Source organism: Fischerella major NIES-592, assembly GCF_001904645.1.
Classification (GTDB): Bacteria; Cyanobacteriota; Cyanobacteriia; order Cyanobacteriales; family Nostocaceae; genus Fischerella; species Fischerella thermalis.
Genome location: NZ_MRCA01000007.1, coordinates 151221 through 208891 on the forward strand (window position 1 = coordinate 151221; position 57671 = coordinate 208891).

At 40.2% G+C, this 57671-nt stretch carries 48 protein-coding genes, 2 tRNA genes and 5 pseudogenes (1 of these 55 only partly in view); 31 read left to right on the plus strand and 24 right to left on the minus strand.

The genetic code is table 11. The annotated features are described in order from the left end of the window. On the minus strand, nt 1–5 hold the start of the coding sequence (prmA, locus tag NIES592_RS14725; RefSeq protein WP_062247636.1) for a 50S ribosomal protein L11 methyltransferase. The gene continues 910 nt to the left of window position 1, outside the view; 5 of the gene's 915 nt are visible here — the first part of the coding sequence; it begins with the start codon at nt 3–5; its stop codon lies off the left edge, out of view. Nucleotides 6–306: 301 nt separating this feature from the next. Continuing rightward, nucleotides 307–1887 (minus strand): phosphoglycerate dehydrogenase, encoded by a 1581-nt coding sequence (serA, locus tag NIES592_RS14730; protein WP_073556138.1) that lies wholly within the window; start codon nt 1885–1887, stop codon nt 307–309. 651 nt (nt 1888–2538) lie between these two features. Here serA and NIES592_RS14735 point away from each other — a divergent pair. The 3 genes from NIES592_RS14735 (at nt 2539) to NIES592_RS25245 (ending at nt 6507) form a co-directional block, all read left to right on the plus strand. Further along, nucleotides 2539–4296 (plus strand): C2 family cysteine protease, encoded by a 1758-nt coding sequence (locus NIES592_RS14735; protein ID WP_073556139.1) that lies wholly within the window; start codon nt 2539–2541, stop codon nt 4294–4296. Between the two features lie 482 nt (nt 4297–4778). Then, nucleotides 4779–6398, plus strand: coding sequence for a S8 family serine peptidase (locus NIES592_RS14740; RefSeq protein WP_062247642.1), 1620 nt, complete (start codon nt 4779–4781; stop codon nt 6396–6398). Beyond that, on the plus strand, nt 6358–6507 hold the full coding sequence (locus tag NIES592_RS25245) for a hypothetical protein (RefSeq protein WP_178379555.1): 150 nt from the start codon (nt 6358–6360) through the stop codon (nt 6505–6507). The genes NIES592_RS14740 and NIES592_RS25245 overlap by 41 nt, the downstream gene beginning before the upstream one ends. A gap of 339 nt (nt 6508–6846) precedes the next feature. Here the strand turns inward: NIES592_RS25245 and uvrB are convergent, their stop codons facing one another. Continuing rightward, nucleotides 6847–8844 carry an excinuclease ABC subunit UvrB gene (uvrB, locus tag NIES592_RS14745; protein WP_062247645.1) on the minus strand — a complete coding sequence of 666 codons (1998 nt, stop codon included), beginning with the start codon at nt 8842–8844 and terminating at the stop codon, nt 6847–6849. A 277-nt stretch (nt 8845–9121) separates the two neighbouring features. Here uvrB and NIES592_RS14750 point away from each other — a divergent pair, with 277 nt between their 5' ends. The 8 genes from NIES592_RS14750 to hpsJ-A all read left to right on the plus strand — a co-directional run bounded on the left by NIES592_RS14750 (nt 9122) and on the right by hpsJ-A (nt 15193). Next, nucleotides 9122–9595 (plus strand): hypothetical protein, encoded by a 474-nt coding sequence (locus NIES592_RS14750; RefSeq protein WP_073556140.1) that lies wholly within the window; start codon nt 9122–9124, stop codon nt 9593–9595. A 273-nt stretch (nt 9596–9868) separates the two neighbouring features. Further along, entirely contained in the window at nt 9869–10051 is a 183-nt protein-coding gene (locus NIES592_RS14755; RefSeq protein WP_016865238.1) for a CsbD family protein, read from the plus strand. Between the two features lie 380 nt (nt 10052–10431). Next, nucleotides 10432–10869 carry a hypothetical protein gene (locus tag NIES592_RS14760; protein ID WP_073556141.1) on the plus strand — a complete coding sequence of 146 codons (438 nt, stop codon included), beginning with the start codon at nt 10432–10434 and terminating at the stop codon, nt 10867–10869. An 84-nt stretch (nt 10870–10953) separates the two neighbouring features. Continuing rightward, a complete protein-coding gene (locus NIES592_RS14765) occupies nt 10954–11481 on the plus strand; it encodes a hypothetical protein (protein ID WP_073556142.1) in 528 nt (175 codons plus the stop codon). A gap of 705 nt (nt 11482–12186) precedes the next feature. Continuing rightward, nucleotides 12187–12828 carry a PEP-CTERM sorting domain-containing protein gene (locus NIES592_RS14770; RefSeq protein WP_256678146.1) on the plus strand — a complete coding sequence of 214 codons (642 nt, stop codon included), beginning with the start codon at nt 12187–12189 and terminating at the stop codon, nt 12826–12828. Nucleotides 12829–12924: 96 nt separating this feature from the next. Next, nucleotides 12925–13785: a cyanoexosortase A gene (gene crtA / locus NIES592_RS14775; RefSeq protein ID WP_073556143.1), complete on the plus strand. Its 861-nt coding sequence runs from the start codon at nt 12925–12927 to the stop codon at nt 13783–13785. Nucleotides 13786–13792: 7 nt separating this feature from the next. Beyond that, nucleotides 13793–14449 carry a cyanoexosortase A system-associated protein gene (locus NIES592_RS14780; protein ID WP_073556144.1) on the plus strand — a complete coding sequence of 219 codons (657 nt, stop codon included), beginning with the start codon at nt 13793–13795 and terminating at the stop codon, nt 14447–14449. 42 nt (nt 14450–14491) lie between these two features. Continuing rightward, a complete protein-coding gene (hpsJ-A, locus tag NIES592_RS14785; protein ID WP_009457155.1) occupies nt 14492–15193 on the plus strand; it encodes an HpsJ-like protein, cyanoexosortase A-associated in 702 nt (233 codons plus the stop codon). A gap of 256 nt (nt 15194–15449) precedes the next feature. On the opposite strand, the gene NIES592_RS14790 is transcribed toward hpsJ-A, so the two are convergent. Next, nucleotides 15450–16949 (minus strand): aminotransferase class I/II-fold pyridoxal phosphate-dependent enzyme, encoded by a 1500-nt coding sequence (locus NIES592_RS14790; protein ID WP_178379556.1) that lies wholly within the window; start codon nt 16947–16949, stop codon nt 15450–15452. 8 nt (nt 16950–16957) lie between these two features. After that, nucleotides 16958–17122: pseudogene (locus NIES592_RS14795) on the minus strand (ATP-binding protein); the annotation flags it as partial. A gap of 621 nt (nt 17123–17743) precedes the next feature. Between NIES592_RS14795 and NIES592_RS14800 the strand changes: the two are divergent. The 4 genes from NIES592_RS14800 (at nt 17744) to guaA (ending at nt 21770) form a co-directional block, all read left to right on the plus strand. Further along, the gene (locus NIES592_RS14800; RefSeq protein ID WP_009457209.1) at nt 17744–17959 is read left to right on the plus strand and encodes a hypothetical protein; all 216 of its coding nucleotides are present in this window, start codon (nt 17744–17746) and stop codon (nt 17957–17959) included. A 51-nt stretch (nt 17960–18010) separates the two neighbouring features. Further along, nucleotides 18011–19102: a redox-regulated ATPase YchF gene (gene ychF / locus NIES592_RS14805; RefSeq protein WP_073556146.1), complete on the plus strand. Its 1092-nt coding sequence runs from the start codon at nt 18011–18013 to the stop codon at nt 19100–19102. Nucleotides 19103–19400: 298 nt separating this feature from the next. Then, nucleotides 19401–19700 carry a DUF7734 family protein gene (locus NIES592_RS14810; protein WP_009457211.1) on the plus strand — a complete coding sequence of 100 codons (300 nt, stop codon included), beginning with the start codon at nt 19401–19403 and terminating at the stop codon, nt 19698–19700. Nucleotides 19701–20147: 447 nt separating this feature from the next. Next, nucleotides 20148–21770 (plus strand): glutamine-hydrolyzing GMP synthase, encoded by a 1623-nt coding sequence (gene guaA, locus NIES592_RS14815; protein WP_062247667.1) that lies wholly within the window; start codon nt 20148–20150, stop codon nt 21768–21770. Between the two features lie 178 nt (nt 21771–21948). On the opposite strand, the pseudogene NIES592_RS14820 reads toward guaA, so the two are convergent. The 3 genes and pseudogenes from NIES592_RS14820 to NIES592_RS14830 form a co-directional block, all read right to left on the minus strand. Further along, a pseudogene (locus NIES592_RS14820) lies at nt 21949–22329 on the minus strand (sensor histidine kinase); the annotation flags it as partial. 23 nt (nt 22330–22352) lie between these two features. Beyond that, nucleotides 22353–22616, minus strand: a pseudogene (locus NIES592_RS14825) (response regulator); the annotation flags it as partial. 257 nt (nt 22617–22873) lie between these two features. Next, a complete protein-coding gene (locus NIES592_RS14830) occupies nt 22874–24055 on the minus strand; it encodes an RtcB family protein (RefSeq protein WP_062247672.1) in 1182 nt (393 codons plus the stop codon). 254 nt (nt 24056–24309) lie between these two features. On the opposite strand from NIES592_RS14830, the gene NIES592_RS14835 reads away from it, so the two are divergent. The 4 genes from NIES592_RS14835 (at nt 24310) to NIES592_RS14850 (ending at nt 28347) form a co-directional block, all read left to right on the plus strand. Next, nucleotides 24310–25227, plus strand: a complete 918-nt coding sequence (locus tag NIES592_RS14835) for a class I SAM-dependent methyltransferase (RefSeq protein ID WP_062247674.1) — start codon at nt 24310–24312, stop codon at nt 25225–25227. After that, nucleotides 25224–25952, plus strand: coding sequence for an HAD family hydrolase (locus tag NIES592_RS14840; RefSeq protein WP_062247679.1), 729 nt, complete (start codon nt 25224–25226; stop codon nt 25950–25952). The genes NIES592_RS14835 and NIES592_RS14840 overlap by 4 nt, the downstream gene beginning before the upstream one ends. A 90-nt stretch (nt 25953–26042) precedes the next feature. Next, nucleotides 26043–26115: transfer RNA gene (locus tag NIES592_RS14845), tRNA-Ala, on the plus strand. Between the two features lie 744 nt (nt 26116–26859). Next, on the plus strand, nt 26860–28347 hold the full coding sequence (locus tag NIES592_RS14850; protein ID WP_073556147.1) for a site-2 protease family protein: 1488 nt from the start codon (nt 26860–26862) through the stop codon (nt 28345–28347). 235 nt (nt 28348–28582) lie between these two features. Here the strand turns inward: NIES592_RS14850 and NIES592_RS14855 are convergent, their stop codons facing one another. Continuing rightward, on the minus strand, nt 28583–29836 hold the full coding sequence (locus NIES592_RS14855; protein WP_370745750.1) for a glycoside hydrolase family 10 protein: 1254 nt from the start codon (nt 29834–29836) through the stop codon (nt 28583–28585). A 437-nt stretch (nt 29837–30273) separates the two neighbouring features. Between NIES592_RS14855 and NIES592_RS14860 the strand changes: the two genes are divergently transcribed. Both NIES592_RS14860 and NIES592_RS14865 read left to right on the plus strand, forming a co-directional pair. Continuing rightward, a complete protein-coding gene (locus tag NIES592_RS14860; protein ID WP_062247684.1) occupies nt 30274–30747 on the plus strand; it encodes a hypothetical protein in 474 nt (157 codons plus the stop codon). Between the two features lie 374 nt (nt 30748–31121). Next, nucleotides 31122–32537: a hypothetical protein gene (locus tag NIES592_RS14865; RefSeq protein WP_073556148.1), complete on the plus strand. Its 1416-nt coding sequence runs from the start codon at nt 31122–31124 to the stop codon at nt 32535–32537. A gap of 24 nt (nt 32538–32561) precedes the next feature. Here NIES592_RS14865 and NIES592_RS14870 read toward each other — a convergent pair whose 3' ends face one another. Continuing rightward, nucleotides 32562–34631, minus strand: coding sequence for a cation:proton antiporter domain-containing protein (locus NIES592_RS14870; RefSeq protein WP_073556149.1), 2070 nt, complete (start codon nt 34629–34631; stop codon nt 32562–32564). Between the two features lie 439 nt (nt 34632–35070). Between NIES592_RS14870 and NIES592_RS25935 the strand changes: the two are divergent. Further along, nucleotides 35071–35325: pseudogene (locus NIES592_RS25935) on the plus strand (alpha-amylase family glycosyl hydrolase); the annotation flags it as partial. A gap of 68 nt (nt 35326–35393) precedes the next feature. Next, the gene (locus tag NIES592_RS14875; RefSeq protein ID WP_062247696.1) at nt 35394–36131 is read left to right on the plus strand and encodes a glutathione peroxidase; all 738 of its coding nucleotides are present in this window, start codon (nt 35394–35396) and stop codon (nt 36129–36131) included. Between the two features lie 132 nt (nt 36132–36263). Here NIES592_RS14875 and NIES592_RS14880 read toward each other — a convergent pair whose 3' ends face one another. The 6 genes from NIES592_RS14880 to murA form a co-directional block, all read right to left on the minus strand. Next, nucleotides 36264–37892, minus strand: a complete 1629-nt coding sequence (locus tag NIES592_RS14880; RefSeq protein ID WP_073556150.1) for a PhnE/PtxC family ABC transporter permease — start codon at nt 37890–37892, stop codon at nt 36264–36266. After that, the gene (locus NIES592_RS14885) at nt 37892–38671 is read right to left on the minus strand and encodes a phosphonate ABC transporter ATP-binding protein (protein WP_073556151.1); all 780 of its coding nucleotides are present in this window, start codon (nt 38669–38671) and stop codon (nt 37892–37894) included. Before NIES592_RS14885 ends, NIES592_RS14880 begins: the two co-directional genes overlap by 1 nt. 20 nt (nt 38672–38691) lie before the next feature. After that, nucleotides 38692–39183, minus strand: coding sequence for a hypothetical protein (locus NIES592_RS14890; RefSeq protein WP_062247702.1), 492 nt, complete (start codon nt 39181–39183; stop codon nt 38692–38694). 106 nt (nt 39184–39289) lie between these two features. Then, nucleotides 39290–40195, minus strand: coding sequence for a putative selenate ABC transporter substrate-binding protein (locus tag NIES592_RS14895; RefSeq protein WP_073556152.1), 906 nt, complete (start codon nt 40193–40195; stop codon nt 39290–39292). Between the two features lie 202 nt (nt 40196–40397). Next, a complete protein-coding gene (locus NIES592_RS14900) occupies nt 40398–41273 on the minus strand; it encodes a M48 family metallopeptidase (protein ID WP_073556153.1) in 876 nt (291 codons plus the stop codon). Nucleotides 41274–41460: 187 nt separating this feature from the next. Then, nucleotides 41461–42849 (minus strand): UDP-N-acetylglucosamine 1-carboxyvinyltransferase, encoded by a 1389-nt coding sequence (murA, locus tag NIES592_RS14905; RefSeq protein ID WP_062247708.1) that lies wholly within the window; start codon nt 42847–42849, stop codon nt 41461–41463. 309 nt (nt 42850–43158) lie between these two features. On the opposite strand from murA, the gene NIES592_RS14910 reads away from it, so the two are divergent. After that, a tRNA-Leu gene (locus tag NIES592_RS14910) sits at nt 43159–43241 on the plus strand. Nucleotides 43242–43303: 62 nt separating this feature from the next. After that, a complete protein-coding gene (locus NIES592_RS14915) occupies nt 43304–44083 on the plus strand; it encodes a TrmH family RNA methyltransferase (protein ID WP_073556154.1) in 780 nt (259 codons plus the stop codon). A 254-nt stretch (nt 44084–44337) separates the two neighbouring features. On the opposite strand, the gene NIES592_RS14920 is transcribed toward NIES592_RS14915, so the two are convergent. Continuing rightward, nucleotides 44338–44577: a hypothetical protein gene (locus tag NIES592_RS14920; protein WP_073556155.1), complete on the minus strand. Its 240-nt coding sequence runs from the start codon at nt 44575–44577 to the stop codon at nt 44338–44340. Nucleotides 44578–44603: 26 nt separating this feature from the next. Continuing rightward, nucleotides 44604–45245, minus strand: a complete 642-nt coding sequence (locus NIES592_RS14925; protein WP_073556156.1) for a ThiF family adenylyltransferase — start codon at nt 45243–45245, stop codon at nt 44604–44606. Nucleotides 45246–45445: 200 nt separating this feature from the next. Between NIES592_RS14925 and NIES592_RS14930 the strand changes: the two genes are divergently transcribed. Further along, nucleotides 45446–46792, plus strand: coding sequence for a Mur ligase family protein (locus tag NIES592_RS14930; RefSeq protein WP_073556157.1), 1347 nt, complete (start codon nt 45446–45448; stop codon nt 46790–46792). Nucleotides 46793–46866: 74 nt separating this feature from the next. Here NIES592_RS14930 and NIES592_RS14935 read toward each other — a convergent pair whose 3' ends face one another. The 3 genes from NIES592_RS14935 to NIES592_RS14945 form a co-directional block, all read right to left on the minus strand. Further along, complete coding sequence (locus NIES592_RS14935) at nt 46867–47268, minus strand: hypothetical protein (protein WP_062247718.1); 402 nt, start codon at nt 47266–47268, stop codon at nt 46867–46869. A 438-nt stretch (nt 47269–47706) separates the two neighbouring features. Then, nucleotides 47707–48921 carry a DUF790 family protein gene (locus NIES592_RS14940; protein ID WP_062247720.1) on the minus strand — a complete coding sequence of 405 codons (1215 nt, stop codon included), beginning with the start codon at nt 48919–48921 and terminating at the stop codon, nt 47707–47709. Nucleotides 48922–49101: 180 nt separating this feature from the next. After that, on the minus strand, nt 49102–49974 hold the full coding sequence (locus NIES592_RS14945) for an S-methyl-5'-thioadenosine phosphorylase (RefSeq protein WP_073556158.1): 873 nt from the start codon (nt 49972–49974) through the stop codon (nt 49102–49104). A 245-nt stretch (nt 49975–50219) separates the two neighbouring features. On the opposite strand from NIES592_RS14945, the pseudogene NIES592_RS14950 reads away from it, so the two are divergent. Next, nucleotides 50220–50520, plus strand: a pseudogene (locus tag NIES592_RS14950) (DUF981 family protein). Nucleotides 50521–50960: 440 nt separating this feature from the next. Next, the gene (locus tag NIES592_RS14955; protein ID WP_073556159.1) at nt 50961–51581 is read left to right on the plus strand and encodes a pentapeptide repeat-containing protein; all 621 of its coding nucleotides are present in this window, start codon (nt 50961–50963) and stop codon (nt 51579–51581) included. Nucleotides 51582–51650: 69 nt separating this feature from the next. On the opposite strand, the gene NIES592_RS14960 is transcribed toward NIES592_RS14955, so the two are convergent. The 3 genes from NIES592_RS14960 to fraC all read right to left on the minus strand — a co-directional run bounded on the left by NIES592_RS14960 (nt 51651) and on the right by fraC (nt 54261). After that, the gene (locus tag NIES592_RS14960) at nt 51651–52430 is read right to left on the minus strand and encodes an ABC transporter permease (protein WP_062247728.1); all 780 of its coding nucleotides are present in this window, start codon (nt 52428–52430) and stop codon (nt 51651–51653) included. A 195-nt stretch (nt 52431–52625) separates the two neighbouring features. Then, a complete protein-coding gene (gene fraD / locus NIES592_RS14965; protein WP_062247730.1) occupies nt 52626–53639 on the minus strand; it encodes a septal junction protein FraD in 1014 nt (337 codons plus the stop codon). Nucleotides 53640–53724: 85 nt separating this feature from the next. Further along, nucleotides 53725–54261, minus strand: a complete 537-nt coding sequence (gene fraC, locus NIES592_RS14970) for a filament integrity protein FraC (RefSeq protein WP_062247732.1) — start codon at nt 54259–54261, stop codon at nt 53725–53727. Between the two features lie 442 nt (nt 54262–54703). Between fraC and NIES592_RS14975 the strand changes: the two genes are divergently transcribed. The 3 genes from NIES592_RS14975 (at nt 54704) to NIES592_RS14985 (ending at nt 57594) form a co-directional block, all read left to right on the plus strand. Next, a complete protein-coding gene (locus tag NIES592_RS14975; protein WP_062247734.1) occupies nt 54704–55840 on the plus strand; it encodes a cob(I)yrinic acid a,c-diamide adenosyltransferase in 1137 nt (378 codons plus the stop codon). 390 nt (nt 55841–56230) lie between these two features. Continuing rightward, nucleotides 56231–56662: a CAAD domain-containing protein gene (locus NIES592_RS14980; protein ID WP_062247736.1), complete on the plus strand. Its 432-nt coding sequence runs from the start codon at nt 56231–56233 to the stop codon at nt 56660–56662. Between the two features lie 518 nt (nt 56663–57180). After that, the gene (locus NIES592_RS14985) at nt 57181–57594 is read left to right on the plus strand and encodes a hypothetical protein (RefSeq protein WP_073556160.1); all 414 of its coding nucleotides are present in this window, start codon (nt 57181–57183) and stop codon (nt 57592–57594) included. The last annotated feature ends 77 nt before the right edge of the window (nt 57595–57671 follow it).

The window sequence follows — 57671 nt, forward strand, 5'->3', positions numbered from 1 at the left end:
ACCATACGATTTTAGATTTTAGATTTTAGATTTTAGATTGCAAGAGACTAGTTATTAGTTAGTAAGTAGTGAATAGCAATTAGCAGGTGATAGAAAATTCCGCAACTAATTCAAGGTGGGTAAAAATCCTCAACTAATTTCCTGAATTTTCGTATTTTCACCTTTGTGTCTTAGAGCCTTGGTGGTTCAAAACTTAATTTTTTCACCACAAAGACACCAAGACACCAAGAAAAATACATTACACCACCAAAGGGCTACAACTAACTACTAACAATCCCTAATCCAAAATCCAAAATCCAAAATTGATTAGAGTGTTACTGTATACGCATCCCGGATTCCAGGTACTTTGGTAATCTCGCTCAAAATGCCATCGGGTAAGGGATCATCAAGACTGAGAACCATCACCGCATCACCGCGAACGATTTTACGCCCTACCTGCATACTGGCAATATTGACATTAAAGCTACCTAGTAGGGAACCAAGTTTACCAATGATTCCTGGCATATCTCGGTGTACGGTGAACAGCATGTGATGGCTGGGGGGGACGTTGATGGGGAAACCGTCTAGGTTGGTGAGACGGATTTCTCCGTCGCCTAACAAAGCGCCTGTAACAGCATGAGTACCCAATGAACCAGTAGCCTCTAAATGTATTGAACCAGCATAGTCTTTGATTGCTGCATCCCGGGTTTCAATGACGCGGATTCCCCGTTCTTTGGCTTCGATGCTGGCATTAACATAGTTTACCCGTTCTCGCAGTGCTTGGAAAAGTAGTCCTTTGAGGGATGCTACTACCAACGGCTGACTTTTATTGGTGGCTAGTTCGCCTTGCAATCTGACGTTGAGCAATTCTACTCTACCGCCTGCTAATTGTCCGACGAGATTACCCAAGGTTTCGGCTAACTGCATGTAGGGTTTGAGTTCTTCTAAGACATCTGGTCCTAATCCCGGAATATTCACCGCCGATCGCGCTGGTAAACCCAACAGTACATCCCGAATTTGTTCCGCAACATCAATAGCTACGTTCACTTGCGCCTCTGTTGTGGAAGCACCTAAGTGGGGAGTAAGGATGACTTCTTTACCTAAAGACCTTAAACTAGATTCTCCTAGTGGTTCAGACTCAAAGACATCAAGGGCAGCACCAGCAATTTTACCCTCTTTAATGGCAGCTGCGAGAGCTTCTTCATCAATGATGCCACCACGAGCGCAGTTGATAATTCTGGTGGTGGGTTTCATTTTTGCCAACATAGTGGCATTAATTAAATGGGTGGTTTGTGGAGTTTTGGGGATGTGTAGGGTAATGTAGTCTGCTTGCTGCACCAATAAATCCATATCCACTAGCTGACAGCCAAGCTGTTCGGCTCTTTCTGTGGAAATAAACGGATCATAAGCCAGCAATTTCATTCCCATTGCTTTGGCAACAGCAGCTACATGGGAACCTATTTTACCCAAACCAACAATGCCGATAGTTTTTTTGTAGACTTCAGCACCCACAAAGCTTTTACGATCCCATTCGCCGCGTTTTACAGAAGCGTTGGCGTCAGGAATATGACGAGACAAAGACAACATCATCGCCAATGCGTGTTCAGCAGCAGCGATGGTGTTTCCTTCTGGAGAGTTGACAACTACAATCCCCTGACGAGTGGCGGCGGCTACATCGACATTATCTACGCCTACACCAGCGCGTCCAATAATTTTTAGCTGCGTCCCAGCTTCGATGATTTCTTTGGTGACGCGTGTTCCAGAACGAATCATCAGGGCATCATATTCACCAATGATTTTAACTAATTCTTCTGGTTTTAAGCCTGTTTTGACATCAACAGTGGCAACTTGGGATAAGATGTCAATCCCGGCTTGGTCAATTGGATCGGAGACGAGAACCTTAGACATGATAGTTGGTTTTTAAGCTAGAGGTAATGCGATCGCTGGAATATTAAGTTTAATGTTTATGTGTACCAGTTGAGCAAGGAATATAAACAACGTTTATTTGGCTAGACTGCTATACCTCTTGTTCAGCTTCTCCACTTAGCTGTTTGGGATTTCAGAGTAAACCTTACCTTTTCCTCAATTACCAACTGTGGAAGCATAATACTTATAATACTTTAAGTAATTAGCCGAACTTGATATGAGACTCTCTGGCTAAATATAAAGCATCAATGGTGCAAACACCTATATATTTATTAAATATTCCAAAAGTAGAGGCGTCATCTTCCTGAACAGGTATGAAAGATTATTTTCACAGGACTTACGCAGAACAGAACCAAAGTAACGGTAATTGATGAATTACCGCTACTCAAGAATAAGGTTTTTGGTCACATTTTGCGGTCTGATTTTTTACTAACTTCAAACAATATTATTACTTAAGTAATTGAAGATTAAAGTTTTAAAAAATACGTAATTTTTACATACCGATTTTACTGAGCTCGACAGCAGCATATAAATGTAGCTGTCAAATCTAACAAATCCAAATCCTTCGACGGCAAGGATTTGAAATTTGCTGCTGCCAAATTTGATGAAAATTAACCTACATAAAGAAGAATTATGCCAGCAGATTTTGCAGGTAACAATTTAAATAATTCTAGAAATTTAAATATCAATTATATCAATCAAACCTTTACAGATTGGGTAGGAAAGCGTGATAAAAACGATTATTACAGCTTCAATGTAAGTAGTCGTAGTAGCTTGAATCTAGTTGTTGATGGTCTGTCAGCCGATGCTAATTTACAATTGCTAAATAGTAATGGTTCTGTGATCGCGGGTTCTTACAACCGTAAAAAGAAGTCAGAGACAATTAGCGCAACTCTAGATGCTGGCACTTACTATATTAGAGTTTACCGAGTCAATAAGAAAAAGAGTACTTACTACAACTTAAAAGTTTCTGGTAACGAAGCACCACAATCTTTACAATTAAGCACCAGTAAAACCAGTTACCAACGAGGTGAAACAGTCAGCCTGACGAACACTAGCATCTTTGATGGTAATGGTGCAGCTGATTTAGCACGGGTAGATTTTTGGTTGCAAAAAGACGGTGGTGAATGGCAAAATATCGGCGATGCAGTTAATTTCATTGCCAACAGTAATGATAACCGCTACGCCAGTTTTGAATACAGTTTATCTGGTCTTAGTGCTGGCAACTATTTATTATCTGCAAAAGCCTACGATAAATCTGGTGCTAGTACGGAAAGTATCCAAACCAATTTTAGTATTGTACCTATTCTTACTCAAGACTGGTTTGACCTTAACATTCAAGATGCAGGTATACGTGAGGCTGCAAGGTGGCACTTTACAGATCATATCCTCGATCGCAACGATATGATTGCTATCTTCCGGGAAGCAAAAGACAGCAGTGTAGTTGATGGTACTGAACTAACAGACTTGCGTACACTAGTCAATAATTCCTCTTTCTTAGGAATGCCAGAGTATGTACGCGTTTTATCTCATAAAGTCATTAATTATGACCTAGCTAATCAAAATTATCAAGGTAAGGCGCTAGGTAACTTGTATGCAGGTAGCAGTGATATTCACATTGAGAACTTAATTAGTAAGTGGTTTTTAGGTAGCGATCGCCCCACAACTTCTTATAATTATCAATACGCTCATGGTTCTCTGTTTCAAAATGGTATTACTTATCAAGATATTAAACAAGGTAGTATTAATGACTGCTTTTTTCTCACAGGTTTAGCAGCAACTGCTTTGCGTTCATTTAGCATGATTGAGAATATGTTTATCGATAACGGTGATCAAACTTTCACCGTGCGTTTTTACAACAATGGCATTGCTGATTATGTGACGGTAGATAGATATTTACCCACCAATCAAGAAGGATATTTTGTTTACGCTAGCAAAGACAATTACTACGGAAACTCTACCAATGAATTATGGGTAGCTTTGGCTGAGAAAGCTTACGCTCAACTAAATGAATCTGGATGGATTTATCAAGATAATACCAATTCTTATAATGGCATTGGTAATGGTGGTTATGTTAGTGATGCCCTCGCAAACATCACAGGATTAAACACTTCTCTCGCCAATGTTCTCAATTTTAACTCAGTCGTCAATGCTTTCAATTTTGGTCAAATGATTGGTTTGACGACAAAATCAACAGTGGTAGATGCAAATATTATTGCTAGTCATGCTTACGCATTAATAGGTTACAATTCTGCTACTCAGATGTTTACACTATTTAATCCTTGGGGTATCGATAATGGCACTTCTAAACCAGGTATTATCGAGCTTTCCTGGAATCAGATTGAGGCAAATTTTAGTTATTGGGATGCGACAATTAATAATATTGTGTGATTTTTTGATGTAAATCACAGTCTTGGTACAAACATGATATTTTATAAGTCGAACATCGATACACACCGATAAATACAGATGGAATTATCCGTGTGCATCTGTGTTCATCTGTGTTCGATACTTATCAACCCCTCAACTCAGCCACAATCTTTTGCAAAAGTCGAACACCGATAAACACCGATAAACACAGATGGAATTATCCGTGTGCATCTGTGTTCATCTGTGTTCGTTTTCTCAAAAATACTTGGACTATTATATCTATTATTCTAAATTTGAAATGAATAAAAACTCAAGCGATCGCTACATTATTTGAGTTATTCAATATACAATTTTTAAGTTTTTATTTGCATCTCTTGAATTAATGCATGAAAACAACATTATTTGTAAAATCATTAGCATTTTACATCATATTTATATAGTAATTATTGTCAAGGAGGGAGATAATTCAATGCTTTAAAAATTTTCCCAAGGAGAAAATACTTATGCCCATTCAAAATCATAATCAGAACTTGTTTGATGATCAAGGGCTAAATATTACTCCTAAATATTCAGTAGATAATTTTAGTTCTCCAAATGAACGCTACTTTTACAGTAGTCGTAGTAGCTTTTATACAACAGAAAATACTCTAGAACCAGATGTTAGTGAACAGCGACGAAAAGATCGCAAATCAAAAAAATCTGTATCATCTCAAGCAACCAAAGCAGATTTAGTAGTACAAAATGCATTTGCTCCTAGTGTAGCTGCTGCCGGCAGCACTATTCAAATTTCTTATCAGGTGAAAAATAAAGGTAAAAATACTTCTGGATTTAACTATACAGATTTTTATATTTCTAAAGACAAAAACATTAGTAGTGATGACTCTCTTTTAGGTTGGAGCTGGCTTGGTAGTCTTGGGGCTGGTAGTTCTACCTCTCAATCTCAAAATGTGACTATCGATAGCAATCTTGCTGCTGGAAACTACTATATATTGTACAGAGCGGATGCTTTGGATAATGTCCTAGAAATTAGTAATACAAATAATGTTTTGGCGCGGGAAATTACGATTACTAATACAGCAAGTGGAGGATATAATCCCAACTCTGGCTATGGTTTAATTAACGCTTCCGCAGCAGTGGCTAAAGCTATTGGTGAAAAACCTTTTGTAGATGTTCCTGATTTGGGTGGAAACAACTGGGGGGCTGATTTAGTAAAAGCACCAGAAACTTGGGCGAAGGGATACACTGGTCAAGGTGTGGTTGTGGCTGTTTTAGATACTGGGGTAGACTATAACCACCAAGACTTAAGTTCTAATATCTGGACGAACAGCAAGGAAATTCCTGGTAACGGCAAAGATGATGACGGCAACGGCTATATTGATGATTACTATGGTTGGAATTTTGACGGCAACAACAATAGTACTTTAGATGTTAATGGTCATGGTACTCACGTCTCTGGTACTATTGCAGGAGTTAACAATAGCTATGGTGTCACTGGTATTGCCTATAATTCCAAAATTATGCCAGTGAAAGTTTTAGATGATGAAGGCTCAGGTTCTTATAGTGCGATCGCTAATGGTATTTATTACGCTGTAGATAATGGCGCTGATGTGATTAACTTGAGTTTAGGCGGCGGGCGTTCTAACGATACACTGCAAAAAGCGATTGAATATGCCAGCAGCAAAGGTGTTATTGTTGTCATGGCAGCTGGAAATGACGGTGGTTCACAACCAGCTTATCCTGCCCGTTATGCGAAAAACTACGGGCTTGCTGTTGGTGCAGTGGATCAAAATAAAAATCTTGCAGACTTCTCTAATCGTGCGGGAGCAGATCAACTTACTTACGTTACAGCTCCTGGTGTCAATGTCTATTCTACACTTCCAGGTAATGAATATGCATCCTATAGCGGTACATCAATGGCGACTCCCCACGTCGCGGGTGTAGTTGCTTTGATGCTTAGCGCCAATCCTAGCTTGAGTGATGCTCAAGTGCGTCAAATTCTAGCAGAAACATCAGGAAATAGCACAACGCAAGCTGCAAACTCTAGGGGGAATACTACCAGCTTGAGTTATGACGGTAATACTAATGTTACTTCACCTTGGATTCGCAGCTATACAAACAAATAATAAAACCGGACAAGCTATTGCTTGGTTTAATTTAGGTCTGACTTTAGAAAACGTCAACCGCCAATCAGATGGGATCGGTGCTTATCGTAACGGTTGTGAACTTTACTAAGCAATGGGGCTTGATCAATGGTTCAACGTTGCAAAAATAGGATTGAGTGTCTTTCACAACCGCAAGCACCAGTTATGATGTCTAGTCCCGAATTTTGCTGTTGGCTTCGTTCTTGGTTTCGGCGTTAGGGTAATGGGTTTGATGATTAAGCGAACACAGATGCACACAGATAAACACAGATGATTTATCGCTGTTACAATACAATACTGCCTATAATTAAAGTTCTGGGCTAATAGCCTAAGTCCACTTAAGTGGATCGAAATATGCAGTGTGGTTTAGCAGCAAAGCGAGGATTCATCAGATTTAGAGAAGAAAAATGCAGTGTTCAAAATTTATCATTTAACGTCCTACCAATTTATCCCGCAGATGCTTAATGCGATCGCGTAACTTTGCCGCTTCTTCAAACTCTAGTTTCTTCGCCGCTTCTTTCATTTGTGCTTCTAATTGAGTAATTAATTCTGGAATATTTTCTAACGGTAATTCGTCTAGATGTTGATCGACTGTTTCTAATTCTTGAGCATTTAACCTTCTTGATACTTCTAAAAAAGACAAAATTGCGTTACTCGATTTTTTTACTATTGGTTGTGGTGTAATTCCGTGCATCTTGTTATACGCCATTTGAATTCCCCGACGGCGTTCGGTTTCTTCAATGGCTTTAATCATGCTATCGGTGAGATTATCTGCATACATAATCGCTTGTCCCCGGACGTGACGCGCTGCTCTTCCGATAGTTTGAATTAAGGATCGTTCTGCACGTAAAAAACCTTCTTTGTCTGCATCCAAAATTGCCACCAGAGAAACTTCTGGCAAATCTAAACCTTCACGTAATAAGTTGACACCAACTAAGACATCAAAGTTAGCATCGCGCAAGTTTTGGATAATTTCTATTCTTTCAATCGAGTTAATTTCTGAATGTAAATACCTGACTCGAATACTATTTTCTTGCAGATATTCTGTTAAATCTTCCGCCATTCTTTTAGTTAATGTGGTAATTAACACTCGTTCGTGGCGGTCTACTCTATCTTTAATTTCACCTAGTAAATCATCAATTTGTCCCTCTGTAGGACGGACGATAATTTCTGGATCAAGGACGCCGGTTGGTCGAATGATTTGCTCTGCTATGTGTCCCTCGGAAACTTCTAATTCCCATTCTCCTGGAGTCGCAGAAACAAAAATACACTGGTTAACTTTTGACCAAAATTCTTCTGCTTTTAAAGGTCGGTTATCAGCAGCGCTAGGTAAGCGAAAACCATGCTCAATTAACACTTTTTTTCTAGCTTGATCGCCGTTATACATACCGCGAATTTGAGGTACGGTAACGTGAGATTCATCAATAACTAATAGCCAATCTTTGGGGAAATAATCAATTAAACATTCTGGTGGTTCTCCGGCTTGTCTCCCTGCTAAATGGCGAGAATAGTTTTCTACACCGTTGCAGTAACCCACTTGGCGCAACATTTCTAAATCGTAACGGGTACGTTGATCTATTCTTTGCGCTTCGAGTAATTTCCCGGCTGACTCTAATTCTGCTTTGCGCTCTTTTAATTCTTGGGCGATCGCATCACAGGCTTCTTCTAATCTTTCTTCTGGTGTCACGAAGTGACGCGCCGGATAAAGATTCACTGCTTGTAAACTTTGAAGAATTTCACCCGTCACCGGATCGACGTAACGAATGGCGTCAATTTCATCACCAAAGAACTCGATGCGAATAATCCGATCTTCGTAGGCTGGGCCAATTTCGAGTACGTCACCCCGGACACGAAAACGTCCCCGACCAATTTCTGTATCATTGCGGCTATATTGTACTGATGCCAAATCTCGCAAAATCTGCCTTTGATTTACTTCCATTCCGACGACTAAGGGAATGGCAGCTTTGAGGTATTCTGAGGGAATTCCCAAACCGTAAATACAACTAATGGATGCAACAACGATGACATCACGACGTTCAAAGAGCGATCGCGTGGCTGAGTGTCGCAACATGTCTATCTCATCGTTGATAGAGGCTGTTTTTTCAATATAGGTATCGGTAACCGGAATGTAGGCTTCTGGTTGATAATAATCGTAGTAACTGACGAAGTACTCAACAGCGTTGTTGGGAAAAAATTCTCGTAACTCGTTACAAAGCTGGGCTGCAAGGGTTTTATTGTGCGCCAGTACCAGAGTCGGTTTACCGACTTTTTCTATCACTGATGCAACTGTAAATGTCTTTCCGGTTCCAGTTGCTCCTAGCAATGTCTGATAACGATTGTGAGCTTGGATACTACTAACTAGCTGTGCGATCGCTTGTGGCTGATCGCCTGTTGGACTGAAGGGTGCTTGAAGACAAAATTTTGTCATGTAGTTTTGCTCTAAATACCCTAAATACCTATCTCATAGTAGCGAATAGAGACTGGGGATTGGGGGAGAATGCCCTGTTCTGTGCGCTGTCTCACCGCTCTGCGTCTACACACTCCCCATCCCTCATCCCTAACTTGTTGATTTTTACTTATGTGTAGATTTTAAACAACCCTATACATATACAATATTTTTTAAAGTTAAACTTTAATTTATAGGAAAAACTTCACTTCTGTTGAATTTTTGTAAAAAATACTTAACAATCTAGAGGTATGAGCATATGGCCGTTAGCAGTAATGGTAAGGCAGTAAGTCCTCGCCAGCGTGCCAAATCAAAGGGGGAAAATACAGTGGAAGTCGAAAATAACAAAGCGCAAAGCTCAAATGAACAAGATAGTAATCTCGTAACTCAGGCAGATGCGTCCGGTAAATTAGAAGTAACTGATACACTTGCTATTTCTGGAGTACGTCCGATCGCTGCTAGCGATTTGCAAGTAGCAGAGACGGTTTCAATTGCTGGTGTACGTCCTATTAGCACCAGTAGCTTACAAGTTGTAGAAACAATGAACATTATGGGTGTGCGTCCTATTACCGCAAACACAATCCATGTAGTTGATACCATCAATTTATCTGGAATTCGCCCTATCGCCTCCAGCTCTCTGGTAATTTCTGAAACCTACTCTGTGATGGGTAATCGTCCAGTAGCATCAAATGTTATTGATGATTCCGAATTTTTGATGGGTTATCTTGATTAGTGAAAATAATTATATTTTATATAATTTCTAACCCGCTTTTCTAGAAAAGGCGGGTTTTTTATGAAATATTTTGAGTTCTTGATTGATTGTTAATATCTCACTAATAATTTACTTATCTCTCCTGGAGTATAGAAACTAATATACCTGTGGAAAGAAGGCTAAAGTCAAAATCATTCGCTAATTTATAAACATCAAAGCTAAAAAAATCAAAGTTAATTATCAACTTTCCAACAGCTTTGAAATTGAATAATTATATAAAACCAGGAGAAAGAAATGAGTTTAGAAGATAGAGCAAAAGCTACAGCTAAAAATGTAGAAGGTAAAGCTCAAGAAGCATTGGGAAATGTTACTGGCGATCCAGAAGATAAAGCAGAAGGAAAAGCCAAGCAAGCAGAAAGTGAAGTACGTCACTCTGTAGAAGATGTCAAAGATAATATCAAGAAAAATCTTGACTAAGATTTCGGACTAGCTTTTGAGTCTGCCAAGAAATAAATTTCGTAACTAAAAGTTCAAGTGAGCTTTACCTTACTGAAAATATATTTCAGTCCGTTTTAACGGACTTTGGCTATGAGCCTTGAAGTTTAGTTCAAGGCGTACTGAGTTGACTAATCATGCAATTCACAGTGCAGAATTAAACAAACAGGGTGCATTCTCTTTGTATATAAAGAGCGATTAGCTAAACTGGCTCAGATTCTAAAAAGATGTTGATTGAGATAATAAGTCCGCTGAAGCGGACTTATTATTCAGAGCCAAATGTATGGATTACAAGCTGCTAATAAAAATAAATAAAACATATTGTTAGTTCTCTAACAGTATTTATTGAGGAGGAAACAAAAATGAGTCTGCTACAGCAGAGTCGTAAACTTGTCACGGCTGTTGTTTTAATTTTAGTTTTAACTATTACTACTGCTTGTGGTGGTAACTTTGCCCAAGTTGACCGTACCACAAATCCACCAGTAGTTGGTCGAGATGTAGCTTACGCACAATTAGAGCGGGGAAACACCGCAGCTGGACAATCTTTTGGTAACTGGGTTGTGCAAACATCTCGGGGATTAGTCACAGATGCTTATGTTCGTGATAACAACAAGTTAGGTGTCGTTATTTCTCCACAAGTTCGTCCTAACGAAGTGCGCACCTTGACAAGATCTCTAGTTGAAGGTTTTCGGAAAAATTTTCCTAATCAAGATTTAACGGTTTTGGTATACGCACCCGACAAGCAGCTGATTTTGACAGCTCGATACGACGTCCAAAGCAGTCAAGTTCAGTACAGCTAGGGATTGTTGTTTGTTGTTTGGTGTCCTAACAACCAACAATCAACCACCAACTACCAACAAGGATAAGAAAAGGAGATTGATAAAGTGAGTAGCACTGAAGAGTATAAACGCCAAATCATGAGAGATTTGGCTCAGGGTAATGTAGAATCTCTTGATGATGCTCCCAGGGGTGATGTATCACAAGAGTATCAAAGCTTTGATGATTTTGCTCAGCGTACAACGCCCTCCCAGCGTCGCCAAATGTTTGAACGCTCTTTTAATTCCAGCAGCATTCCTCCTAGCCAAATGGAGCCAGAATTACAAAAGGCGATCGCTAATATTAAACCCAACGAAAGAGATGATGTCGCACGCGCCTTTTTCAAACACCTCAAGCAAAGAGGATTGGATGAGCGTCATCTTGAGCAACAACTAGGACTTTCTACCCGCAACCCCAACCGTATGAGTGCGGATGATGTCAGCAGACTCGCTTCTTTTGCATATCACAACCATCCCGACATTTTCCGGCAAGTATTAGCAGAACAGCCAGCTATCATCAACTTCCTCAGTAACCCGATTGTGGGAGCCATTGTCGGACTTGCTGCTGCTAAGTGGTTGGGTGGTCGTAACAAGTAAATTGGGAATGTCAATAATATATACATGAAACGAGGGTGTGTATTACCACCCTCTTTTTTTGCTTGATCAAATTACAAATCAAGTAGATTTTTAAGCAGATTTACACGTTATACCATTTCACCTTGTCCTCTTTGTCTTCATAAAATTTTTACAAAACAAAAACAGGCTGTAGAAATTTTGTCTTCAGCTACATTTCTACCCAAATTGGAATCATCTCCCCATTGCTTGCGATCGCATACTCCACTGTCAGCAATTATTTTCGCTTTATAAAAAATTTATCTAGCTGTCTAGGCAAGTTATATTTGCAAGGAGCTTGTCAAATCTTACGTCCGACACAAATTAACAAGTTTTAACTGTAAAGTTTTTGTAAACTTTAGTAGTGAAGTTTTATTTATACTATATGATTAGTATCGCTTATTACTTAAATTCTTGGAAAAATTAACAAGTTAAGCAATCTGTAGGCTTCACAGTATATATTATATTAAGTCCTTCTGTATAGAACCCAACAGGAGAGTTAAGCGCTGTCGCTGTAATTTTGAAATTGCAGCAGTTCAAGGGTAATTACAAATCTCACTCCAGGGAAAGTCTACCATCACTTTTTGTCATGTTGTGGGAGTGAGTTTAATGATAGGGTTTCAATTCGCAAAGACGCGAGACAAAGCTAGTTCAGGTATAACACTGAGCAAATTTCAGTCAACAAAGAAGTTGCTGAAGACTGCAACAATAGCTGTATCTTTTGGTATTGCAGTTGCGATCGCTCATACAAAACAAGCTCAAGCTGTTACTATCACCTTTGACGATTTACCTGGATCTCAAAATCCAATTGCTAACGGCTATGCTGGATTGAATTGGGAAAACTTTTATTACCTCAATACAACCTCTTTTACTCCTTCTGGCTATGTTAATGGAACAGTATCACCAGAAAACGTAGCCTACAATGGCTTTGAAAAAACTGTTGCTATAAGTACAGTTGATGATATTTTCGATTTTAATAGTGCTTATTTAACAGCTGCTTGGAATGAGAATTTGACTGTGTTAGTAGAAGGTTTTATAGGAGGAGAATCAGGGCAAAGAAAGTATTCACAGACAGTTCTTTTAAATACCCAAGCTCCTACACTATTTACATTTGATTTTTTGGGAATAGACTATTTAAGGTTTACATCTTCTGGTGGTAATAACGCTGGCTACAACGGAAAAGGTACGCATTTTGCAATGGATAACTTTTCTTTTAATAAAAAAACTAAACCTGTCCCTGAACCTATAACTATGTTTAGTTCGTTAGCAGCAGGTGGAATGGGTTTGGCTTTACATCGAAAATTCAAGCAACAAAAAAATATAAAACAATAAGTTATTTTTAGAAGTTGTTTAGCTCAATCTAAAAATATTACCTGAAAAATCCAAGTTTTACAAAATTGCTCGGAAAGCTGCCACTAAAATTAGATAATGAAAACTAATAAACTGGCTACAGTCACACGACTGGCTCATCCACAGTTCTGGCTATTAACAATAGGTTCAGGTTTAATTGCAATTCATCTAACCCTGGTTTGGAAAGCGGAAAATACTAACCTATTCGGTACTAGTTTTTTGTCTTGGGCGGCTGTATCTTTTATAGTTTGGGAAAAACGAGACAATCTAAGTCTTGAAAGTGACATTTTATCTTGTTTTTTGGGTTTAGCTTTCATCTGGATAGCACTGATCAGAAGTGCATCTATGAACAGCTTTGGAGGTTTTTTGTATGCTTCACCCTTTATTTTTGGCTTAGGTCTTGCTTTAATAGCTTCTGGTTTTCAAGGACTAAAGCAATACATCGGTGAGTTAATAACCCTGCTTTTTCTCAGTATACCCAAGCTATTACCAGAATGGGCGATTTATAAGATTACATTACTCACTGCCAAATCATCAGCTTTTATACTTTGGTACATAGGTTTTGATGTCACTCTTACTGGAATCAATATTTATCTACCAAATGGCAGTGTAGAAGTACTTCGTGGTTGTTCTGGTGTAGAATTAATTTCCCAAATGTTGGGTTTGGCAATACTTTTTCTGCTAGTCTTTCCTCAGAGTTGGCAGTACAAAGTATTGGTTCCAATTGTCGCTGCTACGGTGGGATTTATGATGAATGCTGGACGAGTGGCACTGATGACTGTCATCGTAGCAAAAGATAATATGAATGCTTTTGATTACTGGCATAGTGGAAATGGCTCTCTTTTATTTTCAATAATTTCTGTACTAATGTTTGGTTTATTCTGTTGGTTTTTAATTGGACACAATGAATCTAAAAATCAAGATTCTAAGTTGTCATAATTAAGATATGATGAATTGGAAAAAATTTCGTATTTTATTGTTAATATTATGCGTTAGTAACGTGTTATTTGTATTGGGACAAGTTACACTGCTGCCCAAACGAGACAAAAGCACAGTCGATAATTTTGTTTTTCCAGAAGTTGTAACTTTACCCCAGTGGCAACTAAAATCTAGCAGAGATTTATCTCAGCATATACAAAATAATTCTGAATTGTTAGCTCAAAGGAACTATCAATATATTCATAGAGATTTACCTTTAGAAATTGAAATGCGTTATGTAAAAATAGGAGATGTTAATCAACTGATTAAAAAATATACTCAGATTTCATCATCTGTCATCGTACGAAAAAGAGAAGGTGTAGGCTATTACGGATTAGGAGTTGAACAACAAACAGCCTTCCTAAGTGCTTGTATTAACCTGCAAGGTTATAGCACTTTTACGAATACCGAATTTAACCAAAGTCAACGACCAAACAACCTATATTGGGAACTTTTATTGTCTTGGTTATTTGCTCAAAAACAGGTAATAAAAGACAAGCACTGTCTTTGGTCACATTTGTCGATTCCCTTAAAAAATTCTTCCCCAGAAGCTACCTATCAAGTCCTGGAATCTGCCTGGTTTTCCTGGCATCAATACTGGCATTCTCGTTTGCAGAAACCTTAAAGTTTTGTCTTTTGGAATTGTTGTGATTTTTTACAATAACTTATGACTAAATCAAAAATTGAAACATCTGCTTCCCACCAATTTGTTTTAACGCAGGAAAGTTCATTAACTATTGTGCGATCGCTAGGCTATGGCCTATTGATATTATCTGTGTTTGATTGGGTAGCAATTTTTCTGCCATCAAACTTTTTCAACCCTGCTTGGGAATTACAAACTATAGGAGCAATAGTTGAACGTGTACCTGTACCTTTAATTGGGTTGGCACTAATTTTTTATGGTGAATTGCATTCACGAAATAGATGGGAATTTCCCGTTTTAAAATTATTGTCTTGGCTGACTATATTGTTTTCAGCGTTGTTTATATTAATGATACCTTTAGGAATTGTTAATACTATTCGGCTTAATAAAGAAAATATCGCGCAAATCAATAATATATCTACACAGCAAATTTCTCGTGCTGAACAGTTACAAAAGCAACTTAGTCAAGCGACTCCTGAACAATTAGATGATCTTTTAAAAAGCCGGGGTGGTTCCCTATATGGTAAAAAACCAGAAGAACTAAAGGATCAACTTTTGTCTCAAGTTTCTAGAGCAAAAGTACAAATTAAGGAGCAAGCAGAAGCTACCCAATCTTTGCGTGGTCTAAGCTTAATTAAGACCTCTACGAAATGGATTCTTGGTGCTTTAGTATCTGCATTTCTATTTTTTGGTTTTTGGAAAGGCACAGATTGGGCAAGATTTTGATTAGCTAATATCATGTTCGCTTACATACCTATACTCTGCCGTGGGCTGGTAATGGGTAATTAAGATACTGATAATTTTCCAATGCCCAATGCCCGATATCCAACAGCGAAGCATAATATTGTAAGCAATTAGCCGAACTTGATATTACTTGAGCTTCAATACTCTGGAGATTTATTTATTGGCGGAAAAAATTAGGTGCAAGATCTAAGCCAAGCCATCAAAAGTTCTTAGATAAAAACTCCTAAATTCAGTGCAATCAAAATTTACTCTTGACAACTGTAATTGTACTTAAACTATTATCCGCACATCCGGTAATAAATCCTCCCATAGCCTGGATTTGTTGCAAATATTCCAACGCATGTTTAGTAATAACTTCTCCTGGCATTAACACAGGAATACCGGGGGGATAAGGACAGAGCATTTCAGCACAAATACGTCCAGTAGTTTCTAGTATTGGTAATACTTCTGTCGCAGCAAAAAAAGCTTCACGAGGCGAGATACGCGCAAAATCCCCCATAGTAAAAACATCATCCCATATTTTCTCCCCCTCTACTTTATGGGAGAGGGGGCTGGAGGGTGAGGTGATCTCAGTAAGTTGAGTAAAAGCTTGTACCAACTGCTCAATGTCTTCTTGGGTGTTGCCCAAACTGATAATAAATGTGAGATGTTGCAAAGAAGCAAATTCCGCAGTTACACTGAGCTGTTCATTGAGAATTTCTTCGGCAGTAAAGCCTGTTATACCTAAACCGGAAACATTTATACTCAAGCGTGTTTGATCTAATGTTATAAAACCAGGGGATTTCCCCAACTTCCCTTGCAAAGGGGGGCTTTGTAAAATCGACAATCCGGGAATTTGTGTAATTCTAGTTCTCGCCTCCTCGGCAAGTTGCAGTGTGTGAGACATTAACTCTTTCCCGTGCAGCGCCATTTGTTGACGGGCGGCATCCAAGGAAGCTAAGAGTAAATAACTAGGACTAGTAGATTGTACTAGCTGCAAAGCTTTGTTGAGGCGATCGCGATCTATCCTCTCACCTTGGATATGTAACATTGATGCTTGAGTCATCGCACCCAGGGTTTTATGAATCGATTGTACAGATAAATCTGCACCTGCTTTTAAAGCCGGGGTAGGTAGTTGGGGATGAAAAGCAAAATGTGCGCCATGGGCTTCGTCTACCAGTAAAGGAATATTGTATTGGTGGGTAATTTGGGCGATCGCTTGTACATCTCCACAAACACCGTAGTATGTAGGATAAACCATGAACACGGCTTTGGCGTCGGGATGCTCCAAGAGTGCTGCTGCTACTGCGTTGGGAGTGATACTGTGAGCAATATCTAAAACAGGGTCGTATTCTGGATTGACAAAAATTGGTATGGCTCCAGAGAGAATTAATCCTGCGATCGCAGAGGAATGAACATTGCGTGGCAGAATAATTTTATCGCCAGCGCCGCAAGTAGCAAGAATTGCTGCCTGAATTCCACAAGTAGAACCATTGACAAGAAACCATGTTTGTGAAGCACCAAAGACTTCTGCTGCTAATTCTTGTGCTTGTTGAATCACGCCTGCTGGTGCAAACAGATTATCCAACTCTGTTAATTCTGGTAAATCGTGGCGAAATACAGTTTTACCAAAAACATCAGCTATTTTCTGGGAAATTCCCACACCTCGTTTATGTCCTGGAGTATAAAAAGGTGCATGGGGATGTTCAGCACAAACTTTTAAGGTGTCTAATAAAGGTGTTTGATGTTGATCGAGCATTTTTATCATCAAGCAGCAGTATCATGGCTGAATTGCCGAACTGGAATTTCAATCACAAACTTTGTACCTTGTCCTGGCGTTGTATTACAGTAAAGCCTACCATGATGTTTTTCGGTCACAATCTGATAACTTATTGATAAACCCAATCCAGTACCTTTCCCCACAGGCTTGGTCGCTACACCAGCGACCATTTGTCCCAAAGCAGACATCTTTTCACTCTGAACCATTTGAGTTTGGGTGCAGTGGAGTTCATCGAGGAGTTGTTTCAGGTAGTTATTTTTCTCACGTAATTCCCGTATTCTTGCTTCTACTTTCTCTTCCAGGGTTAGGCTATAGGATTCTAGTTGTTTGTTCACTTCCTGTTGCTGCTGGAGGAGGTGTTCATCTGCACAAATAAGTTGATTAAAAGAAACAGCAAGAATTCCAACTTCATCTTGAGTATTTACAGGCGCTTGTAAGTCAAAATTCGACTCTTGAACTGACCGTTCGTTGTGCTACTTGAGTCAGGGTTTGAATTGGGCGTGTGATCGTTCGACTAGTGGAAATAACTAGAAAAATGGCAAGCGCTACCGACACCAGCATACTTCCAGCGATGATTTGTGTTCTTAGTGTGTCCGCAGTTATACAGTATGAATTAAAATAGACAGTATTTGAAGATTTAATTCACTTCGTCAATTAGCTCTATAATTCCCAAATTTTACGCACTTTCAACAGGTGTATAGACATTTAGGAAGATGTCAGTAGGGTTGATTTTTATTTAGGTTGGAAAAGTTGAATCTTGCGAAAAGAATTACATGATTTATCTTATTTCTGAACCTCAACCCAATGAAACACCAATTCCTAACCCAGAACCAAATCCTGTACCCCCAACTGAACCTACACCAGGGCCAACAGTTCCCCAACCCATACCAGATCCAGTTCCTGAAACCGTACCAGCACCCATACCACAAACCGTACCTGGTCCCATTCCTCAAACAGTTCCAGGAACAATACCGCAAACAATCCCCTAACCTGTTTAAAATTAATTTCGTCTAGTTTTAATTTCAAATCCAAAATCTAACATGCTGAGAGCCGGGATTGTCGGACTTCCCAACGTTGGAAAATCTACGTTATTTAACGCTTTAATTGCTAATGCCAAGGCAGAAGCTGCTAACTTCCCATTTTGTACAATAGAACCGAATGTCGGCGTTGTGGCAGTGCCAGACGAACGGTTAAATGTTTTAGGTAAGATTTCCAAGTCGGTACAAATTATCCCGGCCCGTGTTGAGTTCGTGGATATTGCCGGTTTAGTCAAAGGTGCAAGTCAGGGTGAGGGACTCGGGAATCAATTTTTGTCTCATATCCGCGAAGTAGATGCCATTGTCCATGTAGTGCGTTGTTTTGAAAATGATGACATTATTCACGTTGCTGGTTCCGTAGACCCCGCGCGGGATATTGAGACAATTAATTTGGAACTAGGTTTAGCTGACTTAGCCCAAATCGAACGCCGCATTGAACGCACTAAAAAACAAGCCCGTACCAGCAAAGAAGCACAATTTGAACTAACAGTATTGGAAAAATTAGCTGCGGCATTAAATGAAGGCAAATCAGTACGGCAAGTTAGTTTAACAGAAGAAGAAGGAGCAGTTATTAAACTATTAGGTTTACTGACATCAAAACCAATAATTTATGCTGCCAACGTATCTGAACATGAATTGGCAACAGGAAATGAGTTTGTCGAAAAAGTCAGACAAATTGCCGCAACAGAAAATGCTCAAGTTGTCGTCGTTTCCGCCCAAGTAGAAGCAGAATTAATCGAATTATCAGAGGAAGAAAGAGCAGATTTTCTTGCTTCTTTGGGTGTAGAAGAAGGTGGTTTAAAATCATTAATTCGTGCCACTTACACACTCTTAGGATTGCGTACTTATTTCACCTCTGGGGAAAAAGAAACCCGTGCTTGGACAATTAAAGCTGGAATGTTAGCACCCCAAGCAGCAGGTGTAATTCACAGCGATTTTGAACGTGGATTTATTCGTGCGGAAACTGTTGCTTACGATGATTTAGTAGCAGCTGGTTCTATGGCTGCTGCCAAAGAAAAAGGCTTAGTTCGCAGTGAAGGAAAAGATTACGTTGTCAAGGAAGGTGACGTGATGCTGTTCAGATTTAATGTGTAATTAAGTAGAACGGCGTAAAAAATCATTCAAAGTTCGTGGTGAAGACTTTTGTCCTCAAAAAAAGGTTAGAGTCGCTTACTACGAACTTATTTCAATAATTTTTTCTGGCTTTCAAGGATAGGTTTTTCATGCAAGAGGTCTATTAGCACGAAGCCATAAGCATTTTTCCTTGTCTGGCTTGTCCTGCCTGGTCGCCAAATCTATGACATTTGGGGTGCTAAAAAGAAACCTCGCAGCTTTCCAAGAGAGTGGTCGATATATATTGTTTTTGTCGCAGCTTTCACTCACATTCGACATAATGGAAAATTATACAGGTAAAAGACTGGAACAATACACTATTAAACGTCCCCAAGAAGTCCTATTAGTAACAGTAGAAATTGCCGGAGAGGAAGACCAAATTGCTATATTTAAAGGCTTTTCAAGTTCTCTAATGCGTCCTACCGCCTTTGATCCCGATGTGCCTGTTTTGCCAGAAGAAGCAAATATTCTCAGAATTGACATAGTTGCGAGTCCTTATAACCCAGAAGCACCCCGCTATATTCAACAAGGACTGACCTGGAAAGATATGGAATCTCTGTTGTCCCAACTTCGGATATGAGTATTGGTTGGTTGATTGTTGGTAGTTAGTAGTTAGTGGCTTAATACTCCTCATACTCCTCATACCCCACCCTTACGGGAAGCCGCTACGCGTCTACATACCCCTCACACCACCCCATCACCCCACCTCCCCATCCCTCCATCTCCCCATCCCTCCATCTCCATACTCATAAAAAGCGAAACAGTTTGTTCACGAATTGCAAAATTATGTTAATTTATTATGAATAATCATAACAATCCCCAATAAATATATTTTTCACTAACCACTCTAGGGTAACTTTTTCTTCTTAATACCATTAACAAATACGTGGGCAAGACAAACGCAGTTTAGTAGCGTTTGTATGGGATTAGTTTAACCCTAAAAGCTTGGGAAAGCTGACGAATACATAGTGTTAGCAAAGCCGTAGAGCGACAATTTTTCTATTTACATTACACACCTCTCCTGATCATGACTACAGCGGTGACCCTACCAACAGAACAAGCGTCTCAAATAGTAGAAGATTTGGGACAAATCAATCGCCAAATGATTGTTATTCTCGATTTTGGTTCTCAGTATTCTGAACTGATAGCCCGTCGAATTCGAGAAACTCAAGTTTATTCTGAAGTTCTTTCTTATCGCACCACTATTGAACAACTGCGAAAGCTGAATCCTAAGGGAATTATCCTCTCTGGTGGTCCTAGTTCAGTTTATGACCAAGGCGCTCCTAAATGCGACCCAGAGATTTGGCATTTAGGAATTCCCATCCTGGGTGTTTGCTACGGTATGCAATTGATGGTGCAGCAGTTGGGTGGGGAAGTAGCCAGAGCTGACCGAGCTGAGTATGGTAAAGCATCATTATATATAGATGATCCCACAGACTTACTGACCAACGTCGAAGATGGCACAACTATGTGGATGAGTCATGGTGACTCAGTTACATCAATGCCATCGGGATTTGAATTATTAGCACATACAGAAAATACTCCTTGTGCTGCGATCGCAGATCACAATCGCAAACTCTATGGTGTCCAGTTCCACCCAGAGGTAGTACATTCTATTGGTGGCTTGGCATTAATTCGTAATTTTGTTTACCATATTTGCGAGTGTGAACCGACTTGGACCACCGCCGCTTTTGTCGAACAATCAATTCGCGAAATTCGCGCTAAAGTCGGCAATAAGCGAGTGCTGTTAGCCCTGTCTGGTGGTGTTGATTCCTCTACCCTCGCCTTTTTGTTGCATAAAGCGATCGGTGAGCAATTAACTTGTGTTTTTATTGACCAAGGATTCATGCGGAAGTATGAACCAGAGCGGTTGTTGAAGCTATTTCAAGAGCAGTTCCATATCCCTGTAGAGTACGTTAATGCTCGCGATCGCTTCTTAAAAGCCCTCAGTGGCGTTACTGATCCAGAAGAAAAACGTCGTATTATTGGACACGAATTTATTAAAGTCTTTGAAGAGGAATCAAGACGCCTTGGGCCCTTTGATTATTTGGCGCAAGGTACGCTATATCCAGACGTGATTGAATCTGCTGACACCAATGTTGATCCACAAACAGGCGAACGAGTCGCAGTGAAAATCAAGAGCCATCACAATGTGGGTGGTTTACCCAAAGATCTACGATTTAAACTAGTAGAACCACTGCGGAAACTATTCAAAGATGAAGTCCGTAAAGTCGGTCGTTCTATTGGGTTACCAGAAGAAATCGTCCAGCGTCACCCCTTCCCTGGTCCAGGTTTAGCGATTCGGATTTTGGGCGAAATCACTGCCGAACGCTTAAAGATTTTGCGGGATGCCGATTTGATTGTAAGACAAGAGATTAATCAAAGAGGCTTGTACCATGACTACTGGCAAGCTTTTGCTGTGTTGTTGCCAATCAAGAGCGTGGGCGTAATGGGTGATCAACGTACCTACGCCTATCCCATTGTCTTACGCATCGTCACGAGTGAAGATGGTATGACAGCAGATTGGGCACGTGTGCCATACGAAGTACTAGAGGTGATTTCCAACCGGATTGTCAACGAAGTTAAAGGAGTTAACCGGGTAGTTTACGATATTACCTCCAAACCACCTGGAACTATTGAGTGGGAGTAAAGTTAGTGGTTAGTGGTTAGTGGAAAATAGTTAGTGATAAAAAATTTAGCAACTAACTACCAACTACCAACTACTAACTACCAACTACTGTAGGCCGCGTGCATTTGTACCAAGATATTTAGTTTTCAGCAAAGATACTCATACAAATGCTTCGCCCCTACCAACTACCAACTACCAACTAACCCCTAAATGGCAACAAGATGGTGAAAGTCGCACCCTTACCTTCGCCTTCGCTTTTTGCTTCGATAGTTCCGCCATGCAATTCTACTAAATGGCGGGCGATCGCTAAACCCAATCCTAAACCACCTTCTTTGTAGGATTCTACCTGACGGTAACGTTCAAAAATATGAGGTAAAAAATTGGGATTGATACCGATACCTGTGTCAGTAACCGTGATTTGAACATAGAAGTTAGATGTAGAGAATCTATTGCTCATACTCTTATTATCCACACTTCCCCGTGTCTCCCCTATTCCCTGATCCCCATCTCTTATATTTGTATCGTTTACTACTCGCTCTAACCGTACTTCCACTCGTCCCCCTTCCGGAGTAATTAAAATGATCAACTGTTGTTGCACCATGACTACCTGCCGATATTATCGGGAAGAACCACAATATCCAAACAATAAGCAAGAAAGTTTTGTAGCGTTTGTTTTAATTTATTAATGTCAATTGGTTTGAGAATATAACTAGCTACATTATTGCGGTAATATATTTCGATATCTCTGGGATTGGCAGAGGTAGTAAATACTATAACAGGAATATCTTTGAGGTTTTGATCCTGCTTAATTTGTTCTAATAATTCTCGCTCATCTGTTCCTGGTAAGTTCAGGTCAAGTAAAAGAAGTACTTAGTGATTAGCGATCGTCTGATAGCGTTCGTCTGTTTCCTTACTCAAGCTTGCAAACCCACATTTTGTTTATTCTGTCAATACTTAAATTCTACCTACTAGTCTGTGTCTTCTGTACCTATGTGGTTAAATAAATTACTTTTAAACCCAGAGGAAGCAGAGATCTTATGAGTCACCTGGAAATTATAATTATAAATAAAAAAACCTGGTTTCTGGAATAAACCAGGTTTCTAAATAGACGCATACTAATCGATTTAACCTTTTACGCAAATAACTTGTTTAAGTGTAGCTACAACTTCCACTAAATCAGATTGATTTGCCATTACTTGATCTATAGGTTTATAAGCGCCGGGAATTTCATCCAAAACACCTGTGTCTTTGCGACATTCTACCCCTTTTGTTTGTTCAATTAAATCATCAAGAGTATAGACATTTTTTGCCTTATTTCTTGATAGTAAACGACCAGCACCATGACTACAAGAACAAAAGCTACTAGCACAACCTTTACCTTTGACAATGAAGGATTTTGCCCCCATCGAACCAGGTATAATCCCATAATCTTCTGTTTGAGCACGCACCGCACCTTTACGAGTTACGTACACTTCCTCACCAAAATGTACTTCTTTTTCAGCGTAATTATGATGGCAATTTACTTGTAGTAAAGGTTTCGTCACTTTCCCACCTGCTAAATGCTTTTCGATAATTTGTTTAAAACGTGCCATCATTACATCGCGGTTGAAACGTGCATATGCTTGCGCCCACTGTAAATCATGCCAATACGCCTGGAATTCTGGCGTACCAGCGATAAAATAGGCTAAGTCCGGATCGGTTAATTTATTACCTGCCATCTTTGCCAATTCCTTAGCTGTGCTAATGTGGCACTGAGCAAGCATATTACCGATGTTGCGAGAACCAGAATGCAACATCAGCCAAACTCGGTTTTCTGTATCGAGACAAACTTCAATAAAATGATTACCTCCGCCTAGAGAACCCATTTGTCGCATCGCTTTTTCTTGCAAGTTTTGCACCCCTGGATGCAAGTCTTTAAAATCTCGCCATCTTTGCCAGTTAGTTACAGATTTTTCTACTTCTTTATTTTCGTTAAAACCTGTAGGAATTGCAGATTCTATATCTAAGCGAATTTTCTTGAGTTTACTTTCTAATTGCTCACTTTTAAATGGTGTTTTGATCGCAGCCATTCCACAACCAATATCTACACCCACAGCCGCAGGGATAATTGCTTCCTTAGTGGCAATGACAGAACCAACTAAAGCACCTTTTCCTAAGTGAACATCTGGCATTAATGCCACGTGTTTAAACACAAATGGCAGGGATGCTACATTTTTTGCCATCTTAATTTCTTCTGAGCCTAAAGGGTGATTTGCCCAAGATAAAACTGGAGATGGTGTAGAAATTTCTAACTGTTCGTAAGGCATATTTTAGATTTTGGCGATCGACTACTAATAAAAACACAATTAAAAATTTAAATTGCTTGCTTATTTTTGAGTAGATGAATAGCTACTTTTGAGAAGCTGTAATTTATGTATGGCGCATGTAATATATTTATAATACAAAAATAACAAATGTCAATCCTATCCCTAAAGGAGGAAAGTATCTTTTGCACAGATATATTAAAATCTGTAAAGAGAATGACTGGAGTTGAAACAGTCATCAATTCTGAAAAAATCCTATGGCAGTTCGTCAAGATACAATTTGGGAGCGTTTTTTGTCTCCTGTAGTACGTTATTTCATCGATGAAGAAGGGTTGCGGCGCTACGCCGAGAGCGTGGATTGGGAGAAACAAAGCGATCGCTTCCGACGTGCCGACGTTACAATTCCTGCCTACTACAGCACTCAAAACTTTCACGGCATTCAGGGCGGATATCTAAAGTCTGGTGCGGCGGTTACCTATGACGCTGTTACTCAGTATGTGCTACCACCAAATGAAGCTTGGGTACGCCAAGCTTTAATTGATGCTGTCAAAGTACAGCCACGGCGGATTTTGGATTTGGGGTGCGGTACTGGCTCGACAACATTAATGCTCAAGCAAACTTTCCCAGAAGCAGAAGTTATTGGTTTAGATTTGTCGCCCTATATGCTAGTAAGAGCTAGCCATAAAGCCGAAAGTGCAGCTTTGAATATTCACTGGCGACATGGTAATGCCGAAAAGACAGGTTTTGCTAGCGATTCTTTTGACTTAGTGACGGCTGCTTTGTTATTTCATGAAACACCGTCAAGAGTATCACAGGCAATTCTGCAAGAAAGCTTCCGATTGCTGAGGGTAGGTGGACAAGTACTGATTCTCGATGGTAATCAAAAGGCCCTGAGTCAGTTAGAATGGCTCAATAATGTGTTTGAGGAGCCATATATCCGTGATTATGCAGCTGGCAATATGGATGCATGGATGGGTGCAGCAGGATTTGAAACAGTGCGAACCCAGGATGTATGGTGGATACATCAAGTGTCTAGCGGCATAAAACCGATACCAACAGCAGAAGAAATTGCTGAAGTGAATATGCAGCACTACACTGCTACACCAACCAACAAAACATTAGACAACAACGATTTGCAGGGCTTTCCCTCTCCAGCTTTCAATACAACGGCATGACTTTAAAGGCAGTTCTGTTTGATTTTAATGGCATCATCATTAATGATGAATCGATCCACGAACAACTGATTAAGCAAATTCTCATCGAAGAAAATCTTGCTCTTAAGCCAGGTGAGTACAAAGAAATTTGCCTCGGACGCAGCGATCGCACCTGTGTGCGGGATATACTCAAAAATCGCGGTCGGGTGGTGAGTGAAGACTATTTAACTCGGTTGTTGCAAAAGAAGGCACAACTGTACGTACAGGAATTAGAAAAACTGGAAAAACTGCCTTTATATCCTGGTTTAGAGGATTTGATATTTCAAGTGCGATCGCGCAACTTAAAGTTAGCTTTAGTGAGTGGCGCCATCCGTAAAGAAATAGAAGTTGTGCTGGAACGCGCTAAATTAGCTCAACACTTTTGTGTAATTGTGGCTGGAGATGATACTATTGCTACCAAACCAGAGCCAGAGGGTTATTTATTAGCTGTGGAACAGCTTAATCAAGCATATCCCGAACTAAATCTTCAACCAAATGAATGTTTGGTAATAGAAGATACTCCCGCTGGCATCAAAGCAGCAAAACAGGCTGGGATGCAAGTAGTGGGTGTAGCGAATACTTACCCTTTTCATATGCTTCAGCGTCAGGCAAACTGGACTGTAGATTATTTAACTGACTTGGAACTAGAACGGGTACAAGAAGTTTACTCACAGCGTCAGTGCCAACCTACAGCAGGTGAATGCTAACATAGGAAGTTGTTGGTAGTTGATAGTTGGTTGTTGGGTATTTTTTCATTATTTCCAAACAACAATCAACAAACAACAAACAACCAATCTGGGGAATTAGCTCAGCTGGTAGAGCGCTGCGATCGCACCGCAGAGGTCAGGGGTTCGAGTCTCCTATTCTCCATTCAACTGTCGAATAACTAATTATTTGTCGTCGTTAACAGATTCTTGTCGTTATTAACAAATTAGTGTCTTCGATTAGCTTTACTCAACTGTTAACACATTAATGTCGTTAAACTGTTGATTATGCTTAACTACTGACTTAGATGTTTGTTCGATCGCAGCGCTCCTTTCAACCCTCCGATAATTTAGTTATACCCCTTAACCCTGTTGTGTCACTCTCGGAAAACAATAATCTCAGCCAACTTCTGAGACTTTGATTTAATCAGGGTTTGAGGCTTTATTTTCTAACAGAAACTAAAATTTATAGACGAAAAGTGCAAACTAAAGCCCCGTAACTATTTGAGCGATTGGATTCTCCCAAAGTGACAAATGAGGGTTAAGAAGGGATAAAAATATTTGCTTTGTTGTTTGTCGTGATGGGGATGCTGACTATACTAGCGATCGCCCTTGGCTATCTATATCCACCCCTACGACAACTGGAGGATGAACTGCCAGATGCAATTGCCCATTAGGCTCGTGCCACAGACGAAAATTTGAGAGAGGACTGAAAATCCCCTTAATCCTTTGCGATCACGTGTAAAGTAAGCAAAAGCTAGATAATGATTATGTATCTCGCTTTCTGTGCAACGTCAAAATCGAAGATGAAAAGCGATCGCAATCCCATCACATATTATTGATAAATTATTAATGTATGTGAACACCTGACTAAATTCAGGCTTGATTTTGCAAAGCGAAGGGTTTGGAAATGTTTACTGCATCAGAGACTCCTATTATTGCGACAATTTTATTAGTCGCTTTCGGAATCTTGGGTTGGGGCTTTTATCGTGCCAGACCCTATGGCAAGCTGGGAATCTTTGCCTGGTTACAGTCAGTGGTTTTAATGGCTCCCTGGCTAGTGTTTTTTGGCTTATTTGCAGCCGGGATTTACATCAATATTGTCGCCATTCTCTTGTTACTGGTAGTTTCTACGGCAATTTACATCTATTTGGGTAGACAGTTAAGGGCAGCTGGACAAGATGTAATTCTCAGACAGCGAGCCACACAAAAGCTAGCTGAGCAAGAATCCGCTCCGACACCAGAAACAACACCGACGGTGGAACCTGCACAGGTAAAATTGGAGGTTCTGCCAATCCCAGAAACTGATTTGAATGCTATCAAAAGTATTTTCGGTCTGGATACGTTTTTTGCCACAGAAACTATTGCTTATCAAGAAGGAGCCATCTTTAAAGGTAATCTGCGAGGAGAAGCAGAGATGGTTCACAACCGTCTAACTGCGAAGTTACAGGAGGCTCTAGGTGATAAATATCGCCTTTATTTAGTTGAAAATACTGATGGTAAACCGGTGGTGATTGTCCTACCCAGCCGCAATGACCCGCGTCCGATGAGCGTATCGCAAAAAGTATTTGCCATAATTCTGCTGGTATCAACAGTTGCCACAAGTTTAGAAGCGTCGGGCATCCTGCAAGGTTTTGATTTGTTTGCCAATATTGCACGCTTACCAGAAACTTTACCTATTGGTTTGGGGATTTTAGTAATTTTACTGGCCCATGAAATCGGTCATTGGTTACTTGCCCGCCGTCACAACATCCGCCTCAGCTGGCCCTACTTTTTACCGGCAGTACAAATCGGCTCTTTTGGAGCAATTACTCGCTTTGAGTCTTTGTTACCTAACCGTAAAGTATTATTTGATATCGCCTTGGCTGGCCCAGCTGCTGGAGGAATTGTATCTGTGTTGATGCTGATTGCTGGATTGCTGCTTTCCCATCCAGGGAGTATGTTTCAATTACCCAATCAGTTTTTCCAAGGTTCAATTTTGGTAGGCAGTTTAGCACGGGTTGTGCTGGGTTCGGCTTTGCAGTCACCATTGGTAGATGTGCATCCCTTGGTAGTTATTGGTTGGCTGGGATTGGTAATCACAGCTTTAAACTTGATGCCTGCTGGACAACTTGATGGTGGGCGGATTGTCCAAGCCATCTACGGGCGCAAAATTGCTGGTAGAACGACCTTTGCAACTTTAATTTTGCTGGGATTAGTAGCTTTAGGTAATCCTTTAGCGATGTACTGGGCGATCGTCATTCTGTTTTTACAACGCGACTTAGAACGCCCCAGCTTGAATGAAATCAGCGAACCAGACGATGCACGCGCCGCTTTAGGTTTGTTGGCTTTATTCTTAATGGTTGCAACTCTTTTACCCCTGACTCCCGGTTTAGCTGGGCGATTGGGAATTGGATAATGAATAGTTGGTTGTTGGTTGTTGGTTGTTAGTAGTTAGTGGTTAGTAGTTAGTAATATCAAGTCCGGCTAATTACTTACGATATTATTTTGATGCAGTTGGGCATTGGGCATTGATTTTTCCCATTACCCATTACCAATTACCAATTACCGGTCTTCACAGATGTGATAAGTCTTTAAACGGACATGATATAATTTCCGAGCAACCATCAACTGCCTGCCAACCACCAACTAATTCACGGCTTCCACCCGGCTAGCAGATTTGGGTAAGATGTTCCTGTGGGGAAAAGATTTTTAAAACCTGTTTGACGTTGTTGTGGTGCTTCTTTAGTCATGTTCCACAAACTTTCGTAGAAAAAGAAGGAGACGCCAGCAAAGTTGCGATCGCGTACTTGTTGCACTTGTTGGTTAATCTGTGTCATCGGTACAAATTTGCGTTTTAACCCTGTGATAATACCGATACTTACGGGTATGTGACTTTTAGCAGCTTTGACTTCTGGGTATTCTAATTCACTCGTGAAAACATTCAGGTCGTCTCGATAAACTTGTATAACTAAGTCTTCCACAAGTCCCATTCTTTCCCATTTTTGCCAGTCTGCTAAAAAGAATTCGTAAGAGAAGCGTTGCGGATTAGGTGCTACGGAGACAATACAGTTCTTCTTTGCGGCTTTGATCGCTGTAAATACCCGCTTCATATAGTTGGTAATTTTGTTGGCGCGCCACTGTACCCATTCTGGATCTTTAGAGTTGGCAGGAGGCGCTTTACCGCCGTGTTCTTTTTTGTATAGTGCAACTGTATAAGCGTCGTATCCTAACTCTGATGGTAAGCCAAAATGATCATCAAATTGGATGCCATCAATGTCATAGTTCCTAACTATTTCTACTATTAAATCTTCGATGAATTGTTGCACTTCCGGTCGGAAGGGATTTAGCCACACTCGATCATGAGTACCTTCTTTCCAAATTTTACTACCATCTCTACGACTAGTTAACCATTGTGGGCGACGTTTTGCTAGTTGGGAGTCGGCAGGGGCCATAAAGCCAAATTCAAACCAGGGAATGATTGTTAACCCTTGTTGATGCCCAACGTTGACCACTTCTTTAAGCATATCTCGCCCTTGTAGACCTGGTTCTGGATCAAGCGATCGCCCAATCACCTTTTGGGCAACTTTGCTAGGATACAGCGTCCAACCCCAATTCCACACGGTCGGATAGACAACGTTAAAATTCAGCTGTTTGAGATTTTGTAATGCACTCTTGAGGCGATCGCGTTCAAACAGCACATTGCTATCAATATTAGTTAACCACACCCCCCGTAACTCTGCTATTTGCGGGCGCGTAGGTATTTGAGCCGATAGGGGAAAAGATAGCATCACTGTAGCAATCATTGACAAAGTAACCACCACAGCAAAAAACGCTAGGTTGCGGTGACTACTTTGACGAATGTTCCACACAAACAACTGCCGACAATATCTAACAAACTTTTTCATCATTGATTGGGTACAAAATTTCACATAGCCTTCAACAAATCATCACCTATGACTGCGTAGATCTCCAAGAAGTTGCGTAAGTTTGTCAATGGTCAATAGTCATTTGTCAATAGTTAGTGATTATTCCCCACTCCCCCCATCTCCTCACAAAGTGGGGACCCCTAGCAGCCCTCCATCTCCTCACCTCTCTATCCCCACTTACGTGCAACATCAACCTAATTTTTGTCCAAAAGTTCATCTTGAGCAAAATTACGTAAATTTATGCGTAATTTTGGGGTGATACACCACACTCTTTGTTAAAATTACTATGAGTATAATTATCATGTCAAAACTCAATGATGTCCTTAGTTTTACCTAGTTATCGCCTTGTTTCTCAGTAGACGCATAGTATTGCTGGTTATTTAGAAAACTATAAAAAATATACTTAGGTCAAATTAATGATCAACTTAATTAATACACAAGAGTATGATACAAGCACTACAGCTGCTATTGCGAGGTTGGCAAGGGCGATAACTCTTTCCCAAGGTCAATTTTCCCTACTTTTGGTCTGCTGTAACTCTAGCAATAAACAGCAGTTAATGAGTTTGTTAAATGAATTTTTACCGATAGCGATCGCACAATTATCTCTGCCTGCTTCTGCACAAACCCTTTATACCACTATTAGCAGTGCCATTGGCTCTAATCATCCCGAAGCACTAATAGTAGATGGTTTAGAGTCCGTAGTCGCAATTAATCAACTCATCATTTCCACAAATTTAATGCGCGATGAGTTTCGTAAACAGTTTCAGTTTCCCTTGGTATTGTGGGTAAACGATGAAATCCTACGCAAACTCCTCTTGTTAGCTCCGGATCTCAAAGACTGGGCGGCTACGACCATTAGAATTGATTTGCCCGACTATGTTTTAGTTTGAATCGCAGGCGACGCATTGTCCGTTTTGCCATCCATGCGTTTCAAAAATAAAACTCATCAACCACCAACACACTAACTACAGCATTTTATCAATTCCTGGCAAATTATCTTTGAAAAACTCTGCGTTCCTTTGCCCTTCCCTTTGCCTCCCTCTGCGTTTAAAGTTGCTACTATTTCCCATAGAAGGAACAAAAGGTAAATCCATTTACGTCCAGTTGTATATCTGTGTTCAAAAACACCAAGAAACATCCTGATTGATTTAGGAATGAGACGAAATATAGATTTATCTTTGGATACTTCTGTGCTTCTGTCGTTAGTTAAAATTCAACTAATGACTATAGCTAATTATTATTTTTTTTATTTGGCAATATTCTCATGAAAACCACCTCAAAAAATAATCCTACCACTAAACAAGTAAAAATTTTCACCGCTTTGATATTAACTGGCATTTTGTCTGTTGGTAACGACCTTGCATTCATCAAAAATGCTAGCGCTAATCCCAGAAATATTTTGCCAGACACAGCAAACGAAATTTTAGAAGTAACTAATAAAAATAACGGCTTACCTTTACCAGTGGTAAGGGCTGTACTACGAGATGTATCCCGCAACCAAGGAGTTTTGCCCAGCAAATTGAAAATAGTTGCATATAATCAACAAACTTGGCGCGATGGTTGTTTGGGATTACCTAAACCAGATGAATTCTGCACCCAAGCTTTAGTTCCGGGTTGGCGGGTAATTGTATCTAATGGCAGTCAGAACTGGATTTATCACACTAATAGTAACGGTCGTTCTTTACGCTTAGCTAATTCTGCAACTCCTGTAAATAACCAATCAAAAAATTTACCTACTTCTGTGAAAAATGCTGTTTTAGCTGCTGCATCCGAACTTACAGGATTACCCACTTCTCGAGTACGCATTGTTAACTTTAAACAAATTACCACAGATGGCTGTTTAGGTTTGGCACGTCCTGGGGAGACTTGTATTGAGATTGCCCAACAGGCTTGGGAAGTAAACGTACAAGCAGGAAAACAACGTTTAGTTTATCGCGCCAATCGTGACGGTTCTCAAGTCAGACTCAATCAAACTACAAGTAAAAGCGTTTTACCAAAATCCATCGCTGATGCTATTTTGGCAGATGCAGAAGAAGAGTTAGGATTACCCGCTTCCCGACTGCGGATAGTTGGTATAGAAAGGCGAGAATGGCCAGATCGTTGTTTGGGTATTAGCGAACCCCTGATTTTATGTGCGCCGAGTTTTGTATTTGGTTGGCGGGTAACTGTTAGCGATGGACAACAGCGTTTAGTTTACCGAGTTGGTGAGCCAGATACAATTAAGCTGGATAAACAGGCTAGTAAAATAACTGTTAATAATAGCCTTAAACCTCTGCCAATTCCTACTAGCGAGTTACCACCGCTTTTAGATAGTAGTGTAGTTTTCCGCCAAATTTCTAGTGGTGGTTTTGTGGGTAGAACCTACGAAACTGTTTTATTAGCTGATGGACTTTTGATTCGGACTCGCATAGGTGATGCTAATGATTCTGAACGTAGCGTTCACCGCGTTTGTTTACAGAAGTTACGGCAGTTTCAGCAATTGCTCGCAGCAAAAGGAGCAAACGAATTTCAGAATCTCAGTTATCCTGCGCCTTCTGGTGCGGCTGATTACATCGGCTATACTCTCACTAGTAGTAATGGTACTGTTCAATACAACGATATTTCTCAGAATCGCTTACCACAAAATTTACAGGTTGTAGTTGCAGCCTGGAATCAGCTCCTTAGAGAGGCGCAGGAATGATGTCTTTTTAAAGGAGTAAACTCATCAAGAATGAGGTTCCCCCAGCAATACAATTGAACAAGTTAACTCTTTAATCACCTCGGTTGTCACTTCACTCACAGCTAATCCACCGGCGGTACGATAACGAGTTGATCGCAACACCACTAAGTCAAAGTTTTTGGCTTCATGAATGATGACTCTAGCCACGTCATCACCGATAACTGTTTGGATCGCAGTATTTACTTGTAACTTACTTTGAGCAGCGATATCAGAGAGTTGGGATTTGAACTTATCAAGCTGAGTAGGGGGTGTTCTGCGATCGCCCACATGCAATAGTACTACTTCTGCTTGATTCCCATCTGCTAAAATTTGGGCAAATCGCAAAGCACCAACTGTTTGCCGGGTTAAATCTCCCACTGGTACAAGAATGCGCTGGATAGTTGTCGGACTACTCAATAATCTTGTCACTGCTACTGGACAATGAGAAGACCAAAACACGCTATCAATCACAGTACCAAATAAGCGGGCGCGAATACCTGTGTTACGCGACCAACCCATGACAACTAAATTGGCGTTTTGTTCGCGACTAGTACGGCAAATTCCCAAAGCGACATCATCATCAATCCGAACAGCTGGTGATACTTCCACACCAAATTCTTGGCTAATTTCTAAAACACCCTGCAAGCGTTGCTGGCTTTGCTCAAGTGCTGTTGTTAAGCGCGGATCATCCATCTGCACATGACCTCTGGCGATCGCCAATGGTACAATCTTCCCTGATTCGTGACGCGCCAGTAATGCAGCCATTTCGATCAAATAGCGCTGAGTTTGAGGATTATATAAGGGAACAACAACAGTGAATGGATGGTACGTTTCTCCATCCACATTACAACTATCTCCTTGCCACCACGTAGATAATTTATCTTTTGCCCAGTCTGTCTGCGGAACTATAAGTGCGCTGGCAAACCGTGCTGTGATTACTGGACCTATTATTGAAGTTACCAGCATCAACACAATGACACTATTCAACACACCCTCATTGATTAATCGTTCACCCGCAGGGTTAACTGTTTTATAGGCAACTAAAGCTGCTGCGAGTGTCGCTGCTACTTGAGGTAGTGATAGCGACCACATTGTCAATAATTCTGCGGTGTTATAGCGGTACAATAGTTTGGCTAGAAATGCTGCTATGAATTTGCTGCCAATCAATGCTACTACAATTGCTGCAGCTAACCAAATAGAACTAAGGGTTTTGATAAAGGCAGGAATATCAATTAATAATCCCATGTCCACAAAAAAACAAGGGATAAACAAAACACTACCAATAAACTCAACTTTTTCTCTAACAGGGCTACGTCCCAACACATCATTAACAGCCAAACCTGCTAGGAATGCACCAACTATTTTTTCAACTCCAATTACCTGCGCTCCTACAGATGCTATAAATAATGCCAGCAAGATAAATAAAAACTGATTACCTTGCTCATCACCAGAACGTCGAAAGAATTCTTTTCCTGCCCAATCAAAACCAAATAAAACAACAGCAGAGTAAATTACTAATCCAATTAAAAGTGTTATTAAACTCAGGGCTGTAAATTCTCCGCCGTGAATGCCAACACAAACTGCTAACACTAACAAAGCACCTGTATCCGTAAAAATTGTAGCTCCAATTGTGACTGTTACAGCCTCATTTGTCACAACTCCCAAGCGGCTAACAATTGGATACGCCAACAGAGTGTGTGAAGCAAGTAAAGAACCAATTAATACAGAAGTATTCCAACTAAAATTAAATAATCTACCAACAATCACTCCAGCAATTAAGGGTACTAAAAATGTTAAGCTACCAAAACCAATTGAGCGATTTTTAGTTTTACGAAACTGCCCAAGGTCAATTTCTAAGCCTGCTACGAACATTAAATAAACTTTACCAATCTCCGATAGCAATTTAATTGTTTCAGATTCAGAGTTAAGTAGATTGAGTCCATTTTCACCCAGTACTACACCTGCTATCAATAAGCCAACCAAGCCGGGTAGTCGTATTTTTTCAAAAATAGGTGGTACAGTAAAAATGACTAATAGCAGAATTGTGAATGCAATAATTGGACTTTGTAATAGCAAATTTTTACCCTCTTAATATTTCAATATTTCTACGATCCAAATAATCGCTCAACTATTTTACTGTTTACTTATACAAGGAATATGATATCTAGTATCCATTTTGATTACTGAAAATACTTGTGTAAGGAGGCAACAGGCAATAGGCAAGAAGGAAGTTAGAGGTGTACTGATTTTTTCAAAAATTAAATATGAGTCCTATAGTATTTAAAATTTGATTCATATATGATTATTTTGATAGCATAATACATTAACTAAACGATAGCTAATTTTGTCTATCTTAGCCAAGATGAAAAACTATCTGTAGTTAGATAAATATAGTTCTATAAATATGTCTTACTGTAAAGCTGGTTTTTAGTTTTAACAAAAAAATATGAACCAAACAGATCTCATACAGTTATTTAGCGAGTAATTTATGAAAATCAGCATAAATTAAGCAAAAATAGAATCTTTTTTGACATCTCAAATTTCAGATACTCAATACACAGTAGAAAACCCAACCGCAGAAGTCGAAGCAATTGTCAAAACACCACCATCAGATACAGAAATTGATTTAGAATTTCTGTACACTAGATATGTTGAATTTCGTCAATAAACGATTTATTTCATTGTTGTTGATTGCTTTTACGACGGTGATCCTGACAATAGCCAAGGGATCAATAATGATGATCAAGAACATTGGCATCACCATTACGGTGAAGTTACAAAACAAACATACTCATAACGACTACGCTTTATTTAGCAAGTTTTCCAGGAGTAAATAAAATGCTGCCATACCGTGAAGGAAGAAAAGTTCCCAATGTCACCTTCCGCCTGCGTCAGAATGATCAATGGGTGAATGTAACAACCGATGATTTATTTAAAAGTAAGACCGTTGTGGTTTTTTCTCTGCCGGGCGCCTTTACACCTACTTGTTCATCGACTCATGTTCCGGGATACAATCAGTTGGCAAAAACTTTCAAAGAAAATGGTGTAGATGAAATTGTCTGCATATCTGTCAACGATACCTTTGTGATGAATGAATGGGCAAAGGCTCAGAAAGCTGACAACATAACTTTTATACCTGATGGCAACGGTGAATTTACTGAAGGTATGGGTATGCTAGTCGATAAATCCGATTTGGGTTTTGGCAAGCGGTCTTGGCGCTATTCGATGTTAGTCAAAGATGGCGTAGTAGAAAAAATGTTCATTGAACCAGAAGAACCAGGCGATCCCTTCAAGGTATCTGATGCTGAGACTATGCTGGCATATATTAACCCACAGGCAGTAAAACCTAAATTGGTTTCCCTGTTCACAAAACCTGGTTGTCCTTTCTGTGCGCGTGCTAAAGACATGCTCAAGCAAAATAACCTAGATTACGAAGAAATTGTCTTGGGTCAAGATGCAACAACCCACTCCTTAAAAGCGATCACAGGTGCAACAACCGTTCCCCAAGTATTTATCGATGGTCAACACATTGGTGGTTCTGAAGCTTTGGCAGCTTATTTGAGTGCTACAAGATAAAAGTGAGTGCAGGACGAACTTACATCAAGCGCAAAAAAACATGATTCAATTCTTTGTGTCTTAGTGTCTTTGTGTTTCAAAGATCATCTTTTTCACCACAAAGACGCCAAGACACTAAGAAAAATTCAGGGCTTATCTCAACAACCTTCTCACTGAAGTGCTAATCACATCTACTACAAAAGTTAAACCAATAAAAATAATCAAAGTTGTCAGTAGACCTTGGTAATCAAAGTTGCTCAGTTGTTCGGTCAACAAACGCCCCAAGCCACCAGCACCCACCAAACCCACAATCACCGTCGCCCGAATGCAGACTTCCCAACGGTAGAGAATGTAAGCAAGAAAGCGGGGAATAGTGGCAGGTAAAACGCCGTAGATAAAGACTTGGGAGTTACTAGCACCCAAAGCTGTTAAAGAATGTAAAGGACGTTGATCTAAATTTTCAATCACCTCTGCCATCAATCGTCCTAAAATACCAAAATTGTGGATAGCAAGAGCGATCGCACCTGGTAAAAGTCCTGGAAATAACACAAATAAAAAAATTAACGCCCAAATTGGTTCCGGTACAGCCCGGGCAAAAAGTAATAAAAATCGTGTTAATAGAGGAATAAACAAATTTCTCCCCATCTCTCTCTCCCTCCTTGCTGCCAAAAAAGAAAGCAATATCCCAGCCAAACCCGCACCAGTCATGGCCAAAATCGACATAGCCAGAGTTTGAGTAGAGAGAACAAATAACTGATTTAGATCAATCCATTGTGGTGGAAAAACATCTTGAATAATTTCCGCTAAACGTTCCGCACTACGCGGTTCCCACAGCTTGGCAAAATCAGCTTTAACGTACCAAAAGGAAAAAATTAATAAAACAAATGCACCTAGTAAGAACAGATTGGGGGATGAGGTGATGGGGTGATTGTGAGAATGTTGTTTGAGTTTCAGAACATTTAAATCCAAACGACTAGGTAATTGCAATTGTTGACGTAACCATCCACTCAAAAAATCTGTACAACCACTCAATAACAGCAATGCAAATATCAAAGTCCATACTTGCTGATAACGCAAAGACTGGAGACTCAGATAAATTTGATAACCCAATCCGCCGGCACCGATAATACCTAATACCGTTGCTGAACGAATTGAACACTCAAAGCGATAAAAACTATAAGAAAGTAGATTGGGAAAAGCTTGAGGAATAAGAGTGTAAAAAAATGCACTTCCAGGAGGTACGCCACTATTGAGTAATGCAAACAACGCTTCACGAGGCGTCTCATCTAAAATTTCCGAAAATACCTTAGCAGTAATTGCCCCAAAAGGAATAGCGATCGCCAACACCGCCACCAATGGATCAAGTCCAAAAATATTCACGAAAAACAATCCCCAAATTAATTCATGAATCGCTCTTGGGATTGCTAGGATTGCTCGTACCACCAACCAAGCAGAATTGTAAGCCTTACCTAGAGATTGCCACCACACCTCACTAGATAAAACACCACCCACCGATCCAATCACCACACAAAAAAACGTCCCACACACCGCATAAGCCAGAGTCTTCAACATTGCATCGAAAGTTAGCAACAAAAATTCCGGACTCAAATCCGGTGAAACCACAGCAACCACAAAAGCAACAACCAGACTCCACCCACCCTCATTCACCAAATCCCCTTGAAACACCCCAGCAACACGTAGCGACCAAATTACCGCCACCAACCACACCAAACCCCAAAAAAAATAGGGAGATAGAGATAGCCTCTTATATGCTAATCTCATCACCCTTGGCGTCCTTGGCATCTTGGCGGTTCAATTCTATACAACTGCTCCACCATCGCCGCCGACACCTCCCCAGCAGGCGCATCAAACAAAATCCTACCTTGACGTAACCCAATCACTCGTTGAAAATGACTGCGGGCATACTCAATCGCATGTAAACTACAAATCAATGTTTTTCCTGTTTCCTCACTCAAATCCCGCAACAAATTCATAATCTCACGACTGCGTTCTGGGTCAAGACCAGAAATTGGTTCATCAGCCAGAATCGCCAAAGGATCTTGCACTAACACACGGGCGATCGCTACTCGTTGTTGCTGTCCTCCCGAAAGGCGATCAGTGCGATCGTACAATTTTTCTGGGATTCCCACCTGGATTAAAGCTTTGGTTGCTGTTTCTACTTCCTGTGGGTAAATCAAAGAAACAGCTGCTTGCCAAAATGACCATCTTCCCAAATGTCCAGCGTTGACATTATGAATTACTCGTAAGTTATCCACCAAATGTAATTGCTGGTAGATTGTACCAATTTGCCGTTGCACTTGTCGCAGCGATTTCGGACGCAGACGTGCTATGTTGCGACCAAGTATCCAAACTTCCCCTTGGGTAGGCTGGGAGGAACCATTAAGTAAGCTAAGCAGCGTACTTTTACCTGCACCACTAGAACCAACAAAAGCAACTCTTTCACCAGGATAAATTTCCAAGTTGATGTCAACCAGAGATGGAATTTGACCAAATTTTTTGCTGACGTTTTTGAGTGCAAAAATTGGTGCAGGTGGATTCATGGGTAAAAACTTGAATCTTGTTACTTGGAAACGCGATAGAAACCCTCAACAGCAGGCGGATTTCCGTTAGGAAAATCTACCTTGACGTTAATACTTTCTAGAGATATATTGCCATCGATAAAGGGTTGAGGAGTAGTGACACCTTTTTGCATTGGTACAAAAGCTGTCACTTCCTCTCCATCGATTTCAAACTCTATCTTTGCGACTATGGGTGAAACATTAAATGAGTACTCTAACTCATCTATTCCGCATCCAGTAATTTCTGTGGTTTCACTACTTACGCGGTCAAGGGTTGGTAAGTCTGTAACTGGGCTACCAGTCCAGAGGTTTGTTTGGTATTGAGTTGAACATCCATTCACATTTAAATTGACGCTTAACTTGGCTGTTGGTTTGGATTCACAGCTTTGTACCAGTACACTTATTAACAGTAGTAATAGCAGGTATAACCTTTTTGTAAAAGCAAATTGTTTCAAATTTATATCTTGCAGCAATTTCTTCAAACCTTTTTCCATATGATCAATTTCCCCAATTTTGTACAATTGGGTTTCACTACTAATAAGTAAATTCAATTGTTAAACTCTTGTTTCCAGAAATATTTGTTCGCTATTGACATTAATCTTATTTTATTTTCCCAATTTGCCGACCAATTTCTTCAATTTGTTTGTAGTTTTCATTCTTCGTAGGAATAAACTTACTTGCTTGTAATAGGTCGAGAATTTCTTTGTGTTCTGGCACTTTGGGATCTAGTTTCAAGAAAGCAGCTTGAACTTTATTGACAAAATCTTCGCCGTAGCGTTGTTTGACCTGGGGGTTAATTACCCAATGGTAGTCATAATAAGCAGGAGTGCGCCAAATAACTTCTACTTTATTTAAATCTACTTCTTTGGAATCGACACGTTTTGACCACACTTTTTCATTTACAGCACCGACTTCATAGGTTCCTGCTTCTACTAATTTGATAGTTTTATCATGATCCCCAGAAAAGCCTGGTTGCCCTTTAAAATCTGTAAGTTTGACGCCTGCTTGTTCCAGAAAATATTGAGGCATTAACCGCCCGGAGGTAGAAGATTCGCTGCCAAAGGTAAAGGTTTTGCCTTTGAGTTTTTGGAGGTCATTAGTATTTTTGAATGGTTGTAAACCTGTTTTTTTGTTGGCGATGAAAACACTATGGAATTTTTCATCTACATCCCTTTGGGCGATCGCTTCTGCACCTGGTACTTGCAATCTTGCTTGTACACCAGTCAATCCGCCAAACCATACTAAATCTAAGTCTCCCACCTTAAAGGCTGTCACAGTTGCAGTATAATCAGTCACAGGTTTGTATTCGACAGGTACGCCTAATTCTTTCTGCAAATACGCTGCTAGCTTTGTATACTGGCGCTGCAACTTCTCTGGATCTTGGTCGGGTATTGCACCTGTGACTAAGGGCTGGACTTGTTTTACAGCACTGGTTTGGAAAGCTTCAGAACAAGCTGTTAACGGGAGTAAAATTAGTAATAATCCAGAGAACAAAAGTTTTTTCATTGCCTTTAATTGCTTTTCTCTCAAGATTAGGATTGTACAATCCTATCTCTGAAATTCCAACTATGACATGAGTGGCGATCGCACATTTAGCAAATCTTCTGTAGGATGCGTTATGGCCCAAGCTAGACGCGCCACCCAAAAGTAGTACGTCATAGCTTTACACACCCAACTCGCTTCAGATCCGCGAGGTCTGAATCAGTATCTACCAGTTACGCCATCTGCCGACTGTTTTGGACTCATTACCATACTCTAGTTTCGGATTTTGCAACAAACTTTCATATTCTTTGCTGCTTGCCCAACGATCTATTTCTCGCGCCCGCAGTACTGGTACTGGGTGGGTTAGTTGTGCTGTCCGAGTGGCTTTGACCATTTCGCCCAGTTCAGTTTTACTGATATCATCGTAGGCGCGGGCTTGGTCAATAAAAGCATCTAGGTTCAGCTGTGGTGCGAGAGTCGGTGAACCACCACTTAATTTCATTAACACAGACATCACAGCTTTAGGGTTTTGGGTTGCTAATAATGCAGCGCGATCGCATGTAAATTCAGCACAGCGTACCCATTCTAAAAGTTGTGCCTGGATTGCCTGGGCAATAACCGCACCAATATTAGGTAAAGTTGCTGCCGCCAAAATTAATATATTTACTGGTGTCAGGTAAACACTATGGTCACACTTGAGATGTCCCAGTTCATGGGCAATGACTGCTTGCGTCTCCTCTGGTGTAAGCATGTCAATTAAGGAAGTGTGCAGCACTACAAAAGGCTGCTTCCCCCGCATCGCAAAAGTATAAGCGTTCGGAGCCGGATGTTGTCTGATATACAACTGTGGTGGCTCCATATCTAAAATATGACAAGCTTCTAATAGTAGTTTGTGTAAATGTGGTAATTGGTTTTCACCTACCAAAATACTAGATGCTATGTTTTCCACATAAAATAACTGCTCAGCCACTGGCCCCAAGAAATTCCGCACCATCATATCTATACCGGGAATCTGCTTCAGCGCTTTGGTTGCTTCTAGATCTAGCGGGTGACGAAATGAGTCTGCTTTCAGACCAATTAGCTGAGTTTTGGAGGATAACATAGCAAAGCCAGTTGGAAGTTGTGAGGTTTGTAATGGAGCTGGTTTGATACCAGCCCTACAAAGCCTAGTATAGCGAGAAGATTATTAGTTGTTTGTTAGTGGTTAGTGATTAGTATTTAGTAGTTAGTGGTTAGTGGGGAATGGTTAACAATTTAGCAACCAACTACCAACTACCAACTACCAACTACTAACTATTAACCAAAGGATTGATACTGCTAGGGGCAATTTCTGTTTTTACCTCTGAACCAGGTAAACGTTGGATTTTTGCTCCTAACTCCTGTAATTTGAGATCAAGGCGATCATAGCCGCGATCAAGGTAGCGCAGTCCTTGAATAGTAGTTTTACCATCTGCTGCCAAACCAGCAACAACTAAAGCTGCTGCGGCTCGTAAATCAGTACCAATTACAGGTGCGCCAGATAACAACGGTACTCCCCGTACAAAGGCAGTGTTACCCTTAACACGAATGTCTGCCCCTAAGCGGTTTAACTCTGAGGCATGACGCAGACGGTTTTCAAATACGGTTTCATTAATCAGGCTATCGCCTTCTGCGATCGCTAATAAAGCCATGAACGGCGCTTGCATGTCCGTAGGAAAGCCAGGATGGGGCATGGTTTCAATGTCTGCTGCTATCAGTCTTTCGGATTTGAGGACACGTAAGCAGTTTGGTGTTTCTTGAACCACACTCACGCCAATTTCCCGCAATTTGGAAATCACTGGCACTAGATGATCTGGGGCTACTGGTGAGAGGAGCAGTTCGGAACGGGTAATTGCCCCCGCCACTAGAAAAGTTCCTGCTTCAATGCGATCTGGTATAATACTGTACTCCGTAGAATGTAATTTGGGAACACCGTCAATTGTAATCGTACTCGTTCCTGCACCTTGAATTTTTGCCCCCATGGCAATACAGAAATTTGCCAAATCCACGACTTCTGGTTCACGGGCAGCGTTTTCGATGATTGTTTCACCTTCTGCCAGAGTCGCTGCCATCATCAGCGTTTCTGTGGCTCCCACACTGGGAATATCTAGGTAGATTTTTGCTCCCTTCAGGCGGCGGCTTTTGCCAGGGACATAGGCATTACAAATACCATGCTCAATTTGTACCTCGGCTCCCATTGCTTGTAGTCCGCGCACATGGAGATCCACTGGTCTGGCCCCAATGGCACAACCCCCTGGTAATGGCATCTGCGCTACTCCTAAGCGCGCTAGGATAGGACCGATCGCAAAAAAACTGGCTCGCAACTGGGTAACTAGTTCGTAAGGAGCTTTGGATGAAGTAATTTCACTAGCGTTGATGTCTAAAAGATCACCATTTCGCTGCAAGCGAACACCCAAAGCCGACAATACTTGACCCATCCGCTCTACATCCGCTAACAAAGGTACATTACGGATGTGACAGTCTCCCGAACACAACAAGGCTCCAGCCATAATTACTAGTGCTGAATTTTTCGCCCCACTGATTTTGACATGGCCTTGCAACGGATACCCACCACAGATCTGCAAGACTGAGGAGTCTGCAACAGATGACAATTTAGCATCTGGTAAGCTGCTAGAAGGATTAATAAGCCTACCCTCCAAAAAACTATAAATTTTACAAATTTTAAGTTGGTTTTGATTCTACAGGAAAGATTGAATTTATCCACATTCTTGCATTACATCTGCAAGTAGATTTCTCGCACAAATTGGGGGAAGGGAGTGTGGGGAGTGTGGGGAGTGTGAGGAGTGTGAAGAATAGCCAACTATCAACCACTAACCAATGTAGAGACGTGCCATGGCACGTCTGGTACAACTACTAACTACTAACCATCGACCACTAACAAAAATTCTTAGTTGACACCTATGAAAAATGTAGTAATAATAGAAAACGGTCATTAGACAACTTCGCAAGCGGAACTGGCGGAATTGGCAGACGCGCTAGATTCAGGTTCTAGTGCCCACAAGGCTTCCGGGTTCAAGTCCCGGGTTCCGCATCTGAGATTTTAGATTTGCGATTTTCGATTAATCTAAAATCTAAAACCCAAAATCTAAAATTGTGTTGACAAGTTTACAAAATTCTCTAGTTAAGCAAATTAGAAAACTCCATGCTGCCAAAGAACGGCATAAGCAGCAATTGTTTCTACTGGAGGGAACACACTTGTTGGAGGAAGCTTGTGCAGTAAATTATCCGCTTGCAGTGGTGTGTTGTACCCAACAGTGGCAAATATCCCATCCAATGTTATGGGAAGAGGCTTGTCAAAAGAGCGATCGCACAGAAATTGTCAGTGAAGAAGTGATGGCGGCGATCGCTACCACAGTGCAACCAGACGGAGTTGTGGCGCTGGCGAAACGGAATATTTCTCCAACTGCCATACCATTTACTGGCGTGGTACTAGCTTTAGAAACAGTGCAAGATCCTGGTAATTTGGGTACAATTATTCGCACTGCGGCAGCAGCTGGGGCGAGTGGATTGTGGCTGAGTGGAGATAGTGTAGATTTAGATAATCCTAAGGTATTACGAGCCACCGCCGGACAATGGTTTCGTTTGCCTATGACAGTGAGTCCAGATTTAAAAGCGACAGTTATGCAAGCTAAACAGGCGGGAATGCAAGTGATCGCAACCCTGCCGAGTGCACATTTAACTTACTGGGAGGTAGACTGGCATCAACCAAGTTTGATTTTATTGGGTAACGAAGGTGCTGGTTTGTCGCCAGAATTAGCAGCAATGGCAGATACAAGCGTAAACATTCCTCTCAATCCTGGGGTAGAGTCACTGAATGTAGCGATCGCAGCTGCGTTGATGTTGTACGAGGCGCGAAGACAGAGAAGGGGGTAGGAGATGGGGGAAAACAATTCAAAATTCAAAATTTAGGAAAAGGGTATGAGGGGTATGAGGGGTGTGTAGATGCGCTCTGCGCGGCTTAAGGTAAGGGTGGGGTGTGAAGGTTGTGTAGACAAGACAGTGCGGTGGACGGGTTTCCCGGGATGAAGCACCTGCGGTGCGCTTTGCGCGGCTTCCCCTAGGGTGGAGTAGTAAGCAACCAACAATTAACTACTAACCACTAACTACTAACCAATGACAATTGACAATCAACTTTTTCCTTTTTGCTGCAAATATTGGTCGATATCAGCAACTGCGTCTTCCCACACATCTAAATCAATGATTGAGGAAGTTTCGGCTATTTGGCGATCGCCTTCATGATCACTGGGGGATTGGGGTGTCTCTTCTGTTTGTGTGGAATCATCTTGTAAAATTTGTTGCAGTTGGTCTAGGGATTTTTGAAACTCTTGATCAGCGACGCGGCGCTGTTCATGCTGATTTTGCTCCATAATTTAATTCCCAATCTGTACTAACTTTATACGTTAAAAGGCTGAACGGCAAAATCAGCTAAGGTAAGAGTAAAACTCTGCTGCTTTCCTGTAGCTACAAAGTTAACGATAACTTCACAAGCAACTGCAACTGCGAGGATAACCAAGTTGCGTGCTAGGGGGTAGTCGCAGATATCATCATTAGCAGGTGAAGGTACACGATAAATTTGGTTCCAGATAATTTCTGCATAATCTGAAGCTAAACCTACATGCAGACAAGGTATCTGAGAATTAGTAGAGTAATCAAACACAGCTTGTCGGCTGCTGCTGTTATCAAAGGTGTCAATAATCAAAGCACTATCTGCTAACAATTGTCCTACATTGGCTGATGTTAATTCTTTCGGACGTCCATCGACTGTGACACCCAAAGCACGGTAAAGATTATTGGTGAGGATTTTAGCTTTGTATGCGCCAACATCAGAACGGTAGTAAGGTTGAGTAGAAAGGTTACGTTCCTCAACTCTGTCTCTGTCTATTACCCGTAACTTGCCAAAACCGGAACGGGCTAAATTTTCAGTGATATTTGCACCCAAAGCCCCAGCACCACAAATGGTAATGGAAAAGTCCCGCAGTTTATACATTAGTGCTGGCGTGCGCTGCAATTGTTCGTGAAAAAAAGCATTACTCATTTGCTAAGAGGATTTTAGATTTTGGGTATAACTCACCACCATCTACTATAAGGGCGCAAAGCAAATAACTAACTATCACCAATTACCAATTATCGACCCTAACGGATAATGTTGAGTCCTCAAGCGGACATGATATGAATTATCTGGTATTTTTACCCAGGATTCGCTAAACTCACGCATATTAAATTGCCGATTAGGATATGGTTGTGGGAAACAAAATTCAATTCAAAGATAAACTGCGGCTGGGTTTGGCTGTCTCCATAGCTAAAAGCGTGACTTTAATGGTGCGATCGCTAAATTTGGGTGCGGCGTCTGTTCTACCTGGTGCGATCGCACGTCGCATTGAACCCCGTTTGTTACCATTGTTGAGTCAGCAGGTGAAAAATGGGGTGATTCTGGTTGCTGGTACGAATGGCAAAACTACCACATCGCTGTTTTTACGGGATATTTTAGAACGTCAAGGTTTTCGTGTTGCTCATAATTCCACGGGTGCAAATTTAGAAAATGGCTTGATGACAGCGTTAATGGAAAGTGCGAATTTGGTAGGTTCGCTAGATGTAGATTACGCCATTTTAGAAGTGGATGAAAATATCCTACCCAAGGTTTTAGCCCCGATTCAACCAAAAGTGATTGTCTGTTTAAACTTGTTTCGTGATCAACTGGATAGATATGGAGAAGTAGACACAATTAGTAAACGCTGGGGGAGTGCGATCGCCACTTTACCTCCTGAAACTATTATTGTTGCTAATGCTGACGACCCAACGATTTGCTATCTTGGTCAGCAGTTATCTCAGCAACGAGTTGCATTTTTTGGTTTAAACGAACCAGAAAATTATCTAGAATCGATTCCCCATGCTGTTGATTCTATCTATTGTCCCAGTTGCGGACACGCCTTAGACTATAAAGGTGTTTATTTGTCTCATATGGGTGAATATACTTGTCCCAGTTGTGGTTTTACTAGAAACCAACCAACGATTGATAGTAGCCGATGGCCGCAAATTCTCATTGGTTTATACAATAAATATAATACTTTAGCAGCTGCTACTGCTGCCATGGAATTGGGGATTGAGGAAGCGACTATTCGTGATGCTATACCTAACTTTCAACCTGCTTTTGGGCGTGCGGAAGAATTAAATATTAATGGCAAACAAGTACGAATTTTATTATCAAAAAATCCTGTAGGAACGAATGAAACTATTCGAGTTGTGACTCAAAGTCATCATAAAACAACACTATTAGTATTGAATGATCGCATTCAAGATGGCGAGGATGTATCCTGGATTTGGGATGTAGATACAGAGAAACTAGTCCAACGGGGAGGAACTCTTATAGTGAGTGGCGATCGCGCTTATGATATGGCTCTCCGTCTCCGCTACAGCGATCCCGCACCTCAAAATACTTGTAAGTTGATTGTCCAAGAAAATTTGCAACAAGCTATCAACACAGCTTTGGAACATACCCCAGATCATGAAACCTTGCACATCTTACCTACCTACACAGCCATGCTGGATGTACGGGAAGTACTAACTGGTAGGAAAATTCGCTAATTAGTTAGTAGTTAGTAGTTAGTAGTTAGTAGTTAGTGGTGAACTACTAACTACTAACCACTAATCAACAACATTTATTGTAACTTCACCGCTGCCCGCTGTAGAGGTAAAACTTCTTCCAAAGTTAATTCATGGTCAGAAGTAAGATGACTGTTACAACAAATAGTACTAAAAAATACTGGCTGCCCAACTACTTCTGAAAAATGTTTTTCTAGCAGTAATCTTGAGGTAATATCTCCTAATAAATCAGAAAGGTCTTTTGTGAGTTGGTCTCTGTCGTCACGGTGAACCATTCTAAACTGGAAAGGTGTTTCGCCAACTATTTCCTTGACAGCAGCATCAAATTTATCTGGCTTTTTCTGAACGTAAGCAAAAGATACTTCTTCTAAGAATTTCCAAGCTTCTGGAAAAATTTCCTGGATTTTTTCCAGATGATTTTCACCTTGGTAGACTAAAGTTGCAGTTTTGCAATCCATAGGTTAGTTTCCCTGATTGTAAATCAATTGACTGCTACATTTGAGTGTCTCATTTATAGTGACATTTTTTAGCTCAGTACGAGCTCTAATATTATGAATTCTTTATTTTTAAGAAAGTTGGATATTGCCTAATACCTTCGCGCCTGCACTAATACCAACGTCGTTACCTCTTCTACTAGAGTTAATCGCAAAGCGCTAGATATTTGGAAAACGAACACAGTGCAAGGCGATGCACACAGATGGATTATTTGTATCGCTTCTCTATAAGCAATGATTAATTGACATCAGATGTAAAACTATAAAATACACACCAATAATCTATCAGTGTTCATCCGTGTCCATCGGTGTTCGATAACAAAAACGATTTTGGACATGGCTTCAATTTACATCAGCTAATGTTTTATTAAGCACCAAAGTGCTTACTACGAACTGTGGATTTTACTCAATAACACCTAATATTGATTTTGGTAACAATTTATCTTTAAACCAAACTATCCTAGCCGGAACATCGTTTAATTTGACGCCGACTTTATCCAAATTCAAGCGTTCAGAAATTGCCAAAATTAAATTATCACATTGAGCGCGCCGGACTTGGGCAAACTTTTTTTGTAAATATTCCGGTCGCCAATAACCGATAATTTCTAAGAGAAAACTGCGTCCATCGGGATGCACTAACCGAAAATCAGGAATCATCACACTACCAGGAATAGGAATTAAATCGACTTCTCGCTCTAATGCCCAAGAACTTTTAAGTGCATTCCATTTATCAGCAAAGGATGCTTCAATCATACTATCGTAAGGTTTACCCGGTGGGTAATGAGTCACTAAGCCACACTCAGAATTGAGGGTGAAACGTCCAGTCTTCCAGGTTTCTGTATAAAAATCGCGGACTTGGAGTGTTGCAGAAAGACTCCATTTGGTGACATGCAATAAAGCTGGAATAAGTTTCGCGATCGCTAAACCATATCTTGTACTAGGATTAAATAAACTCGTCGGTCCATCAATCGTGATTGTAAATCCGTGGTCGGCATCACCTTCTATATATGCCATCAATTGAAATAATTTTAAATAGCGAAATAAAAGCTTGTATTCCCCAGGAACATTCCGATGAGCATTTAATACTAATTGACTGGCTCTATAAAATACACCTTGCACTTGTGATAAATTATACCTGTGTAACAATTCTTCTGGTTTTGGTGGCTCAAAATTCGTGAGAATCCTATTTTCTGATAAGTCAGCATACAATCCATCACGGACTTGTTCTGGTAAGATTTCTCGTCCGAGTTCTTGAGTTAAATTATCAGCTATATTTTTTAATTTCACTTGTGTTAATTCTGGACTGGGAACAGATTTAGCTGCTAAAGCAAACACCCTTTCTCTTAACATTTGGGGTTCTAGGGGACTGATGACTTCAAACGTACAAAAACCACTTTTAAGTAGATAAGCTAAACCCCGTTTCACTTTATAGTCAGTGGTATCACCTTCTAATTCTAATAATTGACGTTCTAGCGTACCTTGAGTCTTTCCAACTGCTTCTTGAAAAGAACTAATTAATTCGTTGGCTAACTCTATATTTTTAGAATCCAGTTTTAATCTTTTGGGAATAATTTCTTCTCCATTTTGGCGATGATGGAGTAAATCTGTTGGTAACATTTAGGCTTTTAAACTAACTTGAATTTGATTAATATTATCAGAGACGTAGCTTGAATTTGATTAATATTATCAGAGACATAGCTTGAATTTGATTAATATTATCAGAGACGTAGCATTGCTACGTCTCTACTCTACACGCCAGTAAATTGTAAATTCATATTTTGATTCAGCAACGCCCAATTAAATATACTTTTTCAACAACAATCCTAATTTTTCTTTTGTTGCTGTTGACACTTTATCCAATGGTGTCAAAATTGCATATTTTAATGCTGAATGAGCAACACTAGGTGGTGGATTATCACTCAAGCGCCGCACTGTTTCTTGAATTACTTTTTGGGCGTTAACAGCATTGCGTTGTAAATTATTTACTACCATTTCTACTGTCACACTATCATGGTCTGGATGCCAACAGTCATAATCAGTTACGAGTGCTAAAGTTGCATAGGCAATTTCCGCCTCCCTTGCTAATTTCGCCTCTGGTAAATTTGTCATTCCAATTACTGTTGCACCCCAACTGCGGTAAAGATTTGATTCTGCTTTAGTAGAAAATGCTGGCCCTTCCATACATACATAAGTACCGCCACGATGCAGGGTAACATCTGGTAGGTTCAAACAAGCGATCGCATCTGCTAATACTCCAGCTAAATTATGACAAACTGGATCACCAAAAGCAATGTGAGCAACTATTCCTTCTCCGAAAAACGTAGAAACCCGATTTTTAGTTCTATCAATAAATTGATCAGGAACTACCATATCTAATGGCTTCGCTTCTTCCTTCAAAGAACCCACAGCACTTGCTGAAATTAAATACTCCACACCCAATTGCTTCATCGCATAGATGTTGGCGCGGAATGGCAACTCTGAAGGTAAAAGCGTGTGGTTACGACCATGACGAGCTAAAAATGCTACGCGTATACCATCTAAAGTTCCTAAGATTATTGCATCAGAAGGTGAGCCGAAAGGCGTATCAACTTTCACTTCTTCTACGTCTTTGAGGGCATCCATTTTGTATAAACCGCTGCCACCAATAATTCCAATCTGAGCTTCTGTCATTATTTTTAGCCTCTAGCTTTTTGCTGTGCCAAGTTATTTTAATAGCAAATGTGTCTATAGGAATCCGGTTTGATTTATAAGCTTAATTGTGAAGAGAGAATTCTTAACAGAGAGCAAAAATCATTTTTTGTAGATCGAACACCGATGGACACCGATGGACACCGATGGACACAGATAGATTTTCCGTTGGTGGCAACAGCGGTTATGATCAATTACAAGTTGATGGTAGAACACTCTGATTCCAGATTCTAGCTGGCTATGTGTATTTTGGTTTAGATCACGCTTATCAAAAACGTTGGATTCCCGGATTTGGAATGACAGGGGCGATCGCCCTAGTTACTGGTTTACACATGACTTTTACCTGGCCAGTACGGAGTTTGTGCTGCACCAACGCTGTATCTGAAAACAAATCGTAAATGGCAGTTATTTGGTGCAATATTACTAGTAATTGCTGCTCTAATTTTTGCTTTTGTTGGTTATCTTCCATACTGGAATCATCTTGCAGACTATTCTAACTGGCAGCCATTACCAATGCGAACCCCATAAGGCTGTAGCAATAGTAGCGATCGCGTTGGTAGTAGAAGTTCTCTTTTATAAAAGTTTCCTGATGCTTATCAGGGTATTCTGACAAAAGAATTACATTGAGAACGTACTATTATGGCTTTCACAATCAGTAAAAGATTTTTTTCTATTTTTTCTCGATTTGCTACGCAGCTTGTAAGCTTTTGGGGTGTAATCTCAAGATACATATATATCATCAGGGCAAATCAGGGCAAAACTTAACACTTGTTCCGAATACGAGTATGAAACCACCTGAATTTGGAATTCATAGTTCGGAATAACGATTTACTTTGACCATTAATTACTAGTAAAAACTCAGAGCTAATTTCCGAGCGAAGCATTGAAATGACAATTTTTTATAAAAAATTTATCAATAAATGCTTTGCCCCTACTACTACATCTAGGCACATTTAGAGGTAAATCAGATGCAAAACCATGCTGACAAGCAAGAGAAAGTTTTAAGCCAAATTACAGAGAAAAATATAGAAGGTAGAGACTTTAGTGGATGTGACTTAAGCGGAATTGATCTCAGAGGAATTGATTTAAGCAGAATAAACTTCAAAGGAGCAGATTTACGTAGCGCAAATTTGAGTGGGGCGATACTCACTGGTGCAAATCTCAGGGAAGCAAATTTACAACAAGTAAATTTCTGTGATGCTGATTTAAGTCAAGCTGATTTAACCCAAGCAAATTTGTGTGCAGCTTGTTTGTGGCGAGTACAATTAAGTGGTAGTAAATTGTGGGGTGCTTCTCTGTGTAATGCTGATTTAAGGGAAGCGGACTTAAGTGCAGCCCAATTAATTGAAGCATCACTAGTAGAAGCTAATTTAGTCAGAGCAAATCTCACTAAAGCAAAGCTATGTGGATCTGTTTTAATAGAAGCTAATTTTAACCAAGCTAACTTAACAGGCGCAGATCTAAAATGGACTAATCTCATGGCAGCAAACTTCAGTGAAGCTAATCTAGAAAATGCCAATTTTAAGAATGCAAAATATCATGAAACAATTATGCCTGACGGTACAATTCGAGTAGATCTTAAGAGATAGGAAATAAGGGATCGGGAGACAAGGCAAAGGGGGAAGAAAAAGAGCTTCCTTCTCCTTTGTGTCCCCCACCTAAAACTCCCGTTGTGAAAAAATGAGGATGGCGATCGCTAACAGCATCAAGGTATACAATAAGCCGTAACCAACATTACTAATGAGTGTAGTAGGGTTAGGTAATGCAGCCAGACCATAAATAGCATCATTTTTTACATCTAATCTAGATAAATCGGGCAATACAAGATACAAAGCTTGAGTCAAAGTTTCAATCCCATGTTTGCGACCAAGACGACCAAGTTGCAGTATATCTTGAGTTATATTACCCATTAAATACACAGCAAAGGTCAAAACAGTTGCTAACAGTGAACTAGTAAAAACACCTAAAGCAATAGCTACAGCCGTCATTAAAGACAACTGCAAAAATAGAAAAAATGCAGAAATTAAAATACTAGCTATTGAATAAGGAACTTGACCTATTTGCAAAAATGCAAGAGTAATCGCTATCATAGCAGTAGTCAGAACTGCTAGAAGTGACAGTAAGCCCAAATATTTTCCAACTAGCAACTCAGCCCGACTGATAGGTTTAGCAATTAATACTAAAACAGTACGTTTCTCAATTTCTTTATTAATTAATCCTGTACCAACAAATACTGCTACAACCAAACCAAGAAGATTCATCGCCGCCAGAGCAAAATCTAGAAACATCTTGTCTTCTGTAGCAGCAGCAAATTCAGGGAGAAAGTAGATAGCAGTGGCAAGGATAATGATATAAAAGCCGAGCATGAATAAAATGCGATCGCGCACCACTTCTCGAAACACATTTGTTGCGATTACATAAAGTCTGCCAAAATTCATTTTTGTTTAGTCATTAGTCCTGTCATTAGTCATTTGTAATTAGTTATTGATTAATGGTCAATAGTCAATGGTTAGTGGTTGGTGGTCGGTAGTTAGTAGTTAGTAGTTGGTGGTTAGTGGTTAATGGCTTACTACTCCACCCTACGGGAAGCCGCGCAAAGCGCGTCTACACCACATCACCCCTTACATCTCTTGTCAGAGTGCAGGTGGTGAACCCATAATCCGGTTACTACTGCGACCGCATTCAATCTCTGCAACTCTCAATACTTCCCCTGATCTCCTAGAACCGTTAATTGGTTCTACTCGACAAGATTTTCTCAAGTAATACTCACTTCCAGTAGAACTAGGCCCACTCCAGATACTCAGTAAATCTAATTTATATATGTCAGGATTTTTTTGATCAAGGCTAGATACACGGGCTTCTGTTCGCCATAAAGACTTTTCGTCAAACTCACGTAAGCTTGTGTCTATTACTTCCCTACCTAAACTATTGACTCTGCTATTGGCTGTTTTTAACCACTGTTCTACTTCTGACCAAGGTCTGTTAGCTATTTGCTCTTTCACAATTGGCTCAAGTTTATTCAAAATTAAAACTCCATTTCTGGGAGTTTGACTAATTTGTGGTTCTGTTCTCACCACAAAAGTCCGCCTAAAGTTGTCTGTCTGTAAACTAGGAAATTCTTGTAGCCATTTATTTGCTACAAATCCGAGTTGTAACCAACAACTAATTACCATAGAACTGCCAACCAAAATAATAATTTTTTGGCGGTCTTCTATCTTAGGAACCTGAGTGCTAAACTCCGTTCCTGTTCCCTCAAAAAATTCTGGAATTGCTGTGATGAGTGCTGAAATTGTTGGCCAGAAAACAATTGTTCTAGCTGTAATTTCTTGCCCTGGTTCCCTAAAAGCAAAAGCACTCACTAAAAATCCTGTTACTAGCGCCCCAATAGGCATATTTGTGCCAGGAATAAGTACAGGATTTTCAGTTGTATACCAGGCAGTTCCTGCTATCAAGAATGCCCAGCCACAAAAGGCGATCGCAGATTTAACAACTCCTGTGGATAGAGAGGACATTAACCAAGAAAAAATACTTAAATATACTAATGTTTGCCACGCAAAAGCCCTTTTGGGAATAAAAAAATCCTTGATATTGTCGTAAATCTCTCCAATAAACCCAAATAAACCAAATAAATCTCTTATTAGCTCCATATTGCAACCTTGAAATTCCTAGTAAGTTTTTTATTAGTTTTAGTCATTATTTTCAGTACAAAATTCAACAGAATAATTACTAACTTCATACAATTCTGAGAATCAAAAATAGGACTATTACAACAACAGTATAGCTGAGTGCGTTAGCTATTAGTACACTAGTAAAAATATTTTTTGTTTGTAATTTCCTCTTAAAATCACGACGAGAAGAAAATTTTTGAGGAGCGGAATCAGGTTGTTTTTGCCAAAAATCAGTCAATGAAATTAATGCAACCCTTAAGACTAAAGATTTAACTAAAAAAGTTCCAAAAAAAACAATAAAAGCAATTAGAATCATCAAGTTGAATAGAGTAGGTGATATTTGATTAAAAAACATTAAATTTATTAAACCAGTTCTTAATCTAATAGAAAGCAATGGTTCTATCAAAAAAAATATTGCCCAACCAATAACGTTGGAAAATAAATTCATGCAAATGGCATAAAAACTAGAAGTTTTTTTATCAAATTTGAGAACTGAATTTAAAATATAGGCCTCTAAGGGAATAGATATCAATAAAAATAAAAAACTAAACAAAATTGCACCAAGAGGTAAGACTTTAGGAAGCAGAGGAAAATCAAGCATAAGACCAGTTCGTTACTAAATTTAACTATGGTTTAGAGGTATGGGGCTATAGGAGTGTTAGGTTGTAGGAGAAAAATTGTATTTCTTTCATCTGTTGCTAGTGGCAATCGACGCTGGTAGTCGATTCATATCTTTATTTTTTATTAAAAGCAAAAGAAGAATTTAGACATCCCTTTTTCTCCCTCTTTCCTTTATTTGCTCATTCTCTTATACCCTTTGTTGAATGACTTAAGAAAGTATAGCCGCAACCTAGTCAAATGATGATAGTAAGTTGCGGTCTAGCGTAACACTTTGGGAAGCGGGGAGGTGGGGGGAGTGTACGGAGTTTTTTCAAAAATTAAATAGGAATCCTCAATCACAGTCAAGCTAGTAAATTTTCCCCTACCTTCTGACGCAAGACCTTGGGTAAGATAAAAGACTGCCACTTACAGCTTTGAGTGAGATGACAAGGAACGGCATTGGAATTCGCACAGCACAAGTGCGTCAACAAAGGGTGACAGGTCAAATTCACGTTTATGATGGTGCAGGTAAAGGTAAATCCCAAGCAGCTTTAGGAGTCGTTTTGCGCTCAATTGGCTTGGGGATCAATACACCAAGTAATTCTAACCGCGTCTTGCTGCTGCGGTTTTTAAAAGGACCAGAACGAGACTATGATGAAGATGGCGCGATCGCAGCTTTGCAACGGGGATTTCCTCATTTAATTGATCAAGTTCGCACTGGTAGAGCAGAATTTTTTGGGCCAGATGAAATTACAGCCTTTGACAGATCGGAAGCTGCACGAGGTTGGGATGTGGCAAAAGGCGCGATCGCTTCTGGTTTGTATTCGGTTGTTGTCTTGGATGAAATTAACCCTGTCTTGGATTTGGGTTTATTGTCGGTGGATGAAGTGGTACGCACACTCACATCTAAACCAGAAGAGTTAGAAATTATTGCGACTGGTCGTGCTGCACCCCGAAAGTTGCTAGATATTGCGGATTTGCACTCGGAAATGAAACCTCATCACCACCCAACTGCAACTGCACTCTTAATTGAAGGTATTGAAATTTATACAGGTGCTGGTAAAGGTAAATCCACTAGTGCTTTGGGCAAAGCACTGCAAGCTATAGGTCGAGGTATTAATCATCCAGGATCTACACGTGTACTAATTATGCAGTGGCTTAAAGGTGGTACTGGCTACACTGAAGACGCAGCATTGGCAGCTTTACAACAGTCATATCCACATGTCATAGATCATCAACGCTGTGGGCGAGATGCGATCGTTTGGCGTAATTCTCGGCAGGAATTAGACTATGTGGAAGCAGAACGAGGTTGGGAAATTGCCAAGACTGCGATCGCTTCTGGACTTTATAAAACCATCATTCTTGATGAGCTTAACCCGACTGTTGACTTAGAATTGCTGCCTGTAGAACCAATTGTGCAAGCCTTACTCCGCAAACCTCGTCATACTGAAATTATCATCACTGGACGCTGCCAAAACCAACCAGCATATTTCGACTTAGCTAGTATTCACTCTGAAGTTTACTGCCATAAACACTATGCTAATCAAGGCGTGGAACTGAAGCGGGGAGTAGATTTTTAATGTGGTCAATGGTCAATGGTCAAAAAACTCTGGACACTTAACTAGTAATTAATGATATCAAGTCCGACTAATTGCTTACAATCTGATTCTGACGCAGTTGGGCATTGGCCATTGGTTTTTCCCATTATCAATTACCCTTACGGGTTCGCGCTTACGCTCATGGGGGAAACCCAACCCCCTGTGTACCCGTCGTTGGCTCACCAATTACCCATTACCGACCCCAACGGATAGTATTAGTATTCAAGCGAACATGGTATATTTTTCCTTCTCATGGAAGAAAAAACAATTATGTCAAAAGTTTGATGAAAAAATAAGATGAAACTGCACAAATTAAATTAGGAAATACTGCGTTCATAATTATCCACCTGGGCAAAACCATTACACCAAACTATGGAAACCGAAGTGCAACAAGAACAATATAATGATTTTTCCTCAGCAGAAGCTGTGGCAGCAATTGAAGGTTCAGATTCTGAAAACTTACCAAAGTTACCTCCAACCCAAGAATCTGAAAGTCAATGGCAGCTCATTACTAGAGAACTAACAAACTTTTGGCAGGAATTTTCCCAAAACTTCAATAAATTTTTTCAAGCGTACAAGCCACTGTTGATAAACTTGGCTTGGCTGTTTGTAGCGGTTGTGGCAGTTAGGGTAATCCTAGCAGTGCTAGATGCAATCAATGATATTCCACTAGCACAGCCAGTATTGGAGTTAGTGGGAATTAGTTACACTACTTGGTTCGTTTTTCGCTATCTTCTTAAAGATTCTACTCGGCAAGAATTAGTAGCAGAAATTGACTCTGTTAGAAAGCAAATTTTGGGTTAATTAACGAGTTCAATGCAAATTGAAATTAATTTGCATCATGGCTAGTAGTGGGCAATAAATAAATTCTTCATTTTGTTTATAAACAAGTTTTATTTATGCCTCCATACTTACCAAAAAATATGTTCCATTGTGTGAAGATAAGCCAGGAAATAAATTCCCTGGCTTATGTTTTAAGTTAACTAATAGACTTATTGTATCAATCCTAAAACCCCCTAAATCGCCCATACACAACGGGAAGATGTAATTGTCTCTCCGTACTTCCTCACTGCTCCCAAAACCGGACGCGCTTCTACTATAGCTCTTGGAACCTCGAATGCGATTATAACTATCAAGCAATATCCCAATTACCAATTCCTAAAAATTGCAACCAATTAAATATATATATCCTTAGACAGATAAAAAACTTAATTTGTATATTTCAAACACTTCTTTAGATAGTTAGGCTGGCTTTACTAAAAAACTAATATAGTCCTTGGATTGAATGATTAAAACACATAAATTTAAGGGGAACATAAATTATGGCTAATAATGAAGCTTATAAAAAAGGAGCAGATACATCTGATCGCGTTCGTGAAAATAAATACGATCCACATATTGTCCCTGCTGAAACCGCAGCACGTAAAGAAAGAGAAGGAGATTTATTTAAAACACTACCTACAGAAAACAGAGAAGCCAATGCTACCACTGATGACCAAACTCATCCTGGTGACAGCATACGCACTACAGATGGCTACACTGTAGACAAAGAAGGTTTGTTAAACAACTACGCCGTTGAACCAGAAATGTACTATGAAGTACCAGGAGATGCGCGTCAACAAGCAGAAGAGGATACAGCACATCGCGTAGAAGAATTAACAGAAATTAACGAAGATAAGCAAGGTGAATTAACAATGGAGGGCGACAAACGCGGTAAAGGCCCTGGTGTGGTTTAGACCAGACGTAGCATTGCTACGTCTGGTCACTACGTCTGGTCACTACGTCTGGTCACGCCCGTAAATTGTAAATTCAT

What these genes read in the sequence shown, in the direction of transcription:
- serA (WP_073556138.1), bottom strand. Translation starts at nt 1,887, where the DNA reads ATGTCTAAGGTTCTCGTCTCCGATCCAATTGACCAAGCCGGGATTGAC.
- NIES592_RS14900 (WP_073556153.1), bottom strand. Translation starts at nt 41,273, where the DNA reads ATGTTATCCTCCAAAACTCAGCTAATTGGTCTGAAAGCAGACTCATTT.
- NIES592_RS14880 (WP_073556150.1), bottom strand. Translation starts at nt 37,892, where the DNA reads ATGAGATTAGCATATAAGAGGCTATCTCTATCTCCCTATTTTTTTTGG.
- NIES592_RS14980 (WP_062247736.1), top strand. Translation starts at nt 56,231, where the DNA reads ATGGAAACCGAAGTGCAACAAGAACAATATAATGATTTTTCCTCAGCA.
- NIES592_RS14780 (WP_073556144.1), top strand. Translation starts at nt 13,793, where the DNA reads ATGATGAATTGGAAAAAATTTCGTATTTTATTGTTAATATTATGCGTT.
- NIES592_RS14800 (WP_009457209.1), top strand. Translation starts at nt 17,744, where the DNA reads ATGATTTATCTTATTTCTGAACCTCAACCCAATGAAACACCAATTCCT.
- NIES592_RS14750 (WP_073556140.1), top strand. Translation starts at nt 9,122, where the DNA reads ATGGCCGTTAGCAGTAATGGTAAGGCAGTAAGTCCTCGCCAGCGTGCC.
- NIES592_RS14895 (WP_073556152.1), bottom strand. Translation starts at nt 40,195, where the DNA reads ATGAAAAAACTTTTGTTCTCTGGATTATTACTAATTTTACTCCCGTTA.
- guaA (WP_062247667.1), top strand. Translation starts at nt 20,148, where the DNA reads ATGACTACAGCGGTGACCCTACCAACAGAACAAGCGTCTCAAATAGTA.
- NIES592_RS14740 (WP_062247642.1), top strand. Translation starts at nt 4,779, where the DNA reads ATGCCCATTCAAAATCATAATCAGAACTTGTTTGATGATCAAGGGCTA.
- NIES592_RS14855 (WP_370745750.1), bottom strand. Translation starts at nt 29,836, where the DNA reads ATGAAAAAGTTTGTTAGATATTGTCGGCAGTTGTTTGTGTGGAACATT.
- uvrB (WP_062247645.1), bottom strand. Translation starts at nt 8,844, where the DNA reads ATGACAAAATTTTGTCTTCAAGCACCCTTCAGTCCAACAGGCGATCAG.
- NIES592_RS14930 (WP_073556157.1), top strand. Translation starts at nt 45,446, where the DNA reads ATGGTTGTGGGAAACAAAATTCAATTCAAAGATAAACTGCGGCTGGGT.
- NIES592_RS14790 (WP_178379556.1), bottom strand. Translation starts at nt 16,949, where the DNA reads ATGCTCGATCAACATCAAACACCTTTATTAGACACCTTAAAAGTTTGT.
- NIES592_RS14945 (WP_073556158.1), bottom strand. Translation starts at nt 49,974, where the DNA reads ATGACAGAAGCTCAGATTGGAATTATTGGTGGCAGCGGTTTATACAAA.
- NIES592_RS25245 (WP_178379555.1), top strand. Translation starts at nt 6,358, where the DNA reads ATGTTACTTCACCTTGGATTCGCAGCTATACAAACAAATAATAAAACC.
- NIES592_RS14890 (WP_062247702.1), bottom strand. Translation starts at nt 39,183, where the DNA reads ATGGAAAAAGGTTTGAAGAAATTGCTGCAAGATATAAATTTGAAACAA.
- crtA (WP_073556143.1), top strand. Translation starts at nt 12,925, where the DNA reads ATGAAAACTAATAAACTGGCTACAGTCACACGACTGGCTCATCCACAG.
- NIES592_RS14960 (WP_062247728.1), bottom strand. Translation starts at nt 52,430, where the DNA reads ATGAATTTTGGCAGACTTTATGTAATCGCAACAAATGTGTTTCGAGAA.
- NIES592_RS14920 (WP_073556155.1), bottom strand. Translation starts at nt 44,577, where the DNA reads ATGGAGCAAAATCAGCATGAACAGCGCCGCGTCGCTGATCAAGAGTTT.
- NIES592_RS14975 (WP_062247734.1), top strand. Translation starts at nt 54,704, where the DNA reads ATGACAAGGAACGGCATTGGAATTCGCACAGCACAAGTGCGTCAACAA.
- NIES592_RS14735 (WP_073556139.1), top strand. Translation starts at nt 2,539, where the DNA reads ATGCCAGCAGATTTTGCAGGTAACAATTTAAATAATTCTAGAAATTTA.
- fraC (WP_062247732.1), bottom strand. Translation starts at nt 54,261, where the DNA reads ATGCTTGATTTTCCTCTGCTTCCTAAAGTCTTACCTCTTGGTGCAATT.
- NIES592_RS14830 (WP_062247672.1), bottom strand. Translation starts at nt 24,055, where the DNA reads ATGCCTTACGAACAGTTAGAAATTTCTACACCATCTCCAGTTTTATCT.
- NIES592_RS14860 (WP_062247684.1), top strand. Translation starts at nt 30,274, where the DNA reads ATGATCAACTTAATTAATACACAAGAGTATGATACAAGCACTACAGCT.
- NIES592_RS14840 (WP_062247679.1), top strand. Translation starts at nt 25,224, where the DNA reads ATGACTTTAAAGGCAGTTCTGTTTGATTTTAATGGCATCATCATTAAT.
- hpsJ-A (WP_009457155.1), top strand. Translation starts at nt 14,492, where the DNA reads ATGACTAAATCAAAAATTGAAACATCTGCTTCCCACCAATTTGTTTTA.
- ychF (WP_073556146.1), top strand. Translation starts at nt 18,011, where the DNA reads ATGCTGAGAGCCGGGATTGTCGGACTTCCCAACGTTGGAAAATCTACG.
- NIES592_RS14985 (WP_073556160.1), top strand. Translation starts at nt 57,181, where the DNA reads ATGGCTAATAATGAAGCTTATAAAAAAGGAGCAGATACATCTGATCGC.
- NIES592_RS14935 (WP_062247718.1), bottom strand. Translation starts at nt 47,268, where the DNA reads ATGGATTGCAAAACTGCAACTTTAGTCTACCAAGGTGAAAATCATCTG.
- NIES592_RS14955 (WP_073556159.1), top strand. Translation starts at nt 50,961, where the DNA reads ATGCAAAACCATGCTGACAAGCAAGAGAAAGTTTTAAGCCAAATTACA.
- NIES592_RS14755 (WP_016865238.1), top strand. Translation starts at nt 9,869, where the DNA reads ATGAGTTTAGAAGATAGAGCAAAAGCTACAGCTAAAAATGTAGAAGGT.
- NIES592_RS14810 (WP_009457211.1), top strand. Translation starts at nt 19,401, where the DNA reads ATGGAAAATTATACAGGTAAAAGACTGGAACAATACACTATTAAACGT.
- fraD (WP_062247730.1), bottom strand. Translation starts at nt 53,639, where the DNA reads ATGGAGCTAATAAGAGATTTATTTGGTTTATTTGGGTTTATTGGAGAG.
- NIES592_RS14865 (WP_073556148.1), top strand. Translation starts at nt 31,122, where the DNA reads ATGAAAACCACCTCAAAAAATAATCCTACCACTAAACAAGTAAAAATT.
- NIES592_RS14835 (WP_062247674.1), top strand. Translation starts at nt 24,310, where the DNA reads ATGGCAGTTCGTCAAGATACAATTTGGGAGCGTTTTTTGTCTCCTGTA.
- NIES592_RS14875 (WP_062247696.1), top strand. Translation starts at nt 35,394, where the DNA reads ATGCTGCCATACCGTGAAGGAAGAAAAGTTCCCAATGTCACCTTCCGC.
- NIES592_RS14940 (WP_062247720.1), bottom strand. Translation starts at nt 48,921, where the DNA reads ATGTTACCAACAGATTTACTCCATCATCGCCAAAATGGAGAAGAAATT.
- NIES592_RS14925 (WP_073556156.1), bottom strand. Translation starts at nt 45,245, where the DNA reads ATGAGTAATGCTTTTTTTCACGAACAATTGCAGCGCACGCCAGCACTA.
- NIES592_RS14850 (WP_073556147.1), top strand. Translation starts at nt 26,860, where the DNA reads ATGTTTACTGCATCAGAGACTCCTATTATTGCGACAATTTTATTAGTC.
- NIES592_RS14760 (WP_073556141.1), top strand. Translation starts at nt 10,432, where the DNA reads ATGAGTCTGCTACAGCAGAGTCGTAAACTTGTCACGGCTGTTGTTTTA.
- NIES592_RS14885 (WP_073556151.1), bottom strand. Translation starts at nt 38,671, where the DNA reads ATGAATCCACCTGCACCAATTTTTGCACTCAAAAACGTCAGCAAAAAA.